General features: G+C 68.5%; 51 protein-coding genes and 1 tRNA gene. 8 read left to right on the top strand and 44 right to left on the bottom strand.

The features are described 5' to 3' along the window. The first annotated feature begins 512 nt into the window (after positions 1 to 512). Positions 513 to 3,125: a TonB-dependent receptor gene (locus Q0R13_RS21755; RefSeq protein WP_293907928.1), complete on the top strand. Its 2,613-nt coding sequence runs from the start codon at positions 513 to 515 to the stop codon at positions 3,123 to 3,125. 67 nt (positions 3,126 to 3,192) lie between these two features. On the opposite strand, the gene Q0R13_RS21760 is transcribed toward Q0R13_RS21755, so the two are convergent. The 7 genes from Q0R13_RS21760 to Q0R13_RS21785 form a co-directional block, all read right to left on the bottom strand. After that, positions 3,193 to 3,585, bottom strand: a complete 393-nt coding sequence (locus Q0R13_RS21760; protein WP_293907930.1) for a globin — start codon at positions 3,583 to 3,585, stop codon at positions 3,193 to 3,195. A gap of 34 nt (positions 3,586 to 3,619) precedes the next feature. Then, complete coding sequence (locus tag Q0R13_RS21765; RefSeq protein ID WP_293907932.1) at positions 3,620 to 4,096, bottom strand: glutathione peroxidase; 477 nt, start codon at positions 4,094 to 4,096, stop codon at positions 3,620 to 3,622. A gap of 126 nt (positions 4,097 to 4,222) precedes the next feature. Next, positions 4,223 to 5,488, bottom strand: a complete 1,266-nt coding sequence (locus tag Q0R13_RS21770; RefSeq protein WP_293907934.1) for a glycoside hydrolase family protein — start codon at positions 5,486 to 5,488, stop codon at positions 4,223 to 4,225. A 70-nt stretch (positions 5,489 to 5,558) separates the two neighbouring features. Beyond that, positions 5,559 to 6,974 carry a magnesium transporter gene (mgtE, locus tag Q0R13_RS21775; RefSeq protein ID WP_293907936.1) on the bottom strand — a complete coding sequence of 472 codons (1,416 nt, stop codon included), beginning with the start codon at positions 6,972 to 6,974 and terminating at the stop codon, positions 5,559 to 5,561. Positions 6,975 to 7,114: 140 nt separating this feature from the next. Continuing rightward, positions 7,115 to 7,363, bottom strand: a complete 249-nt coding sequence (locus Q0R13_RS22685) for a GIY-YIG nuclease family protein (protein ID WP_366853440.1) — start codon at positions 7,361 to 7,363, stop codon at positions 7,115 to 7,117. A 106-nt stretch (positions 7,364 to 7,469) separates the two neighbouring features. Next, a tRNA-Leu gene (locus Q0R13_RS21780) sits at positions 7,470 to 7,554 on the bottom strand. 53 nt (positions 7,555 to 7,607) lie between these two features. After that, the gene (locus Q0R13_RS21785; protein WP_293907938.1) at positions 7,608 to 7,859 is read right to left on the bottom strand and encodes a FliM/FliN family flagellar motor switch protein; all 252 of its coding nucleotides are present in this window, start codon (positions 7,857 to 7,859) and stop codon (positions 7,608 to 7,610) included. An 81-nt stretch (positions 7,860 to 7,940) separates the two neighbouring features. Between Q0R13_RS21785 and lipB the strand changes: the two genes are divergently transcribed. Then, positions 7,941 to 8,696, top strand: coding sequence for a lipoyl(octanoyl) transferase LipB (gene lipB, locus Q0R13_RS21790; protein ID WP_293907940.1), 756 nt, complete (start codon positions 7,941 to 7,943; stop codon positions 8,694 to 8,696). A 601-nt stretch (positions 8,697 to 9,297) separates the two neighbouring features. Here lipB and Q0R13_RS21795 read toward each other — a convergent pair. Continuing rightward, positions 9,298 to 11,271, bottom strand: a complete 1,974-nt coding sequence (locus Q0R13_RS21795; protein WP_293907942.1) for an acetyl/propionyl/methylcrotonyl-CoA carboxylase subunit alpha — start codon at positions 11,269 to 11,271, stop codon at positions 9,298 to 9,300. A 116-nt stretch (positions 11,272 to 11,387) separates the two neighbouring features. Between Q0R13_RS21795 and msrB the strand changes: the two genes are divergently transcribed. Continuing rightward, on the top strand, positions 11,388 to 11,876 hold the full coding sequence (gene msrB / locus Q0R13_RS21800; protein ID WP_293907944.1) for a peptide-methionine (R)-S-oxide reductase MsrB: 489 nt from the start codon (positions 11,388 to 11,390) through the stop codon (positions 11,874 to 11,876). 235 nt (positions 11,877 to 12,111) lie between these two features. Here the strand turns inward: msrB and Q0R13_RS21805 are convergent, their stop codons facing one another. Further along, positions 12,112 to 13,020 carry a BON domain-containing protein gene (locus Q0R13_RS21805; protein WP_293907946.1) on the bottom strand — a complete coding sequence of 303 codons (909 nt, stop codon included), beginning with the start codon at positions 13,018 to 13,020 and terminating at the stop codon, positions 12,112 to 12,114. An 86-nt stretch (positions 13,021 to 13,106) separates the two neighbouring features. Continuing rightward, entirely contained in the window at positions 13,107 to 14,639 is a 1,533-nt protein-coding gene (locus Q0R13_RS21810; protein ID WP_293907948.1) for an acyl-CoA carboxylase subunit beta, read from the bottom strand. Positions 14,640 to 14,731: 92 nt separating this feature from the next. Here Q0R13_RS21810 and Q0R13_RS21815 point away from each other — a divergent pair, with 92 nt between their 5' ends. Continuing rightward, positions 14,732 to 15,034 carry a putative quinol monooxygenase gene (locus Q0R13_RS21815; protein ID WP_293907950.1) on the top strand — a complete coding sequence of 101 codons (303 nt, stop codon included), beginning with the start codon at positions 14,732 to 14,734 and terminating at the stop codon, positions 15,032 to 15,034. 152 nt (positions 15,035 to 15,186) lie between these two features. On the opposite strand, the gene Q0R13_RS21820 is transcribed toward Q0R13_RS21815, so the two are convergent. Then, complete coding sequence (locus Q0R13_RS21820; RefSeq protein ID WP_366853426.1) at positions 15,187 to 15,924, bottom strand: ATP12 family protein; 738 nt, start codon at positions 15,922 to 15,924, stop codon at positions 15,187 to 15,189. A gap of 75 nt (positions 15,925 to 15,999) precedes the next feature. Here Q0R13_RS21820 and Q0R13_RS21825 point away from each other — a divergent pair, with 75 nt between their 5' ends. Together Q0R13_RS21825 and Q0R13_RS21830 are read left to right on the top strand one after the other, a co-directional pair. Continuing rightward, on the top strand, positions 16,000 to 17,496 hold the full coding sequence (locus Q0R13_RS21825) for a DUF1800 family protein (protein WP_293907952.1): 1,497 nt from the start codon (positions 16,000 to 16,002) through the stop codon (positions 17,494 to 17,496). Next, the gene (locus Q0R13_RS21830; RefSeq protein ID WP_293907954.1) at positions 17,493 to 18,695 is read left to right on the top strand and encodes a DUF1501 domain-containing protein; all 1,203 of its coding nucleotides are present in this window, start codon (positions 17,493 to 17,495) and stop codon (positions 18,693 to 18,695) included. Before Q0R13_RS21825 ends, Q0R13_RS21830 begins: the two co-directional genes overlap by 4 nt. Here Q0R13_RS21830 and Q0R13_RS21835 read toward each other — a convergent pair whose 3' ends face one another. The 3 genes from Q0R13_RS21835 to crcB are packed head-to-tail and all read right to left on the bottom strand — an operon-like array spanning position 18,696 to position 21,546. Continuing rightward, positions 18,696 to 20,192 (bottom strand): putative 2OG-Fe(II) oxygenase, encoded by a 1,497-nt coding sequence (locus Q0R13_RS21835; RefSeq protein ID WP_293907957.1) that lies wholly within the window; start codon positions 20,190 to 20,192, stop codon positions 18,696 to 18,698. Further along, positions 20,189 to 21,166 (bottom strand): RluA family pseudouridine synthase, encoded by a 978-nt coding sequence (locus Q0R13_RS21840; RefSeq protein ID WP_293908051.1) that lies wholly within the window; start codon positions 21,164 to 21,166, stop codon positions 20,189 to 20,191. Before Q0R13_RS21840 ends, Q0R13_RS21835 begins: the two co-directional genes overlap by 4 nt. Continuing rightward, the gene (gene crcB / locus Q0R13_RS21845; protein WP_293907959.1) at positions 21,163 to 21,546 is read right to left on the bottom strand and encodes a fluoride efflux transporter CrcB; all 384 of its coding nucleotides are present in this window, start codon (positions 21,544 to 21,546) and stop codon (positions 21,163 to 21,165) included. Before crcB ends, Q0R13_RS21840 begins: the two co-directional genes overlap by 4 nt. Positions 21,547 to 21,624: 78 nt before the next feature. Between crcB and Q0R13_RS21850 the strand changes: the two genes are divergently transcribed. Next, positions 21,625 to 22,830 (top strand): hypothetical protein, encoded by a 1,206-nt coding sequence (locus tag Q0R13_RS21850; RefSeq protein ID WP_293907961.1) that lies wholly within the window; start codon positions 21,625 to 21,627, stop codon positions 22,828 to 22,830. An 11-nt stretch (positions 22,831 to 22,841) separates the two neighbouring features. On the opposite strand, the gene Q0R13_RS21855 is transcribed toward Q0R13_RS21850, so the two are convergent. The 10 genes from Q0R13_RS21855 to Q0R13_RS21900 all read right to left on the bottom strand — a co-directional run bounded on the left by Q0R13_RS21855 (position 22,842) and on the right by Q0R13_RS21900 (position 31,527). Further along, on the bottom strand, positions 22,842 to 23,330 hold the full coding sequence (locus Q0R13_RS21855; protein ID WP_293907963.1) for a hypothetical protein: 489 nt from the start codon (positions 23,328 to 23,330) through the stop codon (positions 22,842 to 22,844). Between the two features lie 79 nt (positions 23,331 to 23,409). Further along, positions 23,410 to 24,147 (bottom strand): RluA family pseudouridine synthase, encoded by a 738-nt coding sequence (locus tag Q0R13_RS21860; RefSeq protein ID WP_293907965.1) that lies wholly within the window; start codon positions 24,145 to 24,147, stop codon positions 23,410 to 23,412. A gap of 130 nt (positions 24,148 to 24,277) precedes the next feature. Next, on the bottom strand, positions 24,278 to 25,579 hold the full coding sequence (locus Q0R13_RS21865; protein WP_293907967.1) for a replication-associated recombination protein A: 1,302 nt from the start codon (positions 25,577 to 25,579) through the stop codon (positions 24,278 to 24,280). Between the two features lie 28 nt (positions 25,580 to 25,607). Continuing rightward, positions 25,608 to 27,023: a Do family serine endopeptidase gene (locus tag Q0R13_RS21870; RefSeq protein ID WP_293907969.1), complete on the bottom strand. Its 1,416-nt coding sequence runs from the start codon at positions 27,021 to 27,023 to the stop codon at positions 25,608 to 25,610. A gap of 72 nt (positions 27,024 to 27,095) precedes the next feature. Further along, positions 27,096 to 28,361 (bottom strand): TCR/Tet family MFS transporter, encoded by a 1,266-nt coding sequence (locus tag Q0R13_RS21875; RefSeq protein WP_293907970.1) that lies wholly within the window; start codon positions 28,359 to 28,361, stop codon positions 27,096 to 27,098. Positions 28,362 to 28,413: 52 nt separating this feature from the next. Further along, on the bottom strand, positions 28,414 to 28,884 hold the full coding sequence (locus tag Q0R13_RS21880) for an SRPBCC domain-containing protein (RefSeq protein WP_293907972.1): 471 nt from the start codon (positions 28,882 to 28,884) through the stop codon (positions 28,414 to 28,416). 15 nt (positions 28,885 to 28,899) lie between these two features. Beyond that, positions 28,900 to 29,256 (bottom strand): metalloregulator ArsR/SmtB family transcription factor, encoded by a 357-nt coding sequence (locus tag Q0R13_RS21885; RefSeq protein ID WP_293907974.1) that lies wholly within the window; start codon positions 29,254 to 29,256, stop codon positions 28,900 to 28,902. Next, positions 29,256 to 29,711 carry a VOC family protein gene (locus tag Q0R13_RS21890; RefSeq protein WP_366853431.1) on the bottom strand — a complete coding sequence of 152 codons (456 nt, stop codon included), beginning with the start codon at positions 29,709 to 29,711 and terminating at the stop codon, positions 29,256 to 29,258. The genes Q0R13_RS21885 and Q0R13_RS21890 overlap by 1 nt, the downstream gene beginning before the upstream one ends. Continuing rightward, complete coding sequence (locus tag Q0R13_RS21895) at positions 29,704 to 30,189, bottom strand: VOC family protein (protein ID WP_293907976.1); 486 nt, start codon at positions 30,187 to 30,189, stop codon at positions 29,704 to 29,706. Before Q0R13_RS21895 ends, Q0R13_RS21890 begins: the two co-directional genes overlap by 8 nt. A 126-nt stretch (positions 30,190 to 30,315) precedes the next feature. After that, positions 30,316 to 31,527 (bottom strand): ectonucleotide pyrophosphatase/phosphodiesterase, encoded by a 1,212-nt coding sequence (locus Q0R13_RS21900; protein WP_293907978.1) that lies wholly within the window; start codon positions 31,525 to 31,527, stop codon positions 30,316 to 30,318. Positions 31,528 to 31,630: 103 nt separating this feature from the next. Here Q0R13_RS21900 and Q0R13_RS21905 point away from each other — a divergent pair, with 103 nt between their 5' ends. Next, on the top strand, positions 31,631 to 32,215 hold the full coding sequence (locus Q0R13_RS21905; protein ID WP_293907979.1) for a hypothetical protein: 585 nt from the start codon (positions 31,631 to 31,633) through the stop codon (positions 32,213 to 32,215). Positions 32,216 to 32,281: 66 nt separating this feature from the next. On the opposite strand, the gene rplQ is transcribed toward Q0R13_RS21905, so the two are convergent. The 20 genes from rplQ to rpsC form a co-directional block, all read right to left on the bottom strand. Beyond that, a complete protein-coding gene (gene rplQ, locus Q0R13_RS21910; RefSeq protein ID WP_293907980.1) occupies positions 32,282 to 32,701 on the bottom strand; it encodes a 50S ribosomal protein L17 in 420 nt (139 codons plus the stop codon). Positions 32,702 to 32,902: 201 nt separating this feature from the next. Beyond that, positions 32,903 to 33,919: a DNA-directed RNA polymerase subunit alpha gene (locus tag Q0R13_RS21915; protein WP_293907981.1), complete on the bottom strand. Its 1,017-nt coding sequence runs from the start codon at positions 33,917 to 33,919 to the stop codon at positions 32,903 to 32,905. Between the two features lie 74 nt (positions 33,920 to 33,993). Further along, positions 33,994 to 34,383: a 30S ribosomal protein S11 gene (gene rpsK / locus Q0R13_RS21920; protein ID WP_111274690.1), complete on the bottom strand. Its 390-nt coding sequence runs from the start codon at positions 34,381 to 34,383 to the stop codon at positions 33,994 to 33,996. A gap of 15 nt (positions 34,384 to 34,398) precedes the next feature. Beyond that, a complete protein-coding gene (gene rpsM, locus Q0R13_RS21925; protein WP_293907983.1) occupies positions 34,399 to 34,767 on the bottom strand; it encodes a 30S ribosomal protein S13 in 369 nt (122 codons plus the stop codon). Between the two features lie 278 nt (positions 34,768 to 35,045). Continuing rightward, positions 35,046 to 35,618 (bottom strand): adenylate kinase, encoded by a 573-nt coding sequence (locus Q0R13_RS21930; protein ID WP_293907986.1) that lies wholly within the window; start codon positions 35,616 to 35,618, stop codon positions 35,046 to 35,048. A 64-nt stretch (positions 35,619 to 35,682) separates the two neighbouring features. Beyond that, the gene (gene secY, locus Q0R13_RS21935) at positions 35,683 to 37,029 is read right to left on the bottom strand and encodes a preprotein translocase subunit SecY (protein WP_293907989.1); all 1,347 of its coding nucleotides are present in this window, start codon (positions 37,027 to 37,029) and stop codon (positions 35,683 to 35,685) included. A 77-nt stretch (positions 37,030 to 37,106) separates the two neighbouring features. Further along, on the bottom strand, positions 37,107 to 37,598 hold the full coding sequence (gene rplO / locus Q0R13_RS21940; protein WP_293907992.1) for a 50S ribosomal protein L15: 492 nt from the start codon (positions 37,596 to 37,598) through the stop codon (positions 37,107 to 37,109). A 174-nt stretch (positions 37,599 to 37,772) separates the two neighbouring features. Continuing rightward, a complete protein-coding gene (gene rpmD, locus Q0R13_RS21945) occupies positions 37,773 to 37,952 on the bottom strand; it encodes a 50S ribosomal protein L30 (protein WP_293907995.1) in 180 nt (59 codons plus the stop codon). A 4-nt stretch (positions 37,953 to 37,956) separates the two neighbouring features. Beyond that, a complete protein-coding gene (rpsE, locus tag Q0R13_RS21950) occupies positions 37,957 to 38,541 on the bottom strand; it encodes a 30S ribosomal protein S5 (RefSeq protein ID WP_293907997.1) in 585 nt (194 codons plus the stop codon). Between the two features lie 10 nt (positions 38,542 to 38,551). Then, the gene (gene rplR / locus Q0R13_RS21955) at positions 38,552 to 38,911 is read right to left on the bottom strand and encodes a 50S ribosomal protein L18 (protein WP_293907999.1); all 360 of its coding nucleotides are present in this window, start codon (positions 38,909 to 38,911) and stop codon (positions 38,552 to 38,554) included. A gap of 3 nt (positions 38,912 to 38,914) precedes the next feature. Further along, positions 38,915 to 39,448 carry a 50S ribosomal protein L6 gene (gene rplF / locus Q0R13_RS21960; protein ID WP_293908002.1) on the bottom strand — a complete coding sequence of 178 codons (534 nt, stop codon included), beginning with the start codon at positions 39,446 to 39,448 and terminating at the stop codon, positions 38,915 to 38,917. Position 39,449: 1 nt separating this feature from the next. Continuing rightward, a complete protein-coding gene (rpsH, locus tag Q0R13_RS21965; RefSeq protein ID WP_293908033.1) occupies positions 39,450 to 39,845 on the bottom strand; it encodes a 30S ribosomal protein S8 in 396 nt (131 codons plus the stop codon). A 12-nt stretch (positions 39,846 to 39,857) separates the two neighbouring features. Continuing rightward, positions 39,858 to 40,163 (bottom strand): 30S ribosomal protein S14, encoded by a 306-nt coding sequence (gene rpsN / locus Q0R13_RS21970; protein WP_293908035.1) that lies wholly within the window; start codon positions 40,161 to 40,163, stop codon positions 39,858 to 39,860. 19 nt (positions 40,164 to 40,182) lie between these two features. After that, entirely contained in the window at positions 40,183 to 40,749 is a 567-nt protein-coding gene (gene rplE, locus Q0R13_RS21975; protein WP_293908037.1) for a 50S ribosomal protein L5, read from the bottom strand. Further along, positions 40,742 to 41,056: a 50S ribosomal protein L24 gene (gene rplX / locus Q0R13_RS21980; RefSeq protein ID WP_293908039.1), complete on the bottom strand. Its 315-nt coding sequence runs from the start codon at positions 41,054 to 41,056 to the stop codon at positions 40,742 to 40,744. Before rplX ends, rplE begins: the two co-directional genes overlap by 8 nt. Continuing rightward, a complete protein-coding gene (gene rplN / locus Q0R13_RS21985; RefSeq protein ID WP_111516382.1) occupies positions 41,056 to 41,424 on the bottom strand; it encodes a 50S ribosomal protein L14 in 369 nt (122 codons plus the stop codon). The genes rplX and rplN overlap by 1 nt, the downstream gene beginning before the upstream one ends. Positions 41,425 to 41,436: 12 nt before the next feature. Next, the gene (rpsQ, locus tag Q0R13_RS21990; RefSeq protein ID WP_293908041.1) at positions 41,437 to 41,685 is read right to left on the bottom strand and encodes a 30S ribosomal protein S17; all 249 of its coding nucleotides are present in this window, start codon (positions 41,683 to 41,685) and stop codon (positions 41,437 to 41,439) included. Positions 41,686 to 41,698: 13 nt separating this feature from the next. Next, on the bottom strand, positions 41,699 to 41,893 hold the full coding sequence (gene rpmC / locus Q0R13_RS21995; RefSeq protein WP_293908043.1) for a 50S ribosomal protein L29: 195 nt from the start codon (positions 41,891 to 41,893) through the stop codon (positions 41,699 to 41,701). Continuing rightward, positions 41,893 to 42,324 (bottom strand): 50S ribosomal protein L16, encoded by a 432-nt coding sequence (gene rplP / locus Q0R13_RS22000; RefSeq protein WP_293908045.1) that lies wholly within the window; start codon positions 42,322 to 42,324, stop codon positions 41,893 to 41,895. Before rplP ends, rpmC begins: the two co-directional genes overlap by 1 nt. A 12-nt stretch (positions 42,325 to 42,336) precedes the next feature. Further along, positions 42,337 to 42,925 (bottom strand): 30S ribosomal protein S3 (gene rpsC, locus Q0R13_RS22005; RefSeq protein WP_293908047.1); only part of this gene is annotated, 589 nt, incomplete at its 5' end.

Genomic DNA, 42,925 nt, shown 5'->3' on the forward strand with positions numbered 1-42,925 from the left:
CCTCAATGGAATCGCCACGGCGATTGACGAACGGGAAGGGGTCGAGTTCGCCGACTTCAAAAACCGTCTCGATCAACCCGATTGCGATTCGACGCGCCGCGTCGCTCGTTGACTTCTCCGCCGGCTTCACGTTTGTGCCAGCCGGCCGATGTAACAGAGCATCTCCTGTCCTGTAAACACGTTGCAGCGAAGACAGCAGCAGATCGGACCGGGAATTCTCGTGCCGGCAACAAGGGACGTCGGGCGAATTGCCCGGCGACCGCTCCGGCTTACGGATCGCAAACGGCGCATACAAGTTTGAGTTGTGTCTGTCCGATGAATTCACACGCTTTACTTGTTGAACGTTGGTTTTTGACACCTGTGACGTGACGTCGCGGTAGCCAGATATATTCTGCCGCTGGCGGAGCGTTGTTCGTCATTTGCGTTGACGGCTTGCCGCGTCTGCTTCAGCTTCCCCTTTCGAAGCGCAGCCAATAGCGCTCACCAAAAAGAGACTGCGGGGAGGCAGTTACATGAAGTTCAAACATAGCCTTTTGGCGACCAGCGCCGTGCTGGCCGCCGCAATCAGCGCATCTTCCGCCCATGCCGCGGCCAGCGCGGCGGCGTCGAACAACACCATCGAAGAGCTCGTGGTCACCGCCGAAAAGCGGGAACAGAGCCTGCAGGACGTGCCGGTGGCCGTCTCGGCCTTCACCTCGGAGAAGCGGGACCTGGTCGGGATCAACACCGTCCAGGACATGACCAACTTCACGCCGGGCCTGCAGTACTCCACGCAGACCGACCGCATTTCGCTGCGCGGTGTCGGACGCCTGAACAACTCCCACGCCGCCGACAGCTCGGTGGCCGTGTACTCCGACGGCATCTACACCACCTCGACGGTCCAGGCCGGCGAGACGCCGATCTTCATCGACCGGCTTGAGGTGCTGCGCGGCCCACAGGGCACGCTGTACGGCCGCAACTCCATCGGCGGCGCGATCAACGTGGTCTCCCGCAAGCCGACCGAGCAGTTCTACGCCGAGGTCCGCGGCACCTACGCCAACTACGATCGCCGCCTGCTCGAGGCCGCGGTCTCCGGGCCGATCACCAACTGGCTGCAATTCCGCCTCGCCGGCAACTGGGAGAAGCAGACCGACGGCTGGTTCAAGAACATCAACGCCAAAGGCGGGCCCGACGAAGGCGGCATCATCGACCAGACCTTCCTCGAGGGTCAGTTGGCCGGCCAGTTCGGCGAGCACATCGAAGCGTTCCTCAAAGTCAGCCTGATCCATTGGGACAACGGCGGCGGCGGACCGGGCTCGCGCTCCAGCTATTCGCCCGCGCCGTACAACCTGGCCCAGCAGTCGCAGAGCAACAACCTGGTCCCCAACGCGGGCTTCGCCTACAGCGGCCTGGCGACCAACGTGGTCAACAACGGTTGTAGCGGGGTCAACCCCGGCTCGCTCGACGAACGCAAGATCTGCGTCGACACCCCCGGGACGGTGCACCTGTCCAACACCATCGTGGTGGCCGCCAACCTCGTCTATCACGCGCACGGTTTCGACGTGAAATACATCACCGGCGGGACCAAGTATCACTACTTCCTGACCGGCGATCAGGACGGCACCGGGGTCACGTCGTACTCGACCTGCTATACCCTGTCGGCCGCGGCCCGTCCGGCGTGCCTGGCCGGCACGACCGCGCCGATCAACTATCCCAGCAAGTACGCCTTCGACTACCAGGAGAAGGAACAGTGGTATAGCCACGAGATCAACATCGTCTCGACCGGCGACGCGCCGTTCCAATACCTGGTCGGCGCCTACCTCTATCACGAAACCTACAGCCAGCCGGTCTTCACCATGCTGGAGAACGAAGCCCGCCTCGGCGGCTTCGTGGTCAACGCCGCCACCGGCGGCGCCGCGCCCAGCGATCCGCTGCGCCACATCTACGACGACCGCCCGCACCTGAACCTGCTGTCGAAGGCAATCTTCGGGCAGATCGACTGGGCGTTCATGCCGAAGTGGAAGACCACCCTGGGCATCCGCTACGGCGAGGACCACAAGCACGGCTTCGAAAGCACCCGGATCATCTTCGCCCCGGGCACGCTGAACGCCACCCTGCCGATCGACGTCACGCCGGTGATCGGGCTGGCCGGCGGCAAGGGCGTCGTCTCGACGGTGTACAATTCGGCGACCGGCTTCAAGACCCGCTTCTACGATGACAAGTGGAAGGCGGTCACCGGCACGGCCGGCCTGCAGTTCAACCCGACCGAAGAGACCATGTTCTATGCCAAGTACAGCCGCGGCTATAAGGCCGGCGGCTTCCGGATCGGCATCGACACCTCGCTCGGCGCGGACCCGCGGACCGAGAAGGAGACGCTCAACTCCTACGAGTTCGGCCTGAAGACGACGATCAACCACAACCTGCAGATCGACGGCGATATCTTCTACTACGATTACAAGAACGCCCAGGTGCCGCTGTCGCAACCCTCGGCCACGGCCGGCGGCACGGCCAACTCGGTGCTGTTCAACGTGCCCAAGGCCCGTTCGATGGGCCTGGAGGTCGAGACGATCTGGCAGCCGATCGACAACCTGCAGATCCTGGCGAACTACTCCTATCTGGACGCCGAGGTCCGCAAGGGTCTCGCGGTGGACGGGGCTGACTCCTGCGCCCAGGCGACGGGGGCCCGGCGTACGGTCGCCACGGCCGTCGCGGACGCCTTCTGCGGCGGGCCGCAGTACCTGCAGGACCTGAAGGGCAACAGCCTGCCGAACTCGGCCAAGCACCGGGTGACGCTGAACGGCAACTATACCTGGCGCTTCGATCCGGGCAGCGTGACCGCCTCGGCCACCTATATCTGGCGCGGTCCGCAGTACGGCAGCATCTTCGACCGGTCCTACTACAAGGCCCCGTCGTTCGATCAGGTCGACGCGCGCCTGACCTTCAAGGCCAAGGGCGACAAGTTCACGGCGATCGCCTTCGCCAAGAACATCTTCGACACCAAGGGCTACGCGAACGGCACCCTCGCCAGCCGCCGCGCCGGCACGACCCCGACCCAGGCCGCCCTGACCGGCGTGTTCGGCCAGAGCTCGGCCTACGAACTGAACCCGCCGCGCACCTACGGCGTGGAACTGCAATACCGCTTCTAGCCAGCGGCCAGACCAACGAGGGGGCGCTCCGCCGCGAGGCGGGGCGCCCTTTTCGTTGGGTGAAGGGTCATTGGGTGGCGTATTCGACGCCCTCGATCCGAGCTGTCCAGGCGGCCTCGAACGTGGGCGTCCAGTCGACGCCCAACAGCTCGCGGCAGGTCTCCAGGACGATCCAGAAGAAGCGGTCGAAGACCTCGTTCGGTGTGCCGAACCCGTCGTGGTTGACCCGCTCGGCCCGGACCAGGTTCGCCTGATACGGCCCACCGGGGTCCATCAGGCAGTCGAAGACCATGGTCAGCATCTCGGCGCGGATGGCGCCGGAGACATCGCGGCAGAAGCGCGCCTCGGTTTCCGGGAACTCGGCGAACAGCCGGGCATAGATCTGCGGGGCCGGATCGCCGGCGCGCTCGACGACCAGCTCCAGGGACCGCGCAATCGGATCGACCGGCTCGACGCTCAACTGGAACCTGCGCTCCCCGGCTCCTGGCCGCAGCCTAAAGCGCGCCCTCGATCGCCGCGACGAGGCCGGCGTCGTTGGGCTCGGTGCGCGGGCCGAAGGCCTGCAGGGCCTCGCCGTGCTTGCCGATCAGGATCTTGTGGAAGTTCCAGACCGGGACGGCCGGCTCGCCCAGCTCGGCGGCGGCCCACTTGTAGAACGGGTGCGCGCCGGCGTCCTTCACATCGACCTTGGCGGTCATCGGGAAATCGATGCCGAAGGTGGTGCTGCAGAAGGTCTGGATCTCGGCCTCGGTCCCCGGCTCCTGGCCCATGAACTGGTTGCAGGGCACGCCCAGCACCACCAGGCCCTGGTCCTTGTACTGCGAGTAGAGCTGCTCCAGCCCGTTGTACTGCGGGGTCAGGCCGCACTTGGACGCGGTGTTCACCACCAGCACGACCTTGTCCTCGAAGGTGGTCAGCGGCAGGGGCTGGCCGTCGATGGAATCGAACCCGAAGTCGTAGGCGCTGGACATGGAAGACCTCCCTGGATGTGGCCGCTGCACGCTAGAGCCTTTCTGGCTCAAGTGGAATCACCTGAACCGTCGGGGGAGGTCGCGTGGCAGGGCTGGGATCGACCCGCCGTTGATCGGCAGACCGTCTCAGTCCTGCTCGGCGGCCCGGCCGAGGCGCTGCAGCAGGTGGAAGACGGCGACCACCACGAAGCCGATGCCGGCCAGCCCCGCGAGCCAGGCGACGATCATCGGGGTCAGCACGCCGCCGGCCGGCGCCGAGCGCGCGTTCAGGCCCCAGAAGATGCCGAAGCCGAAGAAGGCCAGGCCAAACAGCGCCAGCGCCAGGTCCCACGCCACCGAGGCCTCGCGCCTGGCCGGTGGCGGGCGATTGCGGGCGGGGATGAATTCGGACGGCGCGATCTCCACCTCGACGTGCGGCGCCGGCGGGTCGTCCTGCCGCTCGCGCATCGGGGCCTGGGGGATCTCCAGCCCGGCGTCGGCCTGGGTCGCGGGTTCGACAGCGGCCGGTTCCGGCGCAGCCTGCACTGGCTGGGGCTCGGCTTCAGGTTCCACCTCGGCCACTGGATCCGGCTCCGGGTCGGGCCAATCCCTGGGCCAGTCCTCGGGCGGGCGCAGGTCGACGTTCGGGGCGAACGCCTCGGGCTCGATTTCCGCCGGCGTCGGCTCCGGCGCGGCTTCTGGCTCCACGCCGGGGTCGGCGAACAGCGACTCGAGCCGCCCGGCCACGGCCTCCGCCGCCGCGGTCACGGCCGGGACGGGGTCCGGAACCCGCTCCGGCCGAGGTTCGTCGTCAGGGAAGGCTTCGCGCCGTGCCGTGACCCGATCGCCCTCCATGGAGGCGCGCACCTCGACCGGGCGGCGCATGGGCACCAGGTCCAGGGCGTCCAGGTCGATCAGCGGGCGCAGCAGCGGTGACGGCGCGGCCACCCAGACGCCGTCGTCGGGGGTCAGGAACAGCGCCTTCTCGGCCGCGCGGCGGCGCACCAGGGCGTCGACCACGATGCGCTCGCCCTCGAACTCAGCCTTGCGCCACAGCTCCATGGCGCAGGCCGCCTGCACCGCGGCCCCGGCGTTCAGGCGCTTGAGCACCTGGCTGCGGCGGAAATTGTCCAGGCCGACGTTGAAGGCGAAGCTGCACAGCGCGTCGAACTGGTTCTGGCTGAGCGGGGCGAAAGTCTGCTCGTTGATCGCGTGCTGCACGGCGATCAGGTCGTAGACCAGCAGGGCCTCGGCGTCGGTCTGGCAGACCTCGGCGCCTTCGCGGGCGGTCAGCGTATGCCCATAGCCGATCGTCCAGCGGCCATCCGGCAGCTGGGCGGCGTGTCGGCGGTGACCCTCGAACCGTTCGATCAGTTCGATGGCCACCCGGGAAACGCGGTGGCGCGACAGCATGGCCCCGATTTGTCCCAAAACGGCACGGGCGAAAGACGCCCGGTCAGGCCCGGCGCAAACCTAGCGCCAGTTACAGCAGGATGAGGGCAGCGATACCCAAAAGTGCAAGGAATCCGAAGAAGTCGGTCATGAAAGTCACAACGACGGATGATGAAACCGCGGGGTCCCGGCCCAGCCGGTCCAGCACGATGGGGGCGACGATGCCGCCCAGCGCGGCCACGAACAGGTTGGCCACCACCGCCAGCCCGACGCAGAGCGACAGCCGGATGTCGTGCCACCACAGGAAGGTGCCGATCCCCAGCATCAGGCCCACCGCCGTGCCGTTGAACAGCCCGACGGTCAGCTCCCGGCCGACGATGCGCATGGCGTTGTGGGCGTTCAGCTCCTTGCTGGCGATGGCGCGCACCGCCACCGTCAGCGCCTGGGTGCCGGCGTTGCCGCCCAAGGACGAAACGATGGGCATCAGGATGGCCAGCGCCACCAGCTTGGCGATCTCGGCCTGGAAGGCGCCGATCACCGTCACCGCCAGGGCCTCGGTCAGCAGGTTGATCAGCAGCCACGGCAGGCGCGAGCGGATGATCCCGACGATGTCGGCGTCGCGGCCGGCGTCGGACACCCCGGCCAGGGCCAGGATGTCTTCCTCGCTCTCGTCCTGGATGACGCCGACGATGTCGTCGACGGTGATCTGGCCCACCAGCCGCCCGCCGGGATCGACCACCGGGGCGGAGATCAGGTGGTACTTGTCGAAGATGTAGGCGACCTCTTCCTGGTCCAGGTCGACGGTGATCTCGTTCACCGGCTCCATGATCTGAGCCAGCGGAGTCTGGCGGCCCACCCGCAGGAGCTGGCTGACCGGCACGGCGCCGACCGGCTTGTAGCTGGGGTCGACCACATAGATGTCGAAGAACAGCTCGGGCAGGTCGTCGGCTTCCTTGCGGAAGTGGTCGATGGCCTGGCCGACGGTCCAGAACTGCGGCGCGGCGACGAACTCGCGCTGCATGAGCCGGCCGGCGGTCTCCTCCCCATAGGCGAGGGTGGTCTCGATGGCCGCCCGCTCCTGCTCGGGCATGGCGGCCATGACCTCGGCGCGCTTGTCGTCCTCCAGGTCGTCGACGACGTCGGCGGCATCGTCGGAATCCATCTCGCCGATGGCCTTGGCGAGCGTCGCGGAGGGCACGTGCTCCAGCACGTCCTCGCGGATCTCGCTGTCCAGTTCGGAGAGAATCTCGGCCAGGGTTTCCGGGTCGAGGTGGGGGATCAGCTCCTCGCGGTCGCCGGCCGACAGGAAGCCCATCAGGTCGGCCACATCGGCGGGATGCAGAGCGCTCAGCAGCTCGCGCAGCCGCTCGGTGTCGCCCCGGTCCAGGGCGTCGGCGACGTCGGAGACGAACTCCGGGTTCAGCGCATAGTCGTCGTCGAGGGCGAGGTCTTCGAGGTCTTCGTCCACTTCGAGCACATCGGTGAGGTCGTCCGTTTCGCGGCTCATGCGGACCTCCCTCGATTATGTGCCGACGGCTTTGCTCAATCCTGAAGAGATCGGCGACCGCCAATCGCTCATGATTCTCACCAAGGATAGTCGATTCGTCGCCTCGAGACCGATTCAACCCGAGCGACGAGAGATTCGGATCACATCGGCCAAAGCCGCTTGCGAGCGAAAGCGTGGCCCGAACCGGATTTCAGGTACGTCTCGAAGGACTCTGCCTGAGTTCGCTCTGAAAACGCGACATAGGTGACAACCTTCCACGGCCAATACTTCGACGTGTGGGGAGATTTGCCGCCGTTGTGATCGACCAGCCGAGCCTGGAGGTCCGACGTGACGCCAACGTAGCGCTTGGACGGGCTCCCAAGGCTCTCAAGGAAGCAGACGTAGTGCAGTTGGGTCTCCCGGCGAACGCCCTGCTACGCCAAGGCTTCGCAGGGCATCCTGCCTCGCCACGATATTCTGAACCTGGTCCTGCGAAGCCCGAAGGGCGAAGCAGGATGGTGCGGTCGAGAAGACTCGAACTTCCACGGGTTGCCCCACAGCGACCTCAACGCTGCGCGTCTACCAATTCCGCCACGACCGCGCGTGGTGAGGCGGGGCAGTTAGCAAACCCCGCCGGCTTTGGGAAGGGTAGGCTCAGGTCCCGCCGGCCATGTAGTCGTAAACATTGGCTTCGCGGGTCACGGTGATGGCGATGCGCTCGTCGTTGATCTGGATTTCGCCGCGGGCGACGGGGTGGTTGTTGGCCAGGATCCAGACCTCTTCGTTCACCGTGGTGTCCAGCGGGATGACGGCGCCGCGGCCCATGCGCAGCAGTTGCTGCATGGGCAGGGTGGCGCGCCCGAGCACCACCTGGATTTCAACATTGACGGCCTTGACCTGGCTCACGAAGGAAACCCCGAGGGTACGCCCAAAAGTGCCTTGGGGGGCTTTGCATGTCGCACGCCCGAGCCCCACATTTGCATCCACATGTTTGACCGCCCGTTAAACCCCGAGACCGGAGCGCTGTTCGGCCGCACCGACGCCCAGGCGGCCGGCTGGGCCGTGTCGCGCCAGCCCGTGGCCTACGCCGCCGCAGTCGCTGCGATGGAGGCCCGCGCCGCCGCCATCGCCGAGGGCCGGGCGGGCGAACTGGTCTGGCTGCTGGAGCATCCGCCGCTCTATACGGCCGGGGTGTCGGCCAAGCCGGGCGACCTGATCGACCCCGATCGCTTCCCGGTGTTCCAGAGCGGGCGCGGCGGCCAGTTCACCTATCACGGGCCCGGCCAGCGGGTGGCCTATGTGATGCTGGACCTGACGGCGCGGGGGCGTGACGTGCGCGCCTTCGTCGCGGCCCTGGAGGCCTGGGTGATCGGGGCGCTGGGCCGCTTCAATGTGCGCGGCGAGTTGCGCCAAGGCCGGGTTGGCGTCTGGGTCGAGCGCCGCGCGCCGGGCGCGGCGCCCACCGAGGACAAGATCGCCGCCATCGGCGTGAAGCTGCGCCGCTGGGTCTCGTTCCACGGGATCTCGCTGAACGTCGAGCCCGACCTCTCCCACTTCAGCGGCATCGTGCCCTGCGGAGTCACCGAGCATGGCGTGACCAGCCTGGTCGACCTGGGCCTGCCGGTCACGATGGACGAGGCCGACGCGGCGCTGCGAGCGAGTTTCGCCGAGGTGTTCGGTGCGGTGGAGGACGAGGCCTCTCCTCTCCCCCGCGAAGCGGCTACGGCATTCACACATCGCTGAACTCGGTGGATTTGATCGGCGCCTGCCGAGGGTATCGTCCTTCGCCCCTTGCGGGAGAAGGTGGCAGGCGAAGCCTGACGGATGAGGGGCCGCGCCGGCCTCGCGGCTTCCGGGGCGGGTCAGCGCCGCGCGTTTCAACCACGGACCCACACGGACCCACACGGACGGGCTGTTCGGGTGGTGTCAGAGACCTGCGAACTGGGAAAAGCGGCCGGGCGTCGCCGCCCACGGAACCCGTCCGTGTGGGTCCGTGTGGGTCCGTGGTTCAAATGGAAACCGCCTGCGGCGCCCGCCGCCGCCGATGGCGGATCGCGACCCCTCATCCGACCACCTGCGGCGGCCACCTTCTCCCGCAAGGGGAGAAGGGTTCACGGTAAGCTTTGGCGAGATGTGTGAATCCTGTCGCCGCGAAGCGAGAGGGAAAGGGTAGGGAGAGGGTCGGCGCGTGCAGGGGGATCCGCCGGGTGGTCCAGCCATGACCATCTACGTCACCGCCGCAGGTCGTCGCGGAACCCTCCGTAAGCCCCGATGGGTCCAGCCAGCCCTCTCCCTACCCTCTCCCTCCCCCACTCCGAGCTGCGGTCGGGGGGATAGGACAAGGTCACGCGAACTCGATCAGGACCTCGTCCGCCGCGACGCTGTCGCCCGACTTGGCGTTGATCGCCTTGACGGTGCCGTCGCGTTCGGCGCGCAGGATGTTCTGCATCTTCATCGCCTCCAGCACGGCCACCACCTCGCCGGTCTTCACCGCCTGGCCGGTCGTCACATCGATGGAGACCACCAGCCCCGGCATCGGCGACAGCACGACCTTGGAGGTGTCGGCGGCCTTCTTCGGCGGCAGCTTCTCGTGCAGCTCGGCCGAGCGCGGCGACAGCACCAGGACGCGCAGGGTCGCGGCCCGGTGGCGGATGACGAAGCCCTCGGCCGCCGGCTTCACCGCGACGGTGAAATCAACCCCGTCCAGGGCGCCGCGGAACACCGGCTGGCCGGGCCGCCAGCGGATATTCTCCAGCCTGAGCTTGCGGCCGTCGGCCAGGATCGTCAGGCCGCCGTCCACCGCCGTGGCGCTCATGGTCAGCGTCTTCAGGCCGGAGATGACGGTCCAGTCGGTGCGCAGCTGGTCCGGGGCGGCGCGGGCCAGCAGGGTGCGGTGCATGGCCAGCGCCACGGTGCTCATCAGGTCGCGCTGCCGGTCGGTGGGCGGCAGGCCCTGGAAGCCGTCGGGGAACTGGTCCTTGATGTAATTTGTCGACAGCTTGCCCGACCGGAACAGCTTCTGGTCCATCACCGCGGCCAGGAACGGGATGTTCTGGCCCAGGCCCTCAATGTGGAAGTCCTCCAGCGCGCGGCCCATGGCGTCGATGGCGATGTCGCGAGTCTTGCCCCAGGTCGACAGCTTGGAGATCATCGGGTCGTAGAACATCGAGATCTCATCACCCTCGCGGACGCCGGCGTCGTTGCGCACGATCACGCCGTCGGCCTCGCCCTCGGCGGGCGGCGCATAGCGCACGAGGCGGCCGATCGAGGGCAGGAAGCCGCGGTAGGGGTCCTCGGCGTAGATCCGGCTCTCCATCGCCCAGCCGTTGATCTTCAGATCCTTCTGGCCGAACGGCAGCTTCTCGCCATAGGCCGAGCGGATCATCTGCTCCACCAGGTCGATCCCGGTGATCAGTTCCGTCACCGGATGCTCAACCTGCAGGCGGGTGTTCATCTCCAGGAAGAAGAAGCTGCGGTCCTGGCCGGCCACGAACTCCACGGTGCCGGCGCTGTCGTACTGGACGGCCCTGGCGAGCGCGATCGCCTGGTCGCCCATCGCCTTGCGGGTCTTGTCGTCCAGCAGGGGGCTGGGCGCCTCCTCGATGACTTTCTGGTTGCGCCGCTGGATCGAGCATTCGCGTTCGAACAGGTGGACGACGTTGCCGTGCTTGTCGCCCAGCACCTGGATCTCGATGTGCCGCGGGCTCTCGATGAACTTCTCGATGAAGATGCGGTCGTCGCCGAAGCTGGCCTTGGCTTCCGCCTTCACGGCCGGGAAGCCCTCCTCGACGTCCTTGCGGTTCCAGGCGATGCGGATGCCCTTGCCGCCGCCGCCGGCCGAGGCCTTCAGCATGACCGGATAGCCGACCTCCTCGGAGATCTTGATGGCGTGCGCCGTGTCGTCGATCTCCCCGACGTGGCCGGGCACCACCGAAATCCCGGCCTTGGTGGCGAACTTCTTGCTTTCGATCTTGTCGCCCATCGCCTCGATGGCGTGGGGGTTGGGCCCGATGAAGACGATGCCCTCGGCGGCCAGCCGCCGCGCGAACGCCGCGCTCTCCGACAGGAAGCCGAACCCAGGGTGGACCGCCTCGGCGCCGGTCAGGCGCACGGCCTCGACGATCTTGTCGGCCAGCAGATAGCTCTGGGCGGCGGGCGGCGGGCCGATGAAGACGCTCTCGTCGGCCACCTCGACCGCCATCGAGTCGGCGTCGGCTTCCGAGTAGACCACCACGGTCTTGATGCCCATCCGGCGGCAGGTCTTGATGATCCGGACGGCGATTTCGCCCCGGTTGGCGATCAGGATCTTCGAGAACATTCCGGGTCCTATTGGGCCAGCTGCCACACGGCGCCGGACCGGCGGCCATCAAAGATGTTCATTCCGCATGGCCTCCCATCTTTCGCCGCGCCGGGCGGGACCTTAGATTGGCGTCCATGAGCACGCCAGAAGTCTCCCCCTCGGGTTTTTCCCTCTCGCCCCCTAACGCTGAGGAACGCAAGGCCCTGGGGGCCAGCCTCAGTCGGGCGGAGGCCGATGTCCTGTTGCATCACGGCACCGAGGCGCCGTTCTGCGGCGGCCTGCTGGATCAGAAGGACACCGGCGTCTACTGCTGCCGCCTGTGCGCCCTGCCGCTGTTCCTGCACAAGACCAAGTTCGAGAGCGGCACCGGCTGGCCCTCGTTCTGGGCGCCGATCGACGAGGCCCACGTCACGGCGGTGCGCGACGTCTCCTACGGCATGGTCCGCATCGAGACCCTCTGCGCCCGCTGCGGCAGCCACCAGGGCCACGTCTTCCCCGACGGCCCGCCGCCCACCCGGCTGCGCTACTGCATCAACTCGGTGTCGCTGGAGTTCGTCGCCGCCGGGCAGCCGCTGCGCGATCCCCTCAAACGCGGCGACAACGCCCACCTGACGGTGGCGTAGACCATCCAAGGTTGCTCCCCCGTTGGGGGAGCTGTCGGCGAATGCCGACTGAGGGGGTACGCTCAGACCTCTCCGCCGCACCCTCTATGATGCGGAGAGTGTGCAGCGGCGCCGTCCGGGAGGACCCCCTCCGGCGCCCGCCGGGTCGCTTTGCGACCCGGCGCCTCCCTCGCTTCGCGAGTTACCCCCAAAGGGGTGGATTGCGCCATCTCCCCCAACGGGGGAGGAATGGCAGTCAGCTCCTCCGTGTCGTCGTGTGGGTGGCGTTGGCGCTGGTCTCCATCGCCGCATCGCCCTCTGTGCGGGCCTGGGCGCCATAGGCGGAACCCGCGGCCTTGATCCGCAGGTTGTTCTGTACGTGGCGGACGCCGGAGACGTCCTCGACGATGTGTTCGGCGTGGTGCTTGGCGTGACGGTTTTCCACCAGGCCTGACAGCGTCACCTCGCCGCCCGAGACCGCGACCTCGATGTCGCGGGCGTCCAGATGGTGGTCGTCGGTGAGGCGCTGGTGGGCGTCGTCGCTGATCCGCTCGTCGGAACGCTCGTAGCCCTTCGGCCCCAGACCGCGCGCGCCGCGGTGCCCCTCATGTCGCTGCGTGTCGCCGTCCTCGCTGGCGACATTGCTGAACCAGTTGGACACCCGCTGGCCGGTGCGGCGGACGAACTCGCCGGCCTCGCGGGCCCGGTCCTCGAACGGCTCGTGGCCCTCGGCCCGACCCGCGTCGCCGTAGCCGCGATCATAGCCATCGCCGCCGGTTCCGCCGGCGGCCGGACGCCGCATCTCGCGCGCCCAGCGCTCGTCAGCCTCGCGCGACCCGAACCGGTGGCCCTCGCCATAGCCGCCGCCGTATCGCTCGTCCTCGCGCGGGAAGCGGGGGTTGGCGCGATAGCCGGTCTCGTTGTCGTGCTGGCGCATGGCCGGCGAGACGCCCTGGTAATGACGGTCCTGCCAGTCCGCGGTTCCGCGGCTGCCAATCGTGGCCTCGCCGCGCGGCCGGTTGTAGCCCACGCCGCTGTCCCGCTCGCCGAACACCCGGTCGGCGCGCTCGAAGGATCGGTCCTCGCCGCCCGGCCACCGGTCGCCCGGCCCGCGCCCATGGCCCCGCGCCTGCCACTCGCGCTCGTCGCTCCACCGACCGGACATGCTCGTTCTCCTTGGTTCTGTTCTGCGGGCGGGACGAACCCGCCTTGCGAGCAGAACGAAGGGCCGACGAGGGTTGTTCCGAAGACCTACAGCGGAATGTTGTCGTGCTTCTTCCAGGGGTTCGTCAGGGTCTTGCCCTTGAGGTTCCGCAGCGCGTTGACGATCCGTTTGCGGGTCGAGTGCGGCATGATCACGTCATCGATATAGCCGCGCGACGCGGCCACGAACGGGTTGGCGAAGCGGGCCTTGTACTCGGCCTCGCGGGCCGCGATGGCCTCGGGGTCGCCGATCTCGGCGCGGAAGATGATCTCCACGGCGCCCTTCGAGCCCATGACCGCGATCTCGGCCGACGGCCAGGCGTAGTTGATGTCGCCGCGGATGTGCTTGGAGCTCATCACGTCATAGGCGCCGCCATAGGCCTTGCGGGTGATCACCGTGATCTTCGGGACCGTGGCCTCGGCGAAGGCGAACAGCAGCTTGGCGCCATGGCGGATCAGGCCGCCCTGCTCCTGTTTGGTGCCCGGCATGAAGCCAGGGACGTCCACGAAGGTCAGGATCGGGATCTCGAAGCAGTCGCAGAAGCGGACGAACCGCGCGCCCTTGCAGCTGCTATCGATGTCCAGCACCCCGGCCAGGGTCTGCGGCTGGTTGGCGACGATGCCCACCGGCTGGCCGTCTATGCGGGCGAAGCCGACGACGATGTTCTTGGCGAAGTCCGGGCTGATCTCGAAGAAGTCGGCCTCGTCCACCACCTTCAGGATCAGCTCCTTCATGTCGTAAGGCTTGTTGGGGTTGGCCGGGACCAGGGTGTCCAGGCTCATCTCCTGGCGCGCCGGCGCGTCGAAGCTCTCGCGGACCGGGGGCTTCTCGCGGTTGCTGAGCGGCAGGAAGTCGACCAGGCGGCGGACCTGGGTCAGGGCTTCCAGGTCGTTCTCGAAGGCGCCGTCGGCGACACCCGACTTCAGCGCATGGACGCGGTAGCCGCCCAGGTCCTCGTGACTGACGTCCTCATGGGTGACTGTTTTCACCACATCGGGGCCGGTCACATACATGTATGAAGTGTCCTTCACCATGAAGATGAAGTCGGTGATGGCCGGGGAATAGACGTCGCCGCCGGCGCAGGGGCCCATGATGACGCTGATCTGCGGGATGACGCCGCTGGCCAGGGTGTTCTCCAGGAAAATGTCGGCATAGCCGGCCAGCGCGGCCACGCCCTCCTGAATCCGCGCCCCGCCGGCATCGAACAGGCCGATCACCGGCGCGCCGACCTTCATCGCCTGGCGCTGGACCTTGAGGATCTTCTCGGCATGGGCGCTGGAAAGCGAGCCGCCGAACACCGTGAAATCCTTGGAGAAGACGAACACCACCCGGCCGTTGATCCGGCCCCAGCCGGTAATCACGCCATCGCCGGGGATGCGCTGCTCGGCCATGCCGAACTCGACAACCCGATGCTCGACGAACATGTCGAACTCCTCGAACGAGCCCTCGTCCAGCAGCAGGTCGACGCGTTCGCGGGCGGTCAGCTTGCCCTTGGCGTGCTGGGCGGCGATGCGGCGTTCGCCACCGCCCATCCGCGCCTCTTCGCGCCGCTTCTCGAGTTCTGCCAGGATATGCTTCACGCGGCCCGCCCTTCACGTCACAGAGGCCAAGGCGTAGTCGCGCCGTGCGGCCTAGGCAAGGTCACGCCGGGTGAGGCGGGGGAGACAGACGCATGCTGGTGGTGACGGGGTCGGTGACGGCCAGGCCGGAGACCTTCGAAGCCCTGCTGGAGGCGGCGCTGGAGCATGTGCGACGCTCGCGCCTGGAGCCCGGTTGCCTGAGCCACAGCGTCCACATCGACTGCGAGGACCCGATGCGGCTGTTCTTCTACGAGGAGTGGGAGGATCGGGCTGCGTTGGATGTGCATTTCGCCGTGCCGGAGTCGCTGGCCTACATGAAGGTCGCGCGAGAGCTGGCGGCGTCCGGCACGCGTGTACGCATCCTCCCGGTGGCTGAACGGAAGCACGACGGTTGATCTCCAGTCTTCCCCCGCCTGCGGGGGGAAATGTCGCCAAGGCCCGAAGGGCGGGCGACAATGGGGGAAATCCGAAAGCGCTCCCCCGTCGGCGACTCGCCCCTATGGGGCCTCGCGCCGCTTTCCCCCGCAAGCGGGGGAAGCAGAGGGACTTAGGTCCTCCTCAGTCCGGCAAACCACCGCTCCAGCATCCGTGCCTCCCCGCGCAGGCGACCGGTGCGCTCGGCGGCCTCGGCGTCAATGCCCCATTGTTCTTCCTGGAACGCCTCGTCGATGCGGGAGAGGTCGAAGGCCGCCGCCCCGGCCAGCCAGCCCCGGCGGACCGCGATGGCCAGGACCGCGGAGCCGAACAGCGGCACGCCGAAGGCCAGGCCCGCCAGGCCGAAGTCGTCGTGGGACAGGGCGATCTCGCGGACCTTGGCCAGGGTCCCAGCCGGCTGGTCGCGGTGGAGAATGCCGGCGCAGCGCTCGAAGCGCAGGCCCAGCTCGGTTTCCGCGCGGGCCAGCAGCGGCTCCCAGGCGGCTTCCTGGCGAGCCCGCAGCACTGCAGGCGTCTCGGCGAAGTAGCAGACGAGGTCGGCGCCGGCGTACTCCACGATCTGGTCGGCGACGCCGTCGCGGCTGGCGCCGATGGTCTCGATGGCGGTGTTGGCCAGGCGCGTGGCGTGCATGCTCGCCATCTCGATCACCGCGACCTGGGCGTCCCACTCGGCGGCGATCTGTTCGGCCACAGCGCGGGTGGGCAGCACCAGGGCGTGGCCCTTGGGCGTGCGCAGGGTGCGGCCGTCCAGCAGGATGCCGAAGCCGCCGTCCGCCTCGGTGACGCTCACCTGCTTGTAGAACCGCCGCGGCTTTTCGGTCGGTTCGTGGAAGCCCTTGCGCAAGTCCAACCTGTCCTCCCGACGGAACCCGCCGACTCCGCCGTGGAATGGGGATAAATCGGCGTATCCGCAAGGGAGCAAGGCGTGGTCGCGAGCCAAAGAGAGCTGGACGGCGCCATCGCGGTCACCCGCTTCGGGCTGGGCGCCAAGGCCGGCGAGATTGCCGCGGCGTCGAAGGACCCCCGCGGTTCCCTCAGGGCGCAGATCCGGCGCGAGGGCGCCGACACCTTCGCCACCGGCGGCGAGACCTCGACCCAGCGGCTGGCCGAGTTCCGCGACTATCGCCGGCAGCGCGAAATGGCCAAGCGCGACGGCGAGGGCAAGGGCGGCGAGGGCAAGGGCAGGGACGGCCAGGCCAAGGCGGGGGAGACGGCCGACGCCGCCGACCCGGTGAAGATGGCCCAGCAGTTCATCCGCCAGAACGCGGCCGGCGACGTCATGGCCCGCACCCAGCTGGCGACGACGACCGACGCCGGGTTCCGCGAGCGCTGGGCGCTGTTCTGGGCCAACCACTTCACGGTCTCGGCCAGCAAGGTCCAGGTGGCGACCCTGGTGGGGCCGTTCGAGAACGAGGCGATCCGCCCCAACGTGTTCGGCCGCTTCGCCGACCTGGTGGGCGCGGCCGAGACCCATCCGGCGATGCTGCTCTACCTGGACCAGGCGCAGTCGGTGGGCCCGAACAGCCGGGCGGCGGAGTATCTCAAGCGCGGCGACGGCCGGCGCGGTGCTGCCTTTGGCGGCCCGGGCGTAGCCGATCCGCAGCCCCGCCGCACGCCCGGCCTCAACGAGAACCTGGCCCGCGAGATCATGGAGTTGCATACGGTCGGCATCGACGGCGGTTACAGCCAGGCCGATGTGACCGAGTTCGCCCGGGCGCTGACCGGCCTCTCCATCTCCGGTCCGCGCGACCCCGTGCAGGACCAGGTGGTGTTCCGCGACACCACCCACGAGCCTGGCGCGCGCACCGTCATGGGCGTGCGCTACGCCCCCGGCGACAAGAGCCAGGCCAACGCCATCCTCACCGACCTGGCCGGCAAGCCCGCCACCGCCAAGTTCGTCTGCACGAAGATCGCCCGGCATTTCGTCGCCGACGACCCGCCGCCGGGCCTGGTGGCCAGGCTGCAGAAGACCTGGATGGCCAGCGGCGGCGACCTGGGCCGGGTGGCCGAGACCCTGATCGACGCGCCCGAGGCCTGGTCGCCGCAGCCGGTGAAGTTCAAGACCCCCTACGAGTTCGTGGTCTCCAGCTATCGCGCGGTCGGCGAGACCCCGCGCGGGCCGGGCCAGGTGAACCAGGCGCTGAACGCCCTGGGCCAGCGCCCGTTCAGCGCGCCCTCGCCCAAGGGCTGGCCGGACGAGGCCGGGCCCTGGGCCGCCTCCGACGCCATCGTCAAGCGGATGCAGTTCGCCCAGGCCCTCGCCGCCACGGTCGGACCCAACGTGCAGGACCCGATGCAGCTGGCCGACGCCACCCTGGGCGCCCGCCTGTCGCCCGCCGCCGCCCTGGCCATCGGCCGCGCCGAGTCGCGCGGCGAGGCCGTGGCCCTTCTCCTGATGACGCCGGAGTTCCAGCGCCGATGAACGCTCTCTCACCCTCTCGCCGAGTTTTCGGCCGCGGCGCCCTCGCCGGCCTCTCCGTCACCCTCCTGGCGCGGATGTCCGCGGCGGCGGTTCCGGCGAACCGGAAGTTCGTGGTGATAATCTGCCGCGGCGGGATGGACGGCCTGTCGGTCGCCCCGCCGGTCGGCGACAGCGACTACCACGACCTGCGCGGCGGCCTGGCGCTGGGCGACGACGCCCTGAAGTTGGACGGGACGTTCGCCCTCAACCCGGCGCTGACCAGCGTCCACGCCCTGGCCCAGGCCGGCGAGGCGCGCATCGCGCCCGCCGTCGCCACCCCCGACCGCGCCCGCTCACATTTCGAGGCCCAGGACGTGCTGGAGACCGGCGCGGCCGGCGTCTACGCCACCACCTCGGGCTGGTTGAACCGCACGGTCAAGGCGATGTCGGCGGCCGGCAAGGTCGAGGCGATCTCGGTCGGCCCCACCGCGCCGCTGATCCTGCGCGGCCCGGCCCCCGCCGGATCTTGGTCGCCCGGCCGCTCGGTGGACGCCGAGGCGCGGCTGCCGACCCTGCTGCAGGACCTCTACAAGGACGACGCCCTGCTGGGCCCGGCGCTGGCGCGGGGCCTGCAGACCGAGACCATGGCCAGGGCCACCGGGGCCGACGCGACGGCCGGCGGCATGGCCGGCCTGCGCCCCGCCGCCGCCCAGGGCCGCGACGTGGCCCGCGCCATGGGCCTGTCGCTGGCCGACTTCCTGAAGGCGCCGGGCGGGCCGCAACTGGCCGCGGTATCGCTGGACGGCTTCGACACCCACGCCAACCAGGCCGGCCTGCTGGGCCAGCGCCTGACCAACCTCGACGCCCTGGTCGACGGCCTGCACACCGGCCTGGGGCCGGCGTGGAAGAACACCGTGGTCCTCGCGGTCACCGAGTTCGGCCGCACCGCGCGCGCCAACGGCACCGGCGGCACCGACCACGGCACGGCGTCTACGGCGCTGATCCTGGGCGGCGGGCTCAAGAGCGGCGGCATCGTCGGCGACTGGCCGACCCTCAGGCGCCAGGCCCTGTTCGAGGACCGCGACGTCTATCCGGCGCTGGACATGCGTGGCCTGTCCAAGGGCCTGCTCATCGACCACATGGGCGTCGACCGCCGCGCCCTGGACACCCTGGTGTTCCCCGACAGCGGCGCGGTGAAGCCGCTGTTGGGGGTTGTGTAGCTAGACCGGGACCGCGTCGAAGGCGATCGTCAGGCGTTTCTCGTCGGTCTCGAACGGTACGGTGCCGTGCCACATGTAGGACGGGAACAGCACCAGGCGGCCGGGCTTGGGCCGGACGAAATGCTCGGCGGCCATCGGCGGCTGGGTCTTGAACGGCGGCTGGCCCAGGCGAAGCCAGCCCTGCCGCTCGGCGGTGTCCAGGGCGGTCTCCGGCGTCTCCACATAGAAGGCCGACGACAGCCAACCCTCGGCGTGGAAGTGATCCTTGTGGAAGCCGCCCGGGCGCAGCCGCACCGACCAGGCGCCCTCCACCCGATAGCCGCCGGTGTTTCGCGAGCGTAGCGGATCGGCGCCCTGCCCCATGGCCGCCAGGTGCTGGCGCATCGGAAGCTCGATGGCCTTGAAGAAGGCCCGGATCGCCCGGTCGCCGGAGCCGGTCAGGCGGTAGGTGGTCTGGGTGCCGTGCCGCAGCGACTGGGCCGCCGGGTGCTCGCTGAAGCGGTGCAGGCCGTTCAGGGCGATGGCCAGGTCCGCGAGGTAGGCCTCGAGCGTTGGCCAGCCGTTGGGCGTCGCGATGTCGTAGGCGCCGACCATGGCCTCGTAGTCGTACAGCTGGCCATAAAGCGGGTCGCCCAGCGCCCGCGCCGCCATCGCCGCCCAGCCCAGCAGCGATTGGTCGTGCGGCAAGATCTCCAGCCCGGCCCGGGCCTTGGCCAGCGCCAGGTCCGCCTTGCCCTGCGCCAGGTAGACGATGGCCAGCTGGTTCATCACCGTCGGGCCGCGCGGGAACAGCTTCTCCGCCCCCAGCGCCAGGCGCTCGGCCTCGTCCAGGCGATCGCGCTCCAGGGCCGCCTGGGCGGCGGCCATCAGCACGGCCGGCTCGTCGGGCAGGCGCTCGGCGGCCATGGCCAGCAGGTCGGCGCCCTTGTCGGCCTGGCCGGCGGTCTCGAACAGCTTGGCCTTGGCCAGCAGCAGCGGCGCGGGCGGCCCGCCGGCGTGAGCGGAGCGGTCCAGCACGGCCTGGGCGGCCGCCAGATCGCCGTCGCGCATCCAGACCAGGTCGGCGTATTCGATCGCCGTCTCGACCCGGTTGGCGGCGCGGCGCATGACCTGCTCGTAAGCCTGCTGGGCGCCGGTCAGGTCGCCGGTGGCGGTGCGCGCGCGGGCCATGACGCCCCAGCTCAGCGCCCCGTCCAGGCCCATCGCCATGCCGCGCTCCATGGCGGCCACCGACTCGGCGCTGCGGCCCATGTCGCCCAGAGTGGCGGCCAGATTGTGCCAGCCGACGGCGCTGGAGGGAAAGCGCATCACCGCCCGCTGGTCGAACGCCAGGGCGTGTTCGCGCCGGCCCAGGGCCTTCAGCACGGTGGAATGCACGGCCAGGGCATGGTGGGTCGGCTCCGCGGTCTCCGCGAGCGGCGCGGTGATCGCCAGCGCCTCGTCCAGGCGGCCGGCTTCCAGCAGGGCCGTGGCGCGGTCTAAGGGGTCGGTGGTCAAGGGCGCCTCTTGAAGGGTTCGGGATCCGCCTCGTGCTGGTCGAAGCCGAAGCGTTCGAAGCCCGCGCGGAGCTCCGGGCTGATGGGCGCCTCCAGGACCAGCGTGCCCCGCGACGGATGCGGCAGGACCAGCCGCCGCGCGTGCAGCTGCAGCTTCAGGCCTTCGGACAGGCTGACGGAGGCCTCGGTGTTGTACTTCGGATCGCCCAGGATCGGGTGGCCGATGGCCAGCATGTGGGCCCGCAGCTGATGCGTGCGCCCGGTGTGCGGCCACAGCGCCATCCAGGCGGCGCGCGGTCCGGCGCGGGCGATGGTCTTGAACTGCGTCTCGGCGGTCTCCGCGCGGGGATCGTCCAGGTCGGTGGGGACCACCATCTCGCGGTCGCCGACCCCCTTCTTGGCCAGCGGCAGCTCGATCAGGCCCTCGCCCGGCTTGGGGAAACCGAAGACGATCGCCCAGTAGATCTTTTGCGCCGTCCGCCTGGCGAAGGCGCCCGCCAGCTTGGCGGCCGCGCCGGGGGTCTTGCCCAGCACCAGAACGCCGGAGGTGTCGCGGTCCAGGCGGTGCACCAGCCGCGGCCTCTCCAGCCCCTCGCCCCAGGCCGAGAGCAGGCGGTCGACGTGCTTCAGGGTCTTGGTGCCGCCCTGCACCGCCAGGCCCGACGGCTTGTTCATCGCCAGGACCTCCTCGTCCTCATAGATCACCAGCGACTTCGCGAAGGCCGCCTCGCGCGGGTCGATCTCGCCCTTCTCCCGGGCCGGCGGCGCCTCCGGCAGCGGCGGCACCCGCACCTGGGCCCCCGCCGTCAGGCGGGTGTCCGGCTTGGCCCGGGCGCCATCCACGCGGATCTGGCCGGAACGGGTCAGCTTCTGGATCTGGATGTGGTTCAGGTGCGGCCAGCGGCGCTTGAACCAGCGGTCCAGGCGCACGCCCTCCTCGCCCTTGTCGACATAGAGGGTGCGAACCTCCCTCACGCCAGCCACCGGCGCATCAGCCACAGCCCCGCGAACAGCGCCGTCACCGACAGCACCACCGATCCCAGGCTGTAGGCGGCCGCCGAGGCCCATTCGCGGCGCTGGATCATCAGCACGACCTCCAGCGAATAGGACGAAAACGTCGTGAAGCCGCCCAGCACGCCCACGCCCAGCAGGAGGCGCCATCTCTCCTCGTCCGCCCCGCCGCGGAACGCCAGTACGCCGGCCAGCACCCCCATCAGCAGGCCGCCGATGACGTTCGCCGCCAGGGTCCCATAGGGCCAGCCGGTCCCGAGCGCGCGCATCGCCTGGGCGCCGAGCAGATAGCGCAGGACCGCGCCCGTCGCCCCGCCCATCGCCACGAAAAGGAGATTCTGCATCGCGCGTCTTATGCGACGGCAAGACTTCCTTTGCCAACGTCAGCGCATGTCGTCGGGATGGCCGCCGCCCAGATTGGCATGACCGTCACCCGCATCACCGCCACGGACGCCGCGGCGGTGCTCGAACGGCTGGCCACGTCGGACCGGCTGGAACGCGGCGCCGTGTTCATCATCAGCGTCGAGGCGATCAAGGAACGCTCCGGCGACCGCTGGTCCCGCAAGGTCGACGACGTCTGGGGCTATCTGGGCCGCAAGCTCAACGAATACCTGTCCTACCAGGATGTCCACCACCGGCTGAACGATACCGATGTCCTGATCGCCATGACCACCGAGGACGGCGTCGCCGCCCAGGCCGTGGGCATGAAGGTGCTGGAGGACGTGCTGGAATTCTTCCTGGGCGCCGCCGAGCGCCGGGACATCCGCATCAGGGCGGTCAGCCGGATCGAGGGCGACGAACTGGTCTGCGCCGACCTCGACCCCGACACCATCGCCACCGCCCGCGAGAAGGAGGCCGAAGCCCCCTATCACCGCCAGGTGAGCCCGGAGGCCGAGCGCGCGCACAACCCGGTCTCCTTCGTCGCCTCCAACGGCCAGCAGCTCGAGGTGGCCTTCGCCCTGGAGCACGTCGTCAGCCTGCGCCACGGGGTGACCGCGGTGCTGCGCGTCGAGCCCACCGTGACCTTCAGCGCCACCGGCGAGACGATCCCGACCCGGCGGTTCCATCGGCTGTCCGATGGGGACCTGGCCGCCATCGACCGCGCCACCCTGGCGTTCGGCGGCCTGTTCATCCCCGAGGACGCCCGCACCCGGCCGCCGGTGATCCTGCCGGCCTCGTTCCGCACCCTGGGCGGACGCAAAGGCCGCGCCTCGCTGATCGCCATCGAGGGCGTCACCCCCGAGCGCATCCGCCAGGGCGCCATGATCGAGTTCGTCGACATCGACCGTGGCACCCCCAGCGGGCGGCTGGTGGAGGTGGTCAGCCTGGTGGGCCGGGTCACCCGCGGGGTCCTGGCCCGGCTGCAGCCGGTGGGCAATGCCCTGGACCCGGTGCAGGGGACGCGGTTCAACGGCCTGACCCTGGACTTCGCCGACCTGGGCCTGCCGCACGCGCGCCTGGAGGCCTTCATGCGCGCCATGGCCCATCAGATGCGCGGCAAGGCCCCCGCCCTGATCGCCCAGGGCCTGGGCGAGCGGATGCACCTGGACATGGCCGACGACGCCGGCTTCACCCACGCCGGCATCCGCGCGGTCCCCAATACGGTCACCCGCAAGGCGGTTGCCTAGGGCTCTGGCGCCTAGATCCGCTGGCCCAGATTGTCGCGCAGGGCCCGCGCGTCATAGATGTCCGGCCCGCGGGGCCGCTCGCCTTTGCCCATGACGACCTCGATGGTCGACGACAGCGATGGCCCGCCGCCCAGGCTAAAGCCGCGATCGACGCCCACGCCCACGGCGCTGTGGCGGCCGAAGGTGGCGCCGCCGATCCCAATGCTGACCTGGGGGCCGTTGTCAGGGCGGCCCTCAGTGACCCGGTCGGCCACCTTGAACCAATCGTAGCCCTGGGCGATCGCCAGGTCGGCGGCGCGCAGCAGGGCGTAGTCCGAGACCTGCTGCACCGGGGCGCCGGGACCGCCGTGGAAGGTGATCCGATAGCGGCCGGGCTCGATCCGGTACTCCGAATAACCGACGGCCTGCGGGCCACTGGCGGGCTGATAGAGCGTAGGCGCCGGCGTGGCGCATGCGCCGAGCGAGAGGGCCGCGGCTGCGGCAAGGATCAGGCGGTGCATGGCGAGGCCTCCAAATCGGAAAGGCGTGTCCCGTCCGAAGCTTATAGCGTGAAACGGGCAAACTGGCGTCGCCGTTCCGCTAACCGAGGCCCAACGCCGCGATCAGGTCGGCCATGTCCCGGGGCGGCGAGGCCTCCAGCCGCTTCTCCCCGCCGGCGGGGTGCGGGAATTTCAGCGCCGTGGCGTGCAGCATCAGGCGCGGCACGGTCTCGCCGCCCACCACCAGCGCGCCGCCATAGCGGGCGTCGCCGGCGATGGGCCGGCCGATCGACGCCAGGTGGACGCGCAGCTGGTGCATGCGCCCCGTCTCGGGGTCCAGCCGCAGCAGGGCGGCGACACCGGTGTGCTTCAGGGTGCGATAGCGCGAGACGGCCGCCTCGGCGTCCTTATGGTCGGCCGCGCAGACCCGCATATAGGCCTCGCGGCCCTGCTCGTCGCGACGCAGCGGCAGGTCGATCGTCCCGGCCACCGGATCCGGCGCGCCGGGCGTGACGATGGCCAGGTAGGTCTTGGAAAACTTGCGCGCCATCAAGGCCTTGCCAAGGAAACCTGCGGCCGGCTTGGTCTTCGCCGTGAGGATCACGCCGGACGTGTCGCGGTCCAGCCGGTGGATCAGTCGCGGCCGCGCCTTGCCCGGCCTGGCGAACGCCCACAGCAGTTCGTCCAGCGTATGGACCTGCCCCCGCCCGCCCTGGCTCGACAGCCCGGACGGCTTGTTCAACGCCAGGATCTCGGCGTCCTCGTACAGCACCAGCGACCGCACGAAGGCGATCTCCGCGGCGGAGAGCTGAACGGCCGGCCTTTCCCTCCCCTTCATGGGGAGGGGCAGCTCGCCGCCAGGCGAGCGGGGTGGGGAAGTGTGGGCCGGAACTGGGCGTCGGGAATGATCCACACGTCCCCACCCTGACCGCTTCGCGGTCGGTCCCTCCCCATGAAGGGGAGGGAAATCATGTCTTGCTCCTGCGCAGCGCCGCCCAGCGCTCCAGGCGTTCCTTGGTCCGCGCCTCGGCCCCCTCGCCGCGGGGCTGGTAGAAGATCTGGCGCGCCATCTCGTCGGGGAAATAGTTCTGGCCGGAGAAGCCCTCCGGCGCATCGTGGTCGTAGGCGTAGCCCTTGCCGTAGCCCAGGTCCCGCATCAGCTTGGTCGCCGCGTTGCGGATGTGGGCAGGAGGCATCAGCGAGCCGGTCTCCCTGGCCGCCTTCATCGCCGCGCTAAAGGCCTTGTAGACCGCGTTGGACTTGGGCGCGGCGGCCAGGTGGATCACCAGCTGCGCCAGGGCGATCTCGCCCTCCGGCGAGCCCAGGAAGTCGTAGGTGTCCTTGGCTGCGTTCGCCAGGACGAGGGACATGGGGTCGGCCTCGCCGATGTCCTCCGCCGCCGCCCGGATCAACCGCCGCGCGATGAACAGCGGGTCCTCGCCGCCGGTCAGCATGCGGGCCAGCCAGTAGAGCGCCGCGTCGGGATCGGAGCCGCGGATCGACTTATGCAGGGCCGAGATGAGGTTGTAGTGCTCCTCGCGGTCCTTGTCGTAGGCGGGGCTGCGCTTCTGGAGAACCTGGCCCAGATCCTTGGTCGAGAGCGGCTTGGCCGAGCCGATATTGAACAGGGTCTCGGCGAGCGTCAGCAGGTAGCGGCCGTCGCCGTCGGCCAGGGCGACCAGGGCCGCGCGCGCCTCCGGCTCCAGCGGCAGGGTGCGGCCCTCATGCGCCTCGGCCTTGGCCAGCAGGGTCGTGAGCGCCTCGTCGTCCAGCCGCTTCAGCACATAGACCTGGCAGCGCGACAGCAGCGCCCCGTTCAGCTCGAACGACGGGTTCTCGGTGGTGGCGCCCACGAGGGTGACGATCCCCTCCTCCACGAAGGGCAGGAAGCCGTCCTGCTGGGCGCGGTTGAAGCGGTGGATCTCGTCGACGAACAGCAGGGTCGCCTGGCCGGCCGCGCGGCGCATCCGCGCAGCCTCGAAGGCCTTCTTCAGGTCCGCGACCCCGGAGAACACCGCCGACAGCTGCTGGAACTCATAGCCCGCCGCCTTGGCCAGCAGCCGCGCAATGGTGGTCTTGCCGGTGCCGGGCGGGCCCCAGAGGATCATCGACGACAGCCGCCGGGCCTCCGCCATCCGCCCGATCGGCCCTTCCGGCCCCAGCAGGTGATCCTGGCCCACCACCTCGGACAGCGTCTGCGGCCGCAGCCGGTCGGCCAGCGGCGACGGCTGCTGCGGCGTCAGGCCCGCGGCTTCGAAGAGGTCGGCCATGACGGCGGGCTTAGCATGGATTCCACGGTCAGGCCGAGAAGGTGGCCGTCACCGTCTGACCGCCCCTCTGGATGGTCACCTTCCAGGCGCGCTGCGGCGTAGCGATCACGCCGGCCAGGTCGCGCACCGCCTCGATCTTGACCCCATTGACCTCGCGGATGACGTCGCCGGGACGCAGGCCGATGTTCATGGCCAGGCCGCGCCCGACCCCGGTGACCAGCACGCCCGGGCCGGAGAACACGTCCAGCCCGACCTCGTCGGCCACCGCCGGCGACAGGTTGACCACCGTGGCCCCGTCGAACGGGTTGCGGCCGGCCAGAGTGCGCTCGTCGCGCGCCGGCGTGGCCGGCGGAGCCTCGGCATGCAGGGTCAGCGTCTGGTCCTTGCCGTCGCTGCGGCGGACCAGCAGCGGTGCCTGGTCGCCCGGCCGATGGTTGCCGATGGCGTAGCTGAGGGTCGCGGCATCCGCCACCGGCCGACCGTCCACCTGCAGGATCACATCGCCTTGTTTCAGCCCGGCCCGCGCCGCGGGACCGCCTGGCCAGAGGTCGGCGACCAGCGCCCCCTGCGGCGCCGGCAGGCCGAGGGTCTTGGCGATCTCGGGGCTGACGGTCTGGGTCCGCGCGCCCAGCCAGGGCCGCACCACGCTGTGGCCGCCGCCGACCGCGGTCTCCACCACCCGGCGCACCACCGCCGCCGGGATCGCGAAGCCGACGCCGGACGAGGTGCCCGAGCGCGACAGGATGAAGCTGTTCACCCCGATCAGGTCGCCATCCATGTCCACCAGGGCGCCGCCGGAATTGCCCGGATTGATCGCCGCGTCGGTCTGGATATAGGCCGAGCCCGCCTCGCCGGTGGGGTCGGTGGTGCGGTTCAGCGCCGAGATGATGCCGTTGGTCACCGTCTGGCCGATGCCGAACGGGTCGCCGATGGCCAGCACCAGGTCGCCCACCTGGGCGTCGCCGGTGTCGTCCATGGCCAGCACCGGCAGCCGCTCGCCGGGCGGCAGGTCGATCTTCAGCACCGCAAGGTCGCGGCGGGGGTCGGCCAGCAGCACCTTGGCGGGAAACTCGCGGCGGTCGGAGAGCGCCACGGTGATCTCCACCGCACCCTCCACCACGTGGTTGTTGGTGACGATCACCCCGTCGGGCCGCACGATCACGCCGGAGCCCAGCGAGGCGGCCAGCCGCTCCTGCGGCACGCCCAGGCCGAACATCGACCAGAAGGGATCGGTCTGCTGGCGCACCAGCCGCTTGGACGAGATGTTCACCACTGCCGGGGCGGCGCGCTTCACCACCGGGGCGAAGGACGACTTCATCGCCATGGCGTCAGCCGGCGGCGCCCGGTTGGGCTGGGCGAAGGCGGGCTGGGCCTGGCCCATCGACGGCGCGGCGAGCGCCAGGGCGGCGAGCAGGACGGGCGGCAGAACGCGAAGCGCGTGCATGAGGTCTCCGGGAGGGCGCGGTCACAGAACGCTACCCAAGTTTCCGGCGCAATGATGGCGAAGCCGCCGTCGCTACGCCGCCGGCGCCGTCCGCTCCAGGGCAGGCCGTGCGGTGACGGTGGCCAGCAGGAAGGCCAGCGCCATCAGCCCGGACGCCAGGTAAATCGGCAGGCCCGGCATGTGGTAGGTCGCCTCGTGGCGGATCGACCAGGCGAACACCTCGCCATAGATCGGCGGGCCCAGGATGGCGGCGATCCCGGCCAGGCTCTGGTTGGCGCCCTGGAGCTGGCCCTGCTGCTGTGGCGGCAGGCGGCGGGTCATCAGGCCCTGCAGCCCCGGCATCATCAGGCTCCACAAGGCGAATACCGGCGCGCCCAGGAGGTAGAGGAAGCCCGTCGGCGCCGCGCCGTACCAGGCGAAGCCCAGCATCCCGGCCGTCGCCCCGATCAGGATCGCGTTGCGCTCGCCCACCCGCGCCACCACCGGCCCCACCAGGAACCACTGCACCAGCACGCCCAGCACCCCGGTCAGCAGGAAGGTCAGGCCCAGGATCTGCGGCGTCCAGTGGTAGCGGTGGGTGGTGTAGAGCACGAAGATCTGCGGCAGCACGATCTGGGCGAACTGGAACAGGAAGCCGATCCCGGCCAGGCCCAGCAGGCCCCGCTGCGACTGCAGCAGCCTGAGCGATCCCAGCGGGTTGGCCCGCTTCCAGTCATAGGTCTTGGCCCGCCGCTCGCGCGGCAGCGACTCCGGCAGGATGAACAGGCCGTACATGGCGTTCACGAAGGTCAGGCCGGCGGCCACGATGAACGGCGTCCGCAGGCCGAACTCGCCGCCGATGATCCCGCCCAGGGTCGGGCCGATGATGAAGCCGAACGAGAACGCCGAGCCCATCCAGCCGAAGGTCTTGGCCCGCTGCTCGGGCGGGGTGACGTCGGCCAGGTAGGCGTTGGCGGTGGAGAAGCTGGCCGCCGTCATCCCGTTCAGCACCCGCCCGAGGAACAGCCACCACAGCCCCGGCGCGAAGGCCATGAACAGGAAGTCGGTGGCCAGGCCGAACAGCGAGATCAGCAGCACCGGCCGGCGACCGAACCGGTCGGCCATCATCCCCAGGATCGGCCCGCAGACGAACTGCATCAGCCCCCAGGTGGTGGCGAACAGCGCGTTCCATTCCGAGGCCGAGGCGGTGTCGCCGCCCGCGAACTGCTTGATCAGGTTCGGCAGGATCGGGATCATGATCCCGAACGAGATCGAGTTCATCAGCGCCAGGGCGAAGATGAAGCCGAAGCTGGCCCGGCGGCCGCGCACCGCGCCGTCGACTGAGTCCTGCGCACTCATGGCGTCTCCCCCGCGCGCACCATGAAACAAACCAGGAACTGACGCAACATGGTCAGCTCACCCGCTCGCCGACCGCGCGGATCTGGTTTTGCCAGTACTCCGCCAGTCGGGCCAGCAGCGCTTGGTCGGGGAAGCGATGGCGCGCGGCGCTTTCGGCCGGAACCTGGTCGAAGCCGCGATGCTCGACGCTGACCCGGGTCTCGTCGCCGACCGCCTCGAACCGGACCTCGACCTCCGTGTGAAGATCCGGCGGGAACGCTGCCTGCCGCCAGGAGAACACCAGCCGGATGGGTGGTTCCCAGGCCAGCACCTTACCGATTTCGAACACCTTGCCGTTCGCCAGGGTCTCGATCAGCCGCCGATCTTCGCCGTCTTGCGCGAACGCCAGACGGCCCGGCGCGCGCGGCGTGGTCTGGAACAGGCCGCTAGGCCGCCACCAGTCGCCGATCTCGGCAGTGAAGACCGCGAACGCCCGCGCCGGCGTCGCCTTCACCCGCAGCGCGACATAGACCTTAGAGGTCATTCGGGGCCTTGGAGGTCATGCGTCGGGCCCGGTCTGGGCGGCGGTCTCGATATGGGCCTTGAACGCCAGGAGCTGGGCGCTCCACAGCCGTTCGCTCTCCTCCAGCCAGCGCAGCAGATGGACCATGGGTTCGGGCCTCAGCGCATAGATGCGCACGCGCGCATCGAACTCGGGATGGGATTCCTCGACCAGGCCGCTGATCCGCAGGGTCTTCAGGTGGCGGCTCATGGCCGGCGGGCTGATCGCCAGTTCTCGCGCCAGCTCTCCCGCCGCCCGCGGCCGCTGCGCCAGCAGGTCGACGACACGTCGCCGATGCGGATCGGCAAGGGCGGCCAGGGTACGGTCGACGGCGACGGAGGAGGCTCTCCCCATCAGACCCAGCCGGTGATCTTCAGCCCGCTCGCGGCCTCGGCCGCCTCGCGTGTGACCGCCTGTACCGTCTGGCCGACGGTCCAGATGTGGCCCTCGGGGTCGCGGCAGCGATAGGTGCGGTCACCGTAGAACTGGGTCTCCGGCGCCATCAGGATCTCGAACCCCGCCGCGCGCGCCCGCTCGCAATGGGCGTCGATGTCGGTGTCGATCTGAATATGCACCGTCTGGGTGTTCTTGCCGCCGATCGAGGCCGGGCTGCGGTGGTCGTCGGTCCACTCGTTGCCGACCATCACCACGGCATTGCCGAACCGCATCTCGGAGTGGGCGACGGCGCCCTCTCCGTCCTCGATCAGCATCGAGAGCTCGAACCCGAACGCCGCTTCCAGGAACTCTAGCGCCGCGCGGGGATCGCGGTAGCAGATCGCCGACATCAACGGCGCGCGCCAGTCAGCCAAGGCCGGCCTCCTTCAGCGAGGTGGCGGTCTTGAAGCCCAGGGCTTTCTCCACACCCGCCGCGTCATAGGCCGCGACCTCCTGGTTGAAGTTCCAGACGTGGCCCTCGGGATCCAGCGCGCGATAGGTGCGGGCGCCGTAGAACTGGTCCTCCGGCTCGGCGGTGATCACCGCCCCGGCGGCCCGCGCCCGCTCGCAGTGCGCATCGAGCCCGTCGTCCAGGTTGATGCGCAGGAACTGGGTGTTCACCCCCTCGACCGCGGCCGGGCTGCGCATGCGGGCCGCACCGATTATCGCGCCCTCCCACTGGCCACCGACGTTCAGCGCGCCGCCGCGGAAGGTGACCTCGGAATGCGCCAGGTTGCCGTCGGCGTCCGTCACCAGGGCCGAGACCTCGAAGCCGAACGCGGCCTCCAGGAACTTCAGCGCCGCGATGGGGTCCTTGTAGAAAACGGCGGGTACGAAGGTGGGCCGGTCCATGACCATTTCCTTGCGTTAATCTACAATATTTAACGCATATCGCAATTATATCGTCAAGCGAAATAGCCGTCGCTCGGAGCCTGCGCTCGGCTGCTGGCATGGGCAAGGTTTGCGGCGCTCCGGCCGCTAGTGCGCCAGGGCCGGCGCCAGGTCCGCGAACTTTCCGTCGTTCGGCTCCGGAGCCACGCCCACCAGTCGGGCCAGCAGTGGATAGACATCGACGTTGTCGAAGGTCTTCAGCCGCACGCCAGCGCGGAACGCCGGGCCGGACGCCACGAAGATCGCCGCCATCTCGGGACTGGCGTTGTCATAGCCATGCTCGCCTCGCGACGGCTCCTTCGGGTGGTAATCGTGGGTCGTCAGCAGCCAGCCGGTCTGCGGCAGGCAGACGATCGGCGCTACGCGGGGGTTCTGGCCATAGTGCAGCTGCGCCGGGATCTTCGCCTTGGGCCAGCATTGCAGGTGCGGATGCGGCGCGGACAGGGCCGCCTCGACCTCCGCCTCATGCCCCGCGGTCGGGAAGATCGTGCCGATCGGCCCCATGTCGAGGGCCTTGTAGGCGTCCTTGGCGATCAGGTCGTCGAGGTAGATCGACCGTTCGGGGGCGGTGGCCGCCATGCCGTGGTCGGCCACCACAACGACGTTGGCGACGATCCCGCGCATCTTCAGCCCCGCCAGCAGGCGTCCGATGGCGGCGTCTACCGTGGCGGCGGCCTGGTTCACTTCATTGGAGTCCGGGCCGAACCGGTGCCCGGCCGTATCGACGATGTCGAAATAGAGCGTGAGGAACCGCGGCCGCTCCGCCGCCGGCTTGTCCAGCATCGCCAGGTCCTGGTCCACACGGGCGTCGGAAGCCATGTTCTGGTCGAAGGCCAGGAAATAGTGCGGCCGGATTCCATGGATCGCCGCCTCGGACCCCGGCCAGAATATCGGCGCGGTGACGATCCCCGCCTTCTCGGCCGTCACCCAGATCGGCTCGGCCCCATCCCACCAGCGGGCATCGCGCACCGCGTCGCGGTTGCCCATGCCGAACGTGACCCCTGGGATGGCGGGGTCCCGCATGTTGTTGGCGACGATCCCGGTCTCGTCGGGCCGCCGACCGGTGACCAGGGTGTAGTGGTTCGGGAAGGTCTTGGAGGGGAACGACGGCCGCATCGCCGCGCGCGCGCCATGCGCCGCCAAGCCTGACAGGACGGGAGTCACGCCGCGGTCAAGGTAGTCGGCTCTGAAGGCGTCGATGGAGATCAGTACGGTGAGCGGCCGCTCGGCCGCGACGGACGGGACGGCCACGCCCAGCAGGAGGACGGCGGCCAGCAGGCGGGCGAGGATGGTTCTCACGGCGATCTCCGGCTGGAACGCCCCCACCTAGCCCGAGACGACGGTTCGGCGGAAGAGCGCGCGGGCGTTGGAAAGCGCCGCCGGGCCGCGTATGGCTCGGCCGATGACGATCTCTGAGTCAGGCGGGTCGGATCTGGTCGCAGACCGGGAATGCGGCGACTGCACCGTCTGCTGCGTCCTGTTTCCGATCGACCAGCCGGACCTGGTCAAGCTCTCCGGGGTGGCCTGCCGGCATCGCGGTTCAACAGGCTGCGCGATCCATCCAGTGCGGCCCAATGTGTGCCGGGACTGGTTCTGCGGCTGGCGGCGGCTGCCGATGCTGGACGACGCCTGGCGGCCCGACCGCTCAGGGATCGTGGTGGTGTTCGACGACGAGGGGGTCCCGGCCGGCTATCCGGAACGCCCGGCCCTGAAGTTCATCCTGATCGGCGACGAGCGCACCCTCTATACCCAGGCGTTCCTGGGCTATGTGGCCGGGCTGGTGGACGCCCGCGTGCCGGTCCTGCTGGCCATTCCCGGCCCGCCGGGCACGTTCGGCGCCAAGGCGTTCATGAACAGCCGCCTTGAGGCCTCGGTCGCGCGTCGCGACGCCGGCGAGATGATCCGCATCGCGGCGGACACCCTGAGTATCCTGCGCGCCGGCGACTTCGAGCAGGTCGGCTTCTCACACGGCGATCCGGCAGCCTGAGCCTGGAACGCAAAAGCCCCCGAGGCGACCCTCGGGGGCTCTGCGGTCCTGCGATGGCAGGTACGGTTAGTCTTCGGCGCCGTAGCCGGCCTGGGCGGTCGGACCGGAGTCCTTGCCCTTTTCGGATGGGTCGCGGTCGACGAATTCGATGACGGCCATGGCGGCGTTGTCGCCGTGGCGGAAGCCGGCCTTCAGCACCCGGATATAGCCGCCGTTGCGTTCGGCGTAGCGCGGGCCCAGCACGGCGAACAGCTTGCCGACCTGCGCCACGTCACGCACCTGGCTGATCGCCTGGCGACGCGCATGCAGGTCGCCGCGCTTGCCCAGGGTGATCAGCTTCTCGACGAAGGGGCGCAGCTCCTTGGCCTTCGGCAGGGTGGTCACGATCTGCTCGTGCTTGATCAGGCTGGCCGACATGTTGGCGAACATGGCGGTACGGTGGGCGGATGTGCGACCCAGTTTGCGGTGGGCGATACCGTGACGCATTTCATGTCTCCTGAGCCACCTGGGCCCACCGGACGCTCCCGTGTCCACGGGAAAGCGTCCTGCCTAACCAAGTCCCAGCCTGCTCCCGCCTGGGTCACTACGAAGCGCCGGAGCCCTCCACCGCTGTTGCGGCTTCGTCGGGCCCAGACCGCCCCTCCTTCAGACTAAAAAGGGGCAGCCCGGAGTCGGCGAGAAAGCGGTCTACATCTGGTCTTCGAACTTCTTGGCCAACTCTTCGATGTTCTCGGGCGGCCAGTTGGGCACGTCCATGCCCAGGTGTAGACCCATCCCGGCGAGAACTTCCTTGATCTCGTTCAACGACTTGCGCCCGAAGTTCGGTGTACGGAGCATCTCCGCCTCGGTCTTCTGGATCAGGTCGCCGATGTAGACGATATTGTCGTTCTTCAGGCAGTTGGCCGAACGGACGGAGAGCTCGAGCTCGTCGACCTTCTTCAGCAGCGCCGGGTTGAACGGCAGTTCCGGCTTCGCCTCGCCTTCGACCTTCTTCTTCGGCTCTTCGAAGGTGATGAAGATCTGCAGCTGGTCCTGGAGGATGCGGGCGGCATAGGCCACCGCGTCCACCGGCGACACGGCGCCGTTGGTTTCCAGGTCCATGATCAGCTTGTCGTAGTCGAGGCTCTGGCCCTGGCGGGTCGGTTCGACCCGGTAGGCAACCCGCTTCACCGGCGAATAGAGCGCGTCGACGGCGATCAGGCCGATCGGGGCGTCCTCGGGGCGGTTCATCTCGGCCGGGACATAGCCCTTGCCGGTCTGGACCGTGAACTCCATGCGCACCTGCGCGCCCTCGTCCAGCGTACAGAGCACGTGGTCGGGGTTCAAGATCTCGATGTCGGACGGCGCCTCGATCTGGCTGGCCGTCACCGCGCCGGGGCCGTTGGCGCGCAGCGTCATCCGCTTCGGGCCCTCGGCGTGCATGCGCAGCGCCAGTTGCTTGATGTTCAGCACGATGTCGACCACGTCTTCGCGCACGCCTTCCAGCGACGAGAATTCGTGGACTACGCCGTCGATCTGCACCGCGGTCACAGCCGCGCCTTGCAGGGAGGAGAGCAGCACGCGCCGCAGGCTATTGCCCAGGGTCACGCCGAAGCCGCGCTCGAGAGGTTCGGCCACCAGACGCGCCTTGCGGGCGGCGTCGGCGCCGGTCTCGATTTGCGGCTTCTCGGGACGGATGAGCTCGTTCCAGTTTCGTTCGATCAACGTATGTCCCTCGAAAACGCAGGATCGCCGGCCGCAATACCGCGGACCGGCGTCAGGGATTGTAGTTCTTACGGCTAGACGCGCCGGCGCTTGGGCGGGCGGCAGCCGTTGTGCGGGATAGGTGTCACGTCCCGGATAGTGGTGATGGTCATGCCGACCGCCTGCAGGGCGCGCAGCGCCGACTCACGGCCCGAGCCGGGCCCCGAGACGTTGACTTCCAGCGTGCGCACGCCGTGCTCGGCGGCCTTGCGGCCGGCGTCCTCGGCCGCCATCTGGGCGGCATAGGGCGTCGACTTACGCGATCCCTTGAAGCCCATCAGGCCGGCGCTGGACCACGAGATCGCGTTGCCCTGGGCGTCGGTGATGGTGATCATGGTGTTGTTGAACGAGGCGTTCACGTGCGCCACGCCCGAAGTGATGTTCTTTCGCTCGCGACGTTTGACGCGCGCCGGTTCCTTAGCCATCGGAGATACGCTCTCTTACTTCTTCTTGCCGGCGATCGGCTTGGCGGGACCCTTGCGGGTGCGGGCGTTAGTGTGGGTCCGCTGACCCCGGACCGGCAGGCCCTTGCGATGCCGCAGGCCGCGATAGCAGGCCAGATCCATCAGGCGCTTGATGTTGGTCGAGGTTTCGCGACGCAGGTCGCCCTCGACCATGTAGTCGCGGTCGATGGTCTCGCGGATCTGCAGGACTTCAGCGTCGGTCAGCTGATTGACGCGGCGCGCGTCCTCGATGCCGACCTTGCTGACGATCTCGCGGGCCTTCGCCTCGCCGATGCCATGAATGTACTGCAGCGCGACGACAACGCGCTTGTTCGTGGGGATGTTAACGCCAGCAATACGAGCCACGTGGAACCTTCTCCTGGATCACGCAAGAGAAGCGCGAACGGCGCCCCGGCCCTCGACACCCATAGGTGTCGGCCGGCGCGTCACTCGCGCTCTTTCGCGGAAGCGCTTCGTTATAGGAACAGGCGCCTCTCCGTCAATGGCGGAAACGCCCAAATGTGAACGAAATACTGCACGCGCAAGGGGCAATGCGCCCTCGCACGGGTAAGTGACGCCCTGGCCGTGGCCGGACGACGACAAAGTAAGCACGGGCGGAGCCGATCCGCAATCCACAGGGGCGATCAGCGGCCGACTCCGTTCAGGGCGGCGTCGATGCCGGCAGCCACGGTGTCCATCGTCCCCATGCCATCCACCTCGGTCAGCTTGCCCTGTCCCTGGTAGTAGGGCAGCAGCGGCGCGGTCTGGACGTTGTAGGCGTTCAGGCGGACCAGGAAGCTCTCCGGATTGTCATCGGGGCGGCCCGATTCGGCGAAGCGGCCGGCGATCCGCGACTTCAGCGCCTCGTCGTCGACCTTCAGCCGCAGCACCAGGTCGATCTGGCTGCCGCGGCCCTTCAGCATGACGTCCAGGGCCTCGGCCTGCGGCAGGGTGCGCGGGAAGCCGTCGAAGATGGCGCCCCCCGCGGCTTCCGCCTCCGGCAGCCGCTGTTCGATCAGTTCGACGACGATCTCGTCGGAGACCAATTCGCCGCGCTGCATGATGCCGGACACCCGTTGGCCAAGCTCGGAGCCAGACGCGATGGCCGCGCGCAGCATGTCGCCCGTCGACAGCTGGACCATGTTGCGCCCGTCAACCAGGCGCTTGGCCTGGGTCCCCTTCCCCGCCGCCGGCGGACCGAACAGGATCAAATTCATCTCGCTCTCCCCACACCAGCGCTCTTGATGGCGCCCGTCCCCTAGGTCAGTGAAGCGCCGACGCCTAGCGCCGGCCGCCCCGCAGTTTCGACTTCTTGATCAGCCCCTCGTACTGGTGCGCCAGCAGGTGGGACTGGATCTGCGCCACCGTGTCCATGGTGACGCTGACCACGATCAGCAGGGACGTCCCGCCCATGTAGAACCGGGAGTTGAACACGCCGATCAGGGCCTCAGGCACCAGGCAGACCAGGGTGATATAGGCCGCGCCGATCACCGTCAGGCGGGTCAGTACGAAATCCATGTACTCCGCTGTCCGCTTGCCCGGGCGGATGCCGGGGAGAAACCCCCCGTACTTGCGCAGGTTTTCTGCCGTGTCCTCGGGGTTGAACACCACCGAGGTGTAGAAGAAGCAGAAGAACACGATCAGCATGCCGTACATGATCATGAAGGCAGGCCGGCCGTGCTGCAGCTGGCCCACCGCATAGGGGATCCACTGCAGCCACTCGGGCAGGTTGGCCTTGGCCGCGAAGCCCATCACCGTCGCTGGCAGCAGCAGCAGCGACGAGGCGAAGATCGGCGGGATCACGCCGGAGGTGTTGATCTTCAGCGGCAGGAACGAGGTGTCGCCGCCGAACATGCGGTTGCCGACCTGGCGCTTGGGATACTGCACCAGCAGCCGGCGCTGCGAGCGCTCCATGAACACGATGGCGACGGTCACCGCCACCACCAGCAGCACGATCAGGATCAGGCCGCCGGCGTTCATCGATCCTGTCCGCGTCAGTTCCAGCGCCTGCACGAGGTACTGGGGCAGCTGGGCGACGATGCCGGCGAAGATCAGCAGGGATACCCCGTTGCCGACCCCGCGGCTGGTGATCTGTTCGCCCATCCACATCAGGAACATGGTCCCGCCGGTCAGGTTGACGACGGTGGAGATGATGAAGAACAGGCCGGGGTTGATCACCAGGCCGGGGCTCTGCGAGAGGCCGAGCGCGATGGTGAACGACTGGAACAGCGCCAGCACCACCGTGAGATAGCGGGTGTATTGGTTGAGCGTCTTGCGCCCCGCCTCCCCGCCTTCCTTTCGCAGCTTCTCCCAGGGCGGATAGACCGTCCCCAGGAGCTGCACGATGATCGACGCCGAGATGTAGGGCGTGACGCCCAGGGCCAGGACGGCCATCCGCTGGACGGCGCCGCCGGAGAACATGTTGAACATGCCCAGGATGCCCTGGGCCTGCCCGGTGAACGCCTGCTGGAACGCGACCGGATCGATGCCGGGGATCACGATATAGGTGCCCAGGCGATAGACGATCATCGCGATGATGGTGAACCAGATGCGCTTGTGCAGCTCCGTCGCCTTGCGGAAGGCGTCGAAGTTCAGGTTCGCGGCGAGCTGTTCAGCGGCCGAAGCCATTTAGGCAAATTCCCTTCACCGTGGTCCCGCTCAGATAGGGCGCGCCGCTCCCGATAGCGAGGGCGGCGACGCTCCAACTAGGCCTTGGCGTCTTCCGCCGGGGCTTCGGGCTTGGTCGTGGTCAGCGTGCCTCCGGCCTTCTCGACCGCGGCGCGGGCCGAAGCCGTGGCCGAATAGACGGTGAGGGTGAGCGTGGAGGTGAGGTCGCCCTCGCCCAGAAGCTTCACACCGTCCTTGGCGCGGCGGATCACGCCGGCCTTCAGCAAGGCGTCGGTGTCGATGGCGGCCTTGGCGTCCAGCTTGCCGGCGGCGATCGCCTGTTCGATGCGCCACAGGTTGACCTCGGCGAAGTCCTTGCGGTTGCGGCTGGTGAAACCGCGCTTCGGCATGCGCATGTGCAGCGGCATCTGGCCGCCTTCGAAGCCGTGGATCGACACGCCCGAGCGCGCCTTCTGGCCCTTCACGCCGCGACCGGCGGTCTTGCCCTTGCCCGAACCCGGGCCCCGGCCGACGCGCATGCGGTTCTTGGTGGAGCCCTCGCGGGGGCTGAGTTCGTTGAGCTTGGTCATGTGCCTCTCCTTTGGAGATCTGGCGCCAGGCGAAAGCCTGACTCGGCTGTCTTTGAAAACCCGCTCATCCCCGCGAAGGCGGGGACCCAAGCTGAGTTCGGTGCTTAGCGCGGCTTGGATCCCCGGCTCGGCCTACGCGGCTTCGTCGCTTCGTTGGCCGGGGACGAGCGCTGTCTATTCGGTCACGATCTCGAGCAGGTGGTGGACCTTGGCGATCATCCCGCGGACCGACGGGGTGTCTTCCAGGGTGGACGTGCGGCCGAGCTTGTTCAGACCCAGGCCGGCGAGCGTGGCGCGCTGGTCCTTGGTCCGACGGATCGGGCTGCCGGTCTGGCGAACGGTGACTTGAGCCATATTGCTAACCTTCCGCGTCCACGGCGACGGTCTGGGCGCCGTCGGTGCGGCGACCGATCACGTCGGAGACCTTCTTGCCGCGCTTGGCCGCGATCTGGCGGGGCGACGACTGAGCCTTCAGGGCCTCGAACGTCGCACGCACCATGTTGTAGGGGTTGGACGAACCGACCGACTTGCCGACCACGTCCTGGACACCCAGGGTTTCCAGCACCGCGCGCATCGGACCGCCGGCGATAACGCCGGTGCCGGGAGGCGCCGAGCGGACCATCACCTTGCCCGCGCCCCAGCGGCCGTTGCCGTCGTGGTGCAGGGTGCGGCTTTCGCGCAGCGGCACGCGGATCATCGACTTCTTGGCTTCTTCGGTCGCCTTGCGGATGGCTTCCGGCACTTCGCGCGCCTTGCCGTGACCGAAGCCCACGCGGCCCTTCTGGTCGCCAACCACCATCAGGGCGGCGAACGAGAACCGGCGGCCGCCCTTCACGGTGGCCGCGACGCGGTTGATGTGGACCAGCTTCTCGACGATCTCGCTGTCGCGCTCGTCGTCGTTGCGGTTGCGACCGCCGCCGCGCTGTTCGTCTCTGCGAGCCATGATCGTTTCCTTAGAAGTTCAGGCCGGCTTCGCGCGCGGCGTCGGCCAGGGCTTTCACCCGGCCGTGGTACAGATAGCCGCCGCGGTCGAAGACGACGTCCTTGACGCCCTTTTCGATCGCGCGCTGGGCGACCAGGGCGCCGACCTTGGCGGCGGCGTCCTTGTCCGAACCCTTGGCCTTGGCCTTCTCGCCTTCTAGCGAGGAGGCGGCCGCCAGGGTTACGCCGTTCGCATCGTCGATGATCTGGGCATAGATGTTCTTGGCCGACCGGAAGACCGACAGGCGCGGACGACCGTTCGCCACCTTGCGGAGGTGGGTGCGGACCCGCTGCGCGCGGCGCAGGGTGGAGGTGCGGGGAGAGAGCGCCATGGCCTACTTCTTCTTGCCTTCCTTGCGCCGGACCTTTTCGCCCGCGTAACGCACGCCCTTGCCCTTATAGGGCTCGGGCGGACGGATGCGGCGGATCCGGGCGGCGGTTTCGCCGACCAGTTGCTTGTCGATGCCGGCGATCCGGACCTCGGTCTGCTTGGGCACCAGGAACGAGATGCCGTCCGGCGCCTTGATGTCGACGTCGTGGCTGAAGCCCAGCTGCATGGAGAGGTTGGTCCCCTTCATCGCGGCGCGGTAGCCGACGCCGACCAGCTCGAGGGTCTGCTCATAGCCCTGGGTGACCCCCTGGACCATGTTGGCGACCAGCGTGCGCGACAGGCCCCACATGGATTGGGCCCGGGTGGTGTCGACGCGCTTGGAGAGCGTCAGTTCGCCGCCCTCCTGTTTGACTTCGATCTCTTCGGCGACCGTCCAGGCGAGCTGGCCCTTGGGCCCCTGCACCGTGACCGTCTGGCCATCGAGGGTCACCGTCACCCCAGCGGGGACCGCGACCGCCTTCTTTCCGATACGAGACATATCAGTAGACCCGGCAGAGCACTTCGCCGCCCACGTTGGCGTCGCGCGCCGCGGTGTCCGACATAACGCCCTTGGGCGTCGACAGGATCGAGATCCCGAGACCGTTCTTCACCGGCTTCAGGTCCTTGATCGACGAATAGACGCGGCGGCCGGGCTTCGAGACGCGGCTGATCTCCACTATGACGGGGGCGCCATCGAAGTACTTCAGCTCGATCTCGAATTCCGGGAAGGCGCCGGGCTTTTCCACCAAGTGATAGCCGCGGATGTAGCCTTCATCGGCCAGCACATCGAGGACGCGCGAACGCATCTTCGACGCGGGCGTCAGGACTTTCGAGCGACCGCGCGAGGCGGCGTTCTTGATGCGGGCGATCAGATCGCCAATGGGGTCGTTGACCACTTGTCCCTCCCCTTACCAGCTTGACTTGACGAGGCCGGGGATCAGACCGGCGGACCCGAGGTCGCGCAGGGAGATCCGGCTCATCCGAAGCTTGCGGTAGTAGCCGCGCGGACGGCCCGTGATTTCGCATCGGTTGCGGATGCGGGTCTTAGACGAGTTGCGCGGCAGTTCCGCCAGCTTGAGGCGGGCGTCGAAACGCTCCTCAAGCGGCAGGCTCTCGTTGTTCGCCGTCGCCTTCAGCGCGGCGCGCTTGGCGGCATACGTCTTCACGAGCTTCTTGACCCGGTCGTTGCGATTGACGGCGCTCTTCTTGGCCATTTGCTTTTCCTTCCCGCCGCTATTGCTGCTGCTGAACGAACGGGAACTGGAATTCCTTGAGAAGCTCGCGAGCTTCGTCGTCGGTCTTCGCAGTGGTGGTGACGATGATGTCCATGCCCCAGACCTGGTCGATCTGGTCGTAGTTGATTTCCGGGAACACGATGTGCTCCTTCAGGCCCATGGCGAAGTTGCCACGCCCGTCGAACGACGTCGGCTTCAGGCCCCGGAAGTCCTTCACCCGCGGCAGGGCGATGGTGATCAGACGATCGAGGAACTCGTACATCTGGTCCTTGCGGAGCGTGACCTTGCAGCCGATCGTCATGCCTTCGCGCAGCTTGAAGCCGGCGATCGACGTGCGGGCCTTGGTGGCCACCGGCTTCTGGCCGGCGATCTTCGCCAGGTCGGCCATCGCCGAGTTGATCTTCTTGGAGTCGGCGACCGCTTCGCCAACGCCCATGTTGATCACGATCTTGTCCAGCTTCGGGATCTGCATCTCGTTGCTGTAGCCAAACTGTTCCTTCAGCTTGGCGCGGATGCGCTGGCGATACTCGGTCTTCAGCCGCGGTTCGTAAGCTTGCTCAGCCATGGATCACCTCGCCGGTCGTCTTGGCGATCCGGACCTTCTTGTCGCCGTCCACGCGGAAGCCGATGCGGGTGGCCTTGCCGTTCGAATCGACGATGGCGACGTTCGACAGGTGGAGCGACGCTTCCTTGCGTTTGATGCCGCCCTGCGGGTCGGTCTGCGAAGCCTTGGTATGGCGCTGAACCATGTTCAGGCCCTCCACCAGGACGCGACCGTCCTTGGGCAGCACCTTCAGGACCGCGCCCTGACGGCCCTTGTCCTTGCCGGTGAGGATCACGACGCGATCCCCCTTCTTGATCTTCGCGCTCATCACAGCACCTCGGGCGCGAGCGAAATGATCTTCATGTGGTTCTTGGCGCGCAGTTCACGGGGAACCGGGCCGAAGATCCGCGTGCCGATCGGCTCGGATTGCTTGTTGACGATGACCGCCGCGTTCTTGTCGAAGCGGATCACCGAACCGTCCTTGCGCTTGATGGCCTGGCTGGTGCGGACGACGATGGCTTGCAGCACATCGCCCTTCTTCACGCGGCCGCGCGGGATCGCCTCCTTGACGGAGACGACGATCTTGTCACCGACGCTGGCGTAACGGCGCTTCGCGCCGCCCAGCACCTTGATGCACATGACCCGGCGGGCGCCGGAATTGTCGGCGACGTCCAGGTTAGTTTGCATCTGGATCATGTGTGTCGATCCTTACGCTTGGGCCGCACTGCCCTTAGGCAGCACTTCCCAGGTTTTGGTCTTCGACTTCGGCGCGCATTCGATGATGCGCGCGTTGTCGCCGGCCTTGTAGGCATTCGCCTCGTCGTGAGCGTGGTACTTCTTGGACCGGCGGACGGTCTTTTTCAGCACCGGATGCAGGAAGGTCCGTTCGACCTTCACCACCACCGTCTTGTCGCCCTTGTCGGAGACGACCACGCCTTCGAGAATTCGTTTCGGCATCTGTCGTCGCTCCTCAGGCCTGAGCCTGCTTGCCGCGCAGGACCGTCTTGATGCGCGCGATATCCTTGCGCACCTGGTCCACACGGTGGGTCTTTTCGATCTGGCCGGTCGCCTTCTGGAAGCGCAGGTTGAACTGCTCCTTCTTCAGGGAGACGAGCTGGTCGGCCAGCTGATCGGGGGTCAGGCCCCGCACTTCAACGATCTTCATCACGCGTGCTCCGCGACGGGGGCGTCGATCCGCGAGACGATGCGGGTCTTCACCGGAAGCTTCGCCGCGCCGAGGCGCAGGGCTTCACGGGCCACATCGTCCGGCACGCCGTCGATTTCGAACATGATCCGGCCGGGGTGAACCCGGGCGGCCCAGAAGTCGACCGCGCCCTTGCCCTTGCCCATCCGGACTTCGGCCGGCTTGCCGGTCACCGGCACGTCGGGGAAGATCCGGATCCACACCCGGCCCTGGCGCTTCATCTGACGCGTGATCGCGCGGCGGGCCGCTTCGATCTGGCGTGCGGTGACGCGTTCCGGCTCCACCGATTTCAGGCCATAGGACCCGAAATTCAGCGTGAAGCCGCTCTTGGCCAGGCCGTGGATGCGACCCTTGAACTGCTTGCGGTACTTGGTTTTCTTCGGCGACAGCATCTCTTCGGATCCTTAGGCGTTCGCCGGTTCGCGGCGATCGCGACGGGGGCCGCGGTCGGGACGGTCGCCACGTTCACGGCCGCCGCCTTCACCGGCGGGTCCGCTTTCGCTGGCGAGACGCTTGTCGAGGGCCATCGGGTCGTGGTCGAGGACCTCGCCCTTGAACACCCAGACCTTCACGCCGATGATTCCGTAGGTCGTCTTGGCCTCGGTGAAGCCGTAGTCGACGTCGGCGCGCAGGGTGTGCAGCGGCACGCGGCCTTCGCGATACCATTCCATCCGGGCGATTTCCGCGCCGCCGAGGCGGCCGGAGACATTGATGCGGACGCCCTTGGCGCCCAGGCGCATGGCCGACTGCATCGAGCGCTTCATGGCGCGGCGGAAGGCGACCCGGCGCTCGAGCTGCTGGGCGATGTTCTCGGCCACCAGCTGGGCGTCGGTCTCCGGCTTGCGGATCTCGACGATGTTCAGGTGAACCTCGCCGTCCGTCATGGCCGCGATGTCCTTGCGCAGCTTCTCGATGTCCGCGCCCTTCTTGCCGATGATCACGCCGGGGCGCGCGGCATAGATGGTGATGCGGCACTTCTTGTGCGGACGCTCG

This window comes from Phenylobacterium sp. (assembly GCF_025351295.1).
Classification (GTDB): Bacteria; Pseudomonadota; Alphaproteobacteria; order Caulobacterales; family Caulobacteraceae; genus Phenylobacterium.

Excerpts from the sequence above, each read along its gene's own strand:
- secY (WP_293907989.1), bottom strand. The coding sequence starts at position 37,029 with ATGGCTTCGGCCGCTGAACAGCTCGCCGCGAACCTGAACTTCGACGCC.
- Q0R13_RS21815 (WP_293907950.1), top strand. The coding sequence starts at position 14,732 with ATGCTGGTGGTGACGGGGTCGGTGACGGCCAGGCCGGAGACCTTCGAA.
- Q0R13_RS21795 (WP_293907942.1), bottom strand. The coding sequence starts at position 11,271 with ATGTTCTCGAAGATCCTGATCGCCAACCGGGGCGAAATCGCCGTCCGG.
- rplE (WP_293908037.1), bottom strand. The coding sequence starts at position 40,749 with ATGGCTGAGCAAGCTTACGAACCGCGGCTGAAGACCGAGTATCGCCAG.
- rpmC (WP_293908043.1), bottom strand. The coding sequence starts at position 41,893 with ATGAAGATCGTTGAAGTGCGGGGCCTGACCCCCGATCAGCTGGCCGAC.
- Q0R13_RS21870 (WP_293907969.1), bottom strand. The coding sequence starts at position 27,023 with ATGCACGCGCTTCGCGTTCTGCCGCCCGTCCTGCTCGCCGCCCTGGCG.
- Q0R13_RS21865 (WP_293907967.1), bottom strand. The coding sequence starts at position 25,579 with ATGGCCGACCTCTTCGAAGCCGCGGGCCTGACGCCGCAGCAGCCGTCG.
- mgtE (WP_293907936.1), bottom strand. The coding sequence starts at position 6,974 with ATGAGCCGCGAAACGGACGACCTCACCGATGTGCTCGAAGTGGACGAA.
- Q0R13_RS21855 (WP_293907963.1), bottom strand. The coding sequence starts at position 23,330 with ATGCACCGCCTGATCCTTGCCGCAGCCGCGGCCCTCTCGCTCGGCGCA.
- rpmD (WP_293907995.1), bottom strand. The coding sequence starts at position 37,952 with ATGGCTCAAGTCACCGTTCGCCAGACCGGCAGCCCGATCCGTCGGACC.
- crcB (WP_293907959.1), bottom strand. The coding sequence starts at position 21,546 with ATGCAGAATCTCCTTTTCGTGGCGATGGGCGGGGCGACGGGCGCGGTC.
- rplQ (WP_293907980.1), bottom strand. The coding sequence starts at position 32,701 with ATGCGTCACGGTATCGCCCACCGCAAACTGGGTCGCACATCCGCCCAC.
- rplO (WP_293907992.1), bottom strand. The coding sequence starts at position 37,598 with ATGACCAAGCTCAACGAACTCAGCCCCCGCGAGGGCTCCACCAAGAAC.
- rpsQ (WP_293908041.1), bottom strand. The coding sequence starts at position 41,685 with ATGCCGAAACGAATTCTCGAAGGCGTGGTCGTCTCCGACAAGGGCGAC.
- Q0R13_RS21885 (WP_293907974.1), bottom strand. The coding sequence starts at position 29,256 with ATGGGGAGAGCCTCCTCCGTCGCCGTCGACCGTACCCTGGCCGCCCTT.
- Q0R13_RS21770 (WP_293907934.1), bottom strand. The coding sequence starts at position 5,488 with ATGCTGTCGCGCCACCGCGTTTCCCGGGTGGCCATCGAACTGATCGAA.
- rpsN (WP_293908035.1), bottom strand. The coding sequence starts at position 40,163 with ATGGCCAAGAAGAGCGCCGTCAATCGCAACGACCGGGTCAAGAAGCTC.
- Q0R13_RS21765 (WP_293907932.1), bottom strand. The coding sequence starts at position 4,096 with ATGTCCAGCGCCTACGACTTCGGGTTCGATTCCATCGACGGCCAGCCC.
- Q0R13_RS21905 (WP_293907979.1), top strand. The coding sequence starts at position 31,631 with ATGACGATCTCTGAGTCAGGCGGGTCGGATCTGGTCGCAGACCGGGAA.
- Q0R13_RS21830 (WP_293907954.1), top strand. The coding sequence starts at position 17,493 with ATGAACGCTCTCTCACCCTCTCGCCGAGTTTTCGGCCGCGGCGCCCTC.
- rpsK (WP_111274690.1), bottom strand. The coding sequence starts at position 34,383 with ATGGCTAAGGAACCGGCGCGCGTCAAACGTCGCGAGCGAAAGAACATC.
- Q0R13_RS21850 (WP_293907961.1), top strand. The coding sequence starts at position 21,625 with ATGACCGTCACCCGCATCACCGCCACGGACGCCGCGGCGGTGCTCGAA.
- rplF (WP_293908002.1), bottom strand. The coding sequence starts at position 39,448 with ATGTCTCGTATCGGAAAGAAGGCGGTCGCGGTCCCCGCTGGGGTGACG.
- Q0R13_RS21755 (WP_293907928.1), top strand. The coding sequence starts at position 513 with ATGAAGTTCAAACATAGCCTTTTGGCGACCAGCGCCGTGCTGGCCGCC.
- msrB (WP_293907944.1), top strand. The coding sequence starts at position 11,388 with ATGAGCACGCCAGAAGTCTCCCCCTCGGGTTTTTCCCTCTCGCCCCCT.
- Q0R13_RS21805 (WP_293907946.1), bottom strand. The coding sequence starts at position 13,020 with ATGTCCGGTCGGTGGAGCGACGAGCGCGAGTGGCAGGCGCGGGGCCAT.
- rplP (WP_293908045.1), bottom strand. The coding sequence starts at position 42,324 with ATGCTGTCGCCGAAGAAAACCAAGTACCGCAAGCAGTTCAAGGGTCGC.
- Q0R13_RS21860 (WP_293907965.1), bottom strand. The coding sequence starts at position 24,147 with ATGAAGGGGAGGGAAAGGCCGGCCGTTCAGCTCTCCGCCGCGGAGATC.
- rplR (WP_293907999.1), bottom strand. The coding sequence starts at position 38,911 with ATGGCGCTCTCTCCCCGCACCTCCACCCTGCGCCGCGCGCAGCGGGTC.
- rplN (WP_111516382.1), bottom strand. The coding sequence starts at position 41,424 with ATGATCCAGATGCAAACTAACCTGGACGTCGCCGACAATTCCGGCGCC.
- rplX (WP_293908039.1), bottom strand. The coding sequence starts at position 41,056 with ATGAGCGCGAAGATCAAGAAGGGGGATCGCGTCGTGATCCTCACCGGC.
- lipB (WP_293907940.1), top strand. The coding sequence starts at position 7,941 with ATGTTTGACCGCCCGTTAAACCCCGAGACCGGAGCGCTGTTCGGCCGC.
- Q0R13_RS21895 (WP_293907976.1), bottom strand. The coding sequence starts at position 30,189 with ATGGACCGGCCCACCTTCGTACCCGCCGTTTTCTACAAGGACCCCATC.
- Q0R13_RS21930 (WP_293907986.1), bottom strand. The coding sequence starts at position 35,618 with ATGAATTTGATCCTGTTCGGTCCGCCGGCGGCGGGGAAGGGGACCCAG.
- Q0R13_RS21875 (WP_293907970.1), bottom strand. The coding sequence starts at position 28,361 with ATGAGTGCGCAGGACTCAGTCGACGGCGCGGTGCGCGGCCGCCGGGCC.
- rpsE (WP_293907997.1), bottom strand. The coding sequence starts at position 38,541 with ATGGCTCGCAGAGACGAACAGCGCGGCGGCGGTCGCAACCGCAACGAC.
- Q0R13_RS21880 (WP_293907972.1), bottom strand. The coding sequence starts at position 28,884 with ATGACCTCTAAGGTCTATGTCGCGCTGCGGGTGAAGGCGACGCCGGCG.